This window comes from Methylobacterium isbiliense (genome assembly GCF_022179325.1).
In the GTDB taxonomy this organism is placed as follows: domain Bacteria; phylum Pseudomonadota; class Alphaproteobacteria; order Rhizobiales; family Beijerinckiaceae; genus Methylobacterium; species Methylobacterium isbiliense.
Genome location: NZ_BPQQ01000025.1, coordinates 1 through 55750, shown reverse-complemented (window position 1 = coordinate 55750; position 55750 = coordinate 1). Strand labels below are relative to the sequence as shown.

Below are 55750 nucleotides of genomic sequence, written 5' to 3'. Positions count from 1 at the left end.
GCGGGTCCGGATCGCGTCCGGGTGAGGAAAGATGTGGGCAGCGGGGGCGGCACCCGCGCCCGGACTCCCCAGGCGCGCGGGTTCGTGTTGTGCATCGCACCGGAACCATAGCCGTAGGTTCGCGGTTCTGTTCATGTCCCGCTCAGGCCCGATCGTGCTTGATCCCGCCAACGATTGGCGTCTCAGGAGAATTCGTCGTGCGCATAGCCCAGATCGCCCCCCTCGCGGAGGCTGTCCCGCCCAAGTTCTACGGCGGCACCGAGCGCGTGGTCTCGTGGCTGACGGAGGAACTGGTCCGGCAGGGCCATGACGTGACGCTGTTCGCGAGCGGCGACTCGGAGACGAGCGCCAAGCTCGTGGCCTGCGCGCCCGAGGGCCTGCGGCTCGCCGGCATCCGCGACCACGTCGCGAGCCACCTCGCGATGCTCTACCACCTGCGTCGCCGGGCCGACGAGTTCGACATCATCCACTTCCACATCGACCTCCTGCAGTACCCGCTGTTCGAGGACCTGAACCACAAGTGCGTCACGACCCTGCACGGTCGCCTCGACGTGCCGGACTTCATGCCGGTCTACCGCACCTTCACGGGCATGCCGCTGGTGTCGATCTCCGACCACCAGCGCGGCCCGATGCCCTCGAACGCCAACTGGCTGGCCACGATCCATCACGGCCTGCCGGCCGAGAACTGCCGCTTCTCGGCGACGCCGAAGGACGGCGGCTACCTCGCCTTCCTCGGTCGCATCTCGCCCGAGAAGCGGCCCGACCGCGCCATCGAGATGGCCAAGCGCTCGGGCGTGAAGCTGAAGATCGCCGCCAAGGTCGACAAGGCCGACCAGGAGTACTGGGACGAGGTCATCGAGCCGATGACCCATCATCCGCTGATCGAGTACATCGGCGAGATCAACGAGGACCAGAAGCACGACTTCCTCGGCAACGCGCTGGCGCTGGCCTTTCCGATCGACTGGCCGGAGCCGTTCGGCCTGGTGATGATCGAGGCGATGTCGGCGGGCACGCCGGTGATCGCGTGGCGCAACGGTTCGGTGCCGGAGGTGATCAAGGACGGCGTGTCGGGCGTGGTGGTCCAGTCGATGGACGAGGCGGTGGCGGCAGTCGAGACCGTGAAGGCCATGAGCCGTCACGAGGTGCGCCGCTACTTCGAGACGCGATTCACCGCGAGCGTGATGGCCCGTTCCTATGTGAACGCCTACGAGTCGCTGATCGCGGCCGAGGCGGCGGCGATCAAGATCCCGGGCCTGTCGCTCGGCGACCATGCCCTCGGCGGCATCGCCAACGGCCATAACGGCACCAAGCCCGCGGGCCTCTGGCCGCTCTGACGTCGTCGGGCGGTTCTCCACCCCCGCCGAACGAAGGCCCGGCCTCCCCGCGGGGGCCGGGCCTTCGCACATCTGGCGCGAAAGCCGGCAGGACTCCCCCTGGCGCGGGCCGCACGATGGCCCACATTGGCGGGCGTATGGGGACAACCGGGGCGTGATTCGCCCCTCCCGCCCCCCGATCAGCCCCCTTTCGAGCTGGAGACCCGCGCCGATGGCCGTGACCGTGCAGGAGCCCGCCGCCCTCTCCCCCATCGGCTCAGGACACGACGACGAGGCGCTGCCGCAGTACCATATCGAGGCCCAGACCTCGCTGGTGGAACGGCCGCTGCGCTCGCTCAAGCACGGCGACGCGTTCGCGGTCCTCGACAGCTACGGCGATATCGGGGTGTTTCCGGGCCCCGAGGGCCTGTACTTCCAGGACACGCGCTTCCTCTCGCGGCTCGAACTGACCGTGGAGGGCCAGCGGCCGCTCCTCCTCGGCTCGGTGATCCAGGACGACAACGGGGCGCTCTCGGTCGACATGACCACCCCCGACATCCGCATCGACGCCAACGACGAGACCTCGATCCCGCGCGAGATCATCGCGCTCGATCGCACCAAATTCCTGTTCCGCGGCACCTGCTACGACCGGATCGGGCTGCGCAACTACGACACCAAGCCCCGGCATGTGCGCCTCGCGCTCACCTTCGACGCGGATTTCCGCGACCTGTTCGAAGTGCGCGGCGGCACCCGCGAGCGGCGCGGGCAGCGCAGCGTGGAGGTGACCCGGCCCGACGAGGTGACGTTCCGTTACCACGGCCTCGACGACCGCCTGCGCACCACGCGCCTGCGCTTCGGGCCGAAGCCGGTGGTGATCGAGAAGCACCGGGCGGAGTTCGAGGTTCGCCTCGCCCCGGGCGGGCGGGCCTCGGTGTTCGTGCGCGCGGTGTTCGACGCGAGCGACATCAAGGCGGACAGGCTCGTGACCGTGACGGGCAGCGCGCTGCCGATCACCTCGCCGGCCTATCCCAACCCGCGGCGGGAGGACGGCCACGCCAAGGGCGAGGGCATGGCCTTCGCGCTGGCTTACCGGGACGCCCGGCGCGACCTGCGCGCGGCCACCGCCGACATCACCACCATCGAGAGCTCGAACGACCAGTTCAACGAGGCCGCCTGCCGGGCCACCGCCGACCTCTACATGCTGGCGAGCCGCACGGAGCACGGCCTCTACCCCTATGCCGGCATCCCCTGGTACAGCACCGTGTTCGGCCGCGACGGCATCATCACCGCCATGATGACGCTGTGGATCGACCCCAACATCGCCAAGGGCGTGCTGCGCTACCTCGCGGCGACCCAGGCGAAGACCAGCGATCCCGCGGCGGACGCCCAGCCCGGCAAGATCCTGCACGAGACCCGCCACGGCGAGATGGCCAATCTCGGCGAGGTGCCCTTCCGGCAGTATTACGGCACCATCGACGCGACGCCGCTCTTCGTGATGCTGGCGGGGCAGTATTTCGAGCAGACCGGCGACAAGACCACCATCCAGGCGATCTGGCCCAACATCCTGGCGGCGCTGGAATGGATCGACGCCTTCGGCGACCGGGACGGCGACGGCTTCGTCGAATACGCCCGCGAGACCGAGAAGGGACTGGCCAACCAGGGCTGGAAGGACAGCCACGACTCGATCTTCCATGCGGACGGCCGCATGGCGCAGGGGCCGATCGCGCTGTGCGAGGTGCAGGGCTACGTCTTCGCGGCCAAGCGCTCCGCCGCGAAGCTCGCCGCCATGCTCGGCCACGCCGCCCTGGCCGAACGGCTCAAGGACGCCTCCGAGCGGCTGCGCGAGGCCTTCGACCGGGCCTTCTTCGTGCCGGAGATCGGCACCTACGCGCTGGCGCTGGACGGCGAGAAGCGCCCCTGCGCCGTGCGCTCCTCCAATGCGGGCCACGCGCTGTTCACCGGCATCGCCCATCCCGATCGCGTGGCGAGCGTCGCCGACGTGCTGATGAGCAAGGACGGGTTCAACGGCTGGGGCGTGCGCACGATCGCGCAGGGCGAGGCGCGCTTCAACCCGATGTCCTACCACAACGGCTCGATCTGGCCGCACGACAACGCCATCGTGGCGCTCGGTCTCGCCCGCTACGGGCACAAGGCGGCGGCCGCGCGGGTGTTCGAGGGCCAGCACGGCGCCTCCCTGTACCAGGAGGGGCGGCGCCTGCCCGAGCTGTTCTGCGGCTTCATCCAGCGCAAGCAGCGCGGCCCGACCAATTATCCGGTGGCCTGCAGCCCGCAGGCCTGGGCGGCGGCGGCCCCGTTCGCGTTCCTGGCCGCCTGCCTCGGGCTGGAGCTTCGCCACGACCGCAACCGCATCCGCTTCCGCGACCCGATCCTGCCGTCCTTCCTCGACGAGGTGCTGATCCGCAACCTCAAGCTCGGCGGGTCGCGGGTCGACCTGCTGCTGCACCGCCACGGCGCCGACGTCACGGTCAACGTCCTGCGCCGCAAGGGCGACGCGCAGGTGGTGCTGCTGAAGTGAGGCCGGATCCGGAGTTCGGGCTGCGTCCGGGCGAAGAGGCCGCAGCCCTGCCCGACACCTTCGATGCGGGGCTGCACTTCATCGGCCGCATCCGCACGCCCTGGGCGCGCCGGGCGGACTGCCCCAAGAACTCCGCGCAGTCGGACGCCGTCTGCACGATCGAGGTCGCCCCACTGTTCGCCCCGGCGCTCGCGGGCCTAGCCGGGACCACGCACCTGATCGTCCTCTACTGGATGGATCGCGCGCCGCGCGGACTGCTGGTGCAGCAGCCGCGCCACGCGGGCGCGCCGCGCGGCACCTTCGCGCTGCGCTCCCCGGCTCGCCCGAATCCGATCGCCCTCTCGGTCGTGGACCTTCTTGCCATCGATGGAATGCGGCTCAGTGTGCGCGGGCTCGACTGTCTCGACGGCACCCCGCTGCTCGACCTCAAACCCTATTTCGCCTCGACCGATGCCAAGCCGCAGGCGCGCGTCGGCTGGAAGGCGACAGAATCCACCGGCTGACCCGCCGGCATTGCCGCTAGGTCAAGTATAGCCGGAGCCCTGCGGCGCATCTCCTCTGACGCGGCATGGCTCGATCAATCGCGGGTTACGGTTTATCAAATTCCTGCGGGCATAACGGGCGTCGAATCGTGCAGATCGGCAGCCGTATGCGAATCAGAACAAAACTCATCGGGCTCCTCGGAGGGTTCGGGATCATCACACTGCTGGTCGCCGGGATCGGCGTGCAGGCGCTGGGCAATCTCTACGGCGCCGTGGACGAGGTGAAGGCGGCCTCGACCCGCGCGCTCTACAGCGAACGCCTGAACCGCCTCGTCACCGCGGTGGTCATGGAGGCCCGCGGCATCTACGCGGCGAAGGCCACGGACGATGCGCGCAAGTTCGCCGACGGCCTGACCACTCTCCTCAACGAGATCGATGCGCTGCTCGATGCGTGGCGGCCGCTGGTGCCAGAGGCGGACCGGCCCGTGTTCGAGGCCGTGATGCGCGACGCCGCCACCTTCCGGGCGTTCCGCACCGAAACCGCGCGGTTGGGTACGGAGGTCTCGCCGCAGGCCGCCAACCAGCAGGGCAACAACGAGGCGAACCGCGCCAACCGCAAGGCCTTCCAGACCAGCATCGACGCGCTGACGGCACGCAGCCGCGCGCAGGTCGAGGCGATCGACCGGGAGACCGAGGCGCTCTACACCTCGCGACTGCAGCTTCTCCTCGCCCTGGCGCTCGCGGGCACCACGCTCGCGATGCTGCTCGGCACGCTGATCGCGCAGCGGCAGATCGGCCGCCCGCTCGGGCGCGTCACGGCCGCAATCGGCGCCCTCGCGGCGGGCGAGCGCCAGCTGCCTGCGGTCGCGCCGCGTCGCGACGAGATCGGCGAGATCTGGTCGAGCACGCAGATCCTCGCGGAGGCGATGCGGGAGGCCGATGCGCTGCGCGCCGCGCAGGACGAGGGCACCCGGCACGCGGCCGCGCAGCGCCGGGCCGACATGGAGGCGATGGCCGGCCAGCTCGACCGCAGCGTCGGCAGTCTCGTGCGGCAGCTCACGCAGGCGGCGCAGGAGATGGAGTCCACGGCCGGCATCATGGTGCGATCGGCCGACCACGCCACCGCGCAATCCGCCACCGTGGCGGGCGCGGCCGAGCAGACCTCGGCCAACGTGCAGACCGTGGCGGCCGCCACTGAGGAGATGAGCGCCTCCATCCAGTCGATCATCGGGCAGGTGGCGCAATCGTCGGGCATCGCCGGCCAGGCTGTGGAGGATGCCAGGCGCACCGACGCCACGGTGCAGAACCTCTCGGCCAGTGCCGGTCGCATCAGCCAGGTGGTCTCCGTCATCTCCGGCATCGCCGCCCAGACCAACCTTCTGGCGCTGAACGCGACGATCGAGGCGGCCCGCGCCGGCGAGGCCGGACGCGGCTTCGCGGTCGTCGCCGCCGAGGTCAAGGATCTCGCCGGCCAGACCGCCAAGGCCACCGACGAGATCACCGCCTATGTGGGCGAGATCCAGGCCGCGACGCAGGCCGCGGTCGCCGATCTGCACCGCATCGGCGAGGTCATCGCCGAGATGGCGCGCTCGGCCACCGGGGTCGCGGCGGCGGTGGAGCAGCAGGGTGCAGCGACGCGCGAGATCGCCCGCAGCGTGCAGGCCGCCGCCCAGGGCACCGAGCGGGTGACCGAGATTGCCACCGACCTGCGCCAGGGCGCGGGCACCACCGGCGAGGCGGCCTCGCGGGTGCTGCAGGCGGCGCAGGCGCTGTCGGCCGGCTCCGAGGGCTTGGCCCAGGAGGTGCGCGGCTTCCTGGCGCGGGTGCAGGCCGCCTGAGGCGCCTGCCCGCTGCCGCGGTCTGGGCTGCCGACGCCCAGACCGCGCCTCGACCGACCGGCCGTCGGATCACCGATCCGGCGGCGTAATGCGGGTTGTCGGCAGGCCGCTTCAGGCACCGGTCCGCGCCGTCCGGCGCGCCTGTGCGAGGAGATCGGAAGCCGGGGAGACGAAGGCCACGGATCGGCTCGGTCGTTCCTCCTCGCCGACGTCGGACGCATGCGTCCTCCGCCGGCATCCTCCCGCCTCGTCCTGCGCTGCGCCGGAGCCGTCCCATACGGCGGGCAGCGAGTGCCGGCCGAACCCGATCGAGTGCAGGACCTGTCAGCGCAGGTGGCCGGTGCGAACGCGCCGCAGGGCCGCCCGGACCCGCTGAGCCAGCCGCCACAGGCCGAGATAGCGCTCGATCGCGCCCGTCAGCCGGGCCGGATCGAGGCCGCCCGGCGGAACGGCGGCGATCTCGGCAATGCGGGTCCGGTCCGGGTAGAGGTCGCCGAGGATACGGTTCTCGATCGTGACGGAATCGAGACGTCGGGCGAAGTCTCCGGCGTGGAAGGCCCGGATGATCTCGAGTTCCAGCAGGGCGCCGGGTGCGAGCGCGGCGTGGGCCTCGTCGTAGGCCGTCTTGAGCAGAAAGGCGGTGCCGCCGCCGACCAGCGCCAGACTGGCCGCGATCACGGCGCCGTCGAGGCGCAGCAGGTCGGCGCGCGGCACGAAGGGCCGAGACGCCGCCGCGAACAGGTCCTGCGCGAAGGCCGTGGTGGCCGCGCGGCTCGCGAGCGCCGTGCCCGCCCTGCCCTTCCAGCCCCTCCCCTCCAGGGCGAGGAAGGCCCGGAGCGCGCCCGCGAGGTCGCCGTCCGGCCCGACGCTCTCGACGCTCACGCGGCCCGCCTCATCGAGGCGGCGACGGCGACGGCGCAGGTCCTTCAGGCGGCCCTTGCAGGGATGTCCGGACAGGAAGGCATCGTGGCTCGGGCGGCGGTCGAGGATCGGACGCTCATAGGACGAGATCGTCGCGAGCTGCCAGCCCGCCTCCTGCATCGCGAGGCGCAGCGCCCGCCCGACCGGCTCGTCTGCCGGCAGGCCCGGCCACCACCAGCCCGATCCGCCGCAGCTCTGCCCCAGCCCCTCGACCAGCGCCGCAAGGGCCGGGGCGAAGGCGGCTCCGTCCGCGACCAGCGGCGCCTTGGCCATGATGAAGGGGGAGCCGAAGGGCTTGGCCACGCGAAGCCGGGGTCCGAGGCGGACGCGGCGGAACGGCAGCAGCGCCAGGAGATCGCTTCGGTCGCGCACCGCCAGGCACGCAAGATCGGCCGGCGCGAGCCCGTTCGCCCGATGCGCCTCGATCATCTGCCGGCTGTAATCCGGCGAAGGGGCGAGGGCGCGGGCCGTGAGTGCGTCCCAGGCCCTCGGATCGAGCGCCGCGACGGGCAGCACCTCGGCGCGAAGGGTGGTGGCGGCACCGAGCCGCAGCACCGGGGCGTTCATGCGAGACTTCCCGCAAAGGCCGGCGTGACCACGCCGAGGCGCAGCCGCGCGGCGGCGGCCAGGAGACAGCCGCGCAGCGCCACGGCGAGGGCGGCGGAGAGCGCCGCTCCCGTCACCCCCAGCCCCGGCACCAGGAGCAGCATCAGGACGATGGAGAAGCCGAGCACCGCGAGCGTGATGGCGGCGCAGAGGCGTTCGGCGCCGAGCATGGTGAGCACGTCCTCCGCCGGCCCGAACGCGGCCGCGCCGACATGCCCGGCCACGAGGATGGCGAGGAGCGGCAGGGCGGAGCGGAACCCGGCGCCGAACAGCCCAAGCAGCAGGGGGCTCGCGGCGAGGAGGCCGAGGCCGGTCGCGAGCGTGGCGAGCAGGGTCAGGCGCGACCAGTGGCGCACGAGGCGGTCCAGGCCCGTCTGGTCGTCCAGCGCCCCCGCTTCGGCGATGCGGGGGGCCGTGACCGCCGAGGCGGCGTAATGGACGAAGGCGAGGAATTGCAGCAGGCGCGTGGCCGCGAAGTAGACCCCCACCGCCTCCGGCTCCAGCAGGAAGCCGAGCACCAGCACGTCGGCGAAGGCGAAGCCGGACCCGGCCAGGTCGATGAGCCCGATCGGCAGCGCCGCGTTCATCCAGCGCCGCCACGGCCAGGCGCGCCGCCCCGGCGGCAGCACCTGCCGCAGGCGCGAGGACAGCAGGGCGGCCTGGACCGCCAGCGCCAGCGCGGTGGCGATGAGCGTGCAGGCGACGGCCGTGGCCGCCTCCGGCGGCGCGCCGAGGGCGAGGGCCGCGAGCATCGCCGCCATGATCAGGCCCTGGCGCAGCAGATAGGGCGGCGCGATCGCCAGCAGCGTCCAGTGCTGCGCCCGCGCGAGGCCCTCGCAGTAATCCTGAAGGGCGAAGAGCGGCAGCACGAGCGCGGCGACGAGCAGCGGCGCGGCGTAGGGCTCCGCCACCGCGCCCGGCACGAGGATGACGACGGCCGCACCCGCGCCCGCGAGCAGCGCCCCAACCCCGAGGGAGACGGCCGCCCCGAACGCGATGTAACCGCGGGCGAGATCGGTTTCGCCCGTCGCCCGGTAGGCGGGCAGGAAGCGGGACGCCGCCTGCGACAGGCCCCAGGTGGAGGCGTGGCCGAGGAGTGCGGTCCAGACCCAGACCGACGCGAAGATGCCGTACTCGGCCCCGCCCATCAGCCGGGCCATCAGGGCCTGTGCGCCGAAGGCGAAGCCCGCCGCGGCGATGCGCACGCCGAAGACCGCCGCGGCCGAGCGGGCGAGCCCGCCGGTGTCGGGCGCCATGCGCGAATCGCCGAACGAAGCCCCCACCGTCATCCCGCCGCCACCAGCGCTGGCCGGCAGGCGATGCGCGCCGGTGCCCTGGACTAGCGCATCGGGATTGTTGCCCGGTTAAGCGGCGCGCGATGGTTCTCGCGATCGCCGCGGGACTATTTTGCGACGGGACCGGCGCTGGCCGCGGATTGCGACGGGGGGCTCGGTGCCGGACCCGGCGTCGGGGTGCCGGTCACGTCCGGCTGCAGCAGCGAGACTGTGATGGCGCGGGTGACGTGCTCGGCCATGCAGCGGGAGCCGAGATCGGCGAGGCGGAAGCCGCTCATCGGCAGCGTGCCCTTGGAGGCGCCCGCGAGGTAGCGCATCGCCTCGAAGCGCAGCACCAGCGGCACCTGCCGCGCGGCCGCCACCTTCTGGATCGCGCGCACGAACTCGTTGTAGTAGTCGTCCTTGGCGAGACTCGCGGTGTATTGCGGATCGACCAGCACGATGTCGATACCATGCGACTTGATCCAGTCGACGGTGTCGGCGAGCGAGGCGGCGAAAGCCTCGACGTCGACGCGCGCGAGCGCGTCGTTGGAGCCGACCTGCCAGACCACGAGATCCGGCTCGATCTCCGCCACCATGTTGCGCAGGCGCTCGGCCGCCCCGTAGGCGATCTCCCCGGACAGGCCGCGGCTGTCGACGTCCACCGTCACGTCCGGGAAGGATTGCTCCAGGGCCGTTTCGAGCTTGACCGGGTAGTTGGCGGCGGCGCCGAGGCCGCCGGAGGTGGAGCCGATCGAGAGCACGTGCACGGAGCGGTGCTCCTTGAGCGCCTTCTTCACCCCCCGCAGCTTCGCCAGCGTGTAGAGCTTCGAGCCGGGCACCCGGCATTCCGGCGACAGGCTGGCATCCGGCGTGTCGGGGAGCGGAATCTCGGCGCCGACCGGCTTCTCGGACGGAGCCGCGCCCTGCGCGGCGGCGCTGGGCGGCACGGCGGCCGCGGCGAGCCCGGCGGCGAGGATGCCCGTCAGGCCGTACCGGAGGACCTGGGGGAGCGGGAGCGCCATTCGACGAACCATGCGGTGAACGCCAGGAGACAGATCCCCGATCCTACGACAAACACGTCGACGGCGAAACCGCCCCCGGTCCAGAACCTTAACAGCTGGGCCGCGAGGCTCGCGATCGACCCGACCGAGAACACCGCGAGCGAGTTGCGGCCGAGCGCCGCGAGCTGGGCGCTGAGCCATGCGGCGTGCCGGTCGATCCACTCGAACGCGCCGTTGAAGGCGAGCACGACGCCGATGAAGTGGATCAGCCGGGCGGGCGGCAGGTTCGATTTATCGAAGGTGAAGAACAGGCGCGGCTCCGGCACCAGCAGCGGGTCGGGCCGGATGTGGAACCACGCGAGATAGGCGCCGAGCCCCACGATGGCGATGCCGAGCGGCCGCAGGCGGCGGCGCCAAACGAGGAAGCCCGGCGATTCCCGCCGCCATTCGTGCGCCAGGAAGCCGAGGACGAGCAGGAGCTGCCAGCTGAACGGGTTGAAGAACCAGTGCCCCTCCCCCGGCCAGGACGGCACGTTGAGCTCGAAGGTCAAGGCGGCGGCGTAGAGGGCGAGCGAGGCGCCGAGCGCGAGCGCCCGGCTGACCCGGGCGAGGAGCACGAAGATCGGCGCGAGGCCGAGCAGCACCACGTAGAGCGGCAGGATGTTGAAGAAGCCGAGCTGGTGCAGCAGCGTGACCCAGCCGACCATGGTTTGCACCGGATCGGTGAAGACCGGCCCGGCATTGTGCCATTCGAGGAGCAGCGGATTGTCGGTGTAGAGCGCGGCGCCTGCCAGCATGGCGAGCGCGATCGCCGTGATCACGAGCTGCGCCCGGTAGACCTCGACCATGCGAGAGAGCAGCCGCAGCAGCGTGCGGCTCGCGGGTTCCGGCACGCCCTTGCGGCCCCGGACCGCAATGCCGATCGACCATCCCGCCAGGAAGACGAACAGCTCGGCGGCGTCCGAGATGCCGTACTGCGAATAGGTGTAGTTCTGGAAGACGTTGCCGGGGATGTGATTGATGAAGATGGTGATCAGGGCGAGCCCGCGCCAGAAATCGACTGCGTTCGGTTCGCGCGCCATGCTGAGCTTGTCCGATCCGTCGAGTCCGCAGGGCCGCGCCGCGGCCGGAAGGTCCGCGAACGGGTGTTCGTTCCTTATCGAGAGCCTTACCGGCCCGCGACCGGCGCATCGCCCGGCCGCGTGCGCCAGCGCACACGCGCCTCAGCGCACGATGCGGTCCAGGCGGTTGTCGATGAAGAAGTAGAGTTCGCGCCCGCCGGGCTCGGCATAGAGCACCTGCACCTCGCGCTGTCCGCGACCGCTCTCCCCGACGAGCACGTCGGTGGGCGGTCTGCCCTTGATGACCACCAGATCGCACTCGGCGATGCCGGGCGCGATCGTGGCGGCCGCGCGCGGGGCCGGGCCGGTGCAGGAGCCGTCCGGGGCGAGCACGGCGCCGAGACCGGGCCTCGGCGCCGGCTGCGGCACCGGTGCGACCGGGGCAGCGCGCTCCGGCCCGGAGCCGCACCCCGCCAGCGCGGCGCTCACGCCCGCCAGGATCACCGCCCGCGTCCCTCTCATCGTCCCTCGCCGCCCTGCCGTGCCGCCAGCGCCGCCTCGTAGAGGCGACGGGCCTCGCTGCGGAAGGCCACCCGCGAGGCTTGGCGGGAATAGAACATGTGCCCGCCCGGGAAAACCGCCAAGCTGAGCCGCCGCTCCGGCCCGAAGGTCGGGATCTGGTCGAGGATGAGCTTCGACGCGAAGTAGGGCGTCACGAGGTCGGTGTAGCCGTGGGCGACCAGCACCCGCATCGCCCCGTCGAGGGCGAGCGCTTGGCGCAACTCGCTCACCGCCTCCGGCGGGGTGCGGCCAGAGCCCCAGCTCCAGGCCCGGTTCACCGCGCTGCTGAGGAGTTCGTAGCGCAGGTTGACGACCCGCCAGTTCAGGGTGCGGGCGTAATGGTCGACCATCGCGCTCGACAAGGGCGCCAGCATCGCGGTCAGCAGCGGATCCTCGAAGCCCGCATGGGCGGCGGTGGGTTCCGGGTTCCAGCCGGTCACGCCGGTGTCGTAGGCGCTGGCGATCCGATCCTCGCCGCGGGCGGTCTCGCGCTGGAAGCTGCCGGTGGAGATGCGCCCGGCCTGACGCCGCACGAGGTCCGGATCGAGCCCGGTGAAGCTCGAGACCCGGGCGGTGAGTCGGGCCCGGGCCTGCGCGTCGCCGGGGCCGCGCAGGAGGTCGGCGAGGTAGTCGGTCGCCGCGTAGGTCTCGGCCTCGGCCATGGTCTGCGGCCCCGGCGTGAGGCCGCGCCGCTCCAGGCCGGCCGCCGCGAGCGAGGGCAGCCGGGTGACGTCGCCGAGCGGGTTGTGGCGTGGCGGCTGAAGCCAGCCGAAATCGAGCACCGGCGAGAGCAGCACCAGACCCGAGAGGCCGACGCCCACGTCGTCCTGCAGCTTGCGGGCGATGAGCGGGCCGCGGAAGCCGCCGTAGCTCTCGCCGAGGAAGAACTTCGGCGAGGCGAGCCGGTCGTTGGTGCGCAGCCAGCGGGCGATGGCCGCGGCGAGCACCGACGCATCGGCGTCGATCGAGAAGTAGCGCTTGCCGTCGTCGCCGGCCGCCCGGCTGTAGCCGGTGCCGACCGGATCGATGAAGACGAGATCGGTGAAGTCGAGCCACGTCTCGTCGTTCGGCACCGGCACCGGCACCGTCGAGGGGCTGATGCTCGGCCCGTCCAGCGGCAGGCGCCAGGGCCCCACCGCCCCGAGGTTGAGATAGGCCGAGGCCGCGCCCGGACCGCCGTTCAGGCCGAAGGTGACCGGGCGCGCCACGGGGCTGCGGTCCGGCAGCGTGTAGGCCGTGAAGGCGATCTCGGCCTGAAGCTTGCCCGCCTCGTCCACGAGGGCGAGGCTGCCGGCGGTGGCCGTCAGGGCGAGCGTGCGCCCGTCCGAGAGGGTGAGGCTGTGCTGCGTCACGGCGTCGGCGGGGAGCTTGCGCCCCTCGGGCTGGCGCGCCTCCGCCGGCCGCGCTTCCGGGCGGGGCTGCGCCAGCGCGGATCCCCCCGCCGCGGGCAGGCCCGCCGCCAGGGCGGCGAGCAGCATCAGGACACGGATCATGGGGTTCTCCTCCCGGGATTGGGCGGGGTCGCCGCTCACGCCTTCTTCTGCCAGCGCCCGCTCTCGTCCTGCTGCCAGTAGGCGACGCTGTGACCGGCCTCCTTGGCGGCACGCCACTGCTCGCGCGCAAACAGCAGGGCGTCCTGGTCGCCGCCGTCGAACAGGACGCAGATGCGGGCGTAGCTGCCGGCATCCTCCGGCAGCGGCGCGCCGTCGACGAGGAAGCGGATGGTCGCGGCGTTGGGGTTGGCGTCGCGCAGGGTGAGCACCACGGGCTGCGTGCCCGCATCGGGGTCGCGGTCGGTGCCGTGGGGCAGGAAGCTTTCGTCCGAGAAGGTCCAGAGATGGTCGTCGAGGGCCTGGAGCCGCTCCTCGCTCGTGGCCTGCACGGTGACGCGCCACTGCCGCTCCAGGGATTTCTCCAGGAGGCTCGGCAGCACCGATTCCAGGGGCTGGCGCTGCATGTGGTAGAACAGGATCTCGGTCACGGCGGTGAGATAGGGTGGTTTGCCGCCGCGGTCAGGGCGCGATCACGTGCGGCACGAAGCGCGCCCGGTTGCCGGTGATGAGGCCGGGGCTCTCGCGCAGGCACAGGCCCGCCGGCTCGTTCCCGACGATCCAGCTGCCGAGGAGCACCCGCTGCTCCCCGAAGGCGGCGAGGTCGGCCAGCGCCTGGCGCACGAAGCCCTCGCCTCCGTAGGGTCCGTCCTCCCGGGCGACCACCGCGCCGTCGCGCACCATGAGCACGTTCGCGCCCTCCCGCGACAGGATCGGCTTCTTGACGAAGCTCGTGCCCAGCGCGGCCTTGGCCGGGTCGTCCTCGAAGTAGGCGGGCAGCAGGTTCGGATGGCCGGGCTCCATCGCCCAGAGATGCGCGAGCAGCCCCTTGTTGGAGAGCACCGCCTTCCAGGGCGGTTCGAGGAAGCGGGTCGGGGTGGCCGACAGGCGTTGGCCGAACGGATCGCGGAAGGCCCATTCCCACGGATAGAGCTTGAACAGCGTGCCCAGGGCCGCCCCGAGACGATCCGCGAAGGCGCCGTCCTCCCTCACCGAGACGGCGTCGAGCGGCACGAAGCGGGTGGCGAGACCCGCCTGATGCGCGCAATCCTGCAGGTAGGCCACCGTGCCGCGATCCTCCAACGCGTCGGCGAGGCAGGTGAAGGCCACGGGCCCGCGGATCTCGCCGAAGCGGGCGACCAAGCGCTCGTGCACGGAATTGAACTGGTCCGTGCCGGCGGGCAGCCGCCCGCGCGCGAGGCCGTCCTCCAGCCAGAGCCACTGGAACACGCCGGTCTCGTAGAGGGCGGTGGGCGTGTCGGCGTTGTATTCGAGGAGCTTCGCCGGGCCGCTGCCGTCGTAGGCGAAATCGAGCCGTCCGTAGAGGGAGGGGTCGCGGCGCAGCCAGCTGTCGCGCACCGCCGCGAAGGCGTGGGGCGGAATCGCCAGCGAGGCGAGGATCCGATCGTCGGCCACCGCGCGGTCCACGAAGGCGAGGCAGAGGGCGTGGATTTCGGCGCTCGGCGCCTCGATGTCGCGCTCGATCTGATCGAGGCTGAACGCGTAGGCGTGGGACTCGTCCCAGTAGGGGGCGCCGTCGAGGGTGTGGAAGGAGAAGCCCGCCGCCTCGGCCTGCGCCCGCCAGTCCGGCCGCTCCCCGAGGTCGCGCCGGCGCATCAGCTGCCCCCGTGCGCCGAGACCGCGTGCCCGGTGCCGCCGAAGCCGCCCGAGGCGACGACGCGAGGCGAGCTGGTGCTCGTGTGCGCGACCGCCGAGGAGACGCGCGCGCTGCTCGATCCGCTGCTCGCGGTCCAGACCCGCCCGCCGGCACTGGTGCAATAGCTGCCCGCATGCCCGCCGCCCGCGCCGCAGGGGCGGGTCTCGTGACGGTAGAGGGGCTGCACGGGTAGCTTCTGCTCGGGCGTGCGGCCGATCATGAAGCCGGAGAGCGTCGGAATGAAGTAGCCGGCGGCCACGGGCGAGACGAACCCGCCCGCGGTGCAGCCGCCGCAGCCGTGATGGGCCTCGCAATCGCCGTTCGTGGCGTAGCGGGGCGCGGCCTGCGGGTAGAGGCTGCGCACCTCGCGGTCGGCGGATTCGCAATCCTCCCGCGAGCGCAGGCCCTGACCCAGGCAGGCGGCGAGGTCGCGATAGACGAGAGCATCCTCCTCCCGCTGCGAGGGGTCCCGGCGGGCGAGGCCCCAGGCGGCGGCGCCCACGCCGAGGAGCAGGACGAGAGAGACCGTCTGCGAGCGCTTGGAGCCGGGACGTCCGGAGCCGGGCTGCATGGTCAGTACGTCATCGCGGCGGCGTTGATCACGCCCGCCGCCAGGGAGGCGGCGGCGAGAAAGACCGCGGGGGCGCTCTCGCCGGCCTCGATCTGGCGCGACATCTCCGGCAGCGTCGCGCGCACCGCCCAGTAGACCCCCATCTGCACGATGAGGGCGACGAGCCCCCAGACCGCGCAATCCAGAAGGCCTTGGGCGTTGTAGATCGCCACCGCGAGCGGGAGCGTGAAGGCGATGAGGCTGCCGCCCAGCGCGATCGCCGCCGCCGTGACGCCGCGCCGGATCAGCGCCAGCTCGTCATGCGCGGTCGCGAGCAAGTAGATGACGAGATAGATCGCGACGAGGACCGCGGCGGTGGCGAAGTAGGCCAGGAAGGCGCCAAGTCCCGAAATCGACGCCAGCATCCGCCCCCCGCTTCCCGGCCGATTCTCCTGCCAGGCTTCACTACACCGGCGCGGCGCCTCAGACCAGACGGCTCTGCACGATCGCCGCCTCGACGAAGCTCTTGAAGAGCGGATGAGGTTCGAAGGGCCGCGACTTCAACTCGGGATGGAACTGCACGCCGATGAACCAGGGATGACCTTCGACTTCGACCGTCTCCGGGAGGAGACCGTCGGGCGAGAGGCCGGCGAAGCGCAGGCCCGCGGCCTCCAGCCGGTCGCGATAGGCCATGTTGACCTCGTAGCGGTGGCGGTGGCGCTCCGCGATGGCGGTGCCGCCGTAGATCTCGGCGATGCGCGAGCCCGGCGCGAGGGTCGCCCGGTAGGAGCCGAGCCGCATCGTGCCGCCGAGATCGCCCTCGGCCACGCGCCGCTCCAGTTCGTTGCCGCGCATCCACTCGGTCAGCAGGCCGACCACCGGCTCGGGCGTGGGGCCGAATTCCGTGGAATTCGCCGCCTCGATGCCGGCGAGCGAGCGGGCCGCCTCCACCACCGCCATCTGCATGCCGAAGCAGATGCCCAGGTACGGGATCTTCTTCTCGCGGGCGTAGCGGGCCGCGCGGATCTTGCCCTCGGCCCCGCGCTGGCCGAACCCGCCCGGCACCAGGATGCCGTTCAGGCCCTCCAGGAACGGCCCGGGATCCTCGCGCTCGAAGATCTCCGCCTCGATCCATTCGAGGTTGACCTTCACCCGGTTGGCGATGCCGCCGTGGGTGAGCGCCTCGATCAGCGACTTGTAGGCGTCCTTGAGCCCCGTGTACTTGCCGACGATGGCGATCGAGACCTCGCCCTCCGGGTTCCTCACCCGCTCGGAGATGGTGCGCCAGCGCTCCAGCTTCGGCTCGGCGGCGCTCTCCAGGCCGAAATGCGCCAGCACCTCGCGGTCGAGTCCCTCGTCGCGGTAGGAGAGCGGCACGTCGTAGATCGAGGCGACGTCGCGGGCCTCGATCACGGCGGTCTCGCGCACGTTGCAGAACTGCGCGAGCTTGCGCCGCTCCTCGCGCGGGATCGGCCGGTCGCAGCGGCAGAGCAGGATGTCGGGCTGGATGCCGATCGAGCGCAGCTCCGCCACCGAATGCTGGGTCGGTTTGGTCTTCAGCTCGCCCGCCGAGGGGATGTAGGGCAGGAGCGTCAGGTGGATGTAGGCGCACAGGCCACGCGGCAGCTCCTGGCCGAGCTGGCGGATCGCCTCGAAGAACGGCAGGCCCTCGATGTCGCCGACCGTGCCGCCGATCTCGACCAGCACGAAATCGTACGCATCGTTGCCGTCGAGGACGAACTCCTTGATGGCGTTGGTGACGTGCGGGATGACCTGGATCGTCGCCCCGAGATAGTCCCCGCGGCGCTCCTTGGTGATGATGTCGAGGTAGATCCGGCCGGTGGTGATGTTGTCGGCCTTGGTGGCCGGCACGCCGGTGAAGCGCTCGTAATGCCCGAGGTCGAGATCGGTCTCGGCCCCGTCGTCGGTGACGAAGACCTCGCCGTGCTGGGTCGGGCTCATCGTGCCCGGATCGACGTTGAGGTAGGGGTCGAGCTTGCGCAGGCGGACCTTGTAGCCGCGGGCCTGCAGGAGCGCGCCGAGGGCCGCCGACGCGAGCCCCTTGCCGAGAGAGGAGACCACGCCGCCGGTGATGAAGACGTACCGCGTCATGGGACCTGCTCCATACATCGGCGGGGCTGACTTGCCAAACGCCCGGGGGCTCCAACGGGATCGGTCCCGGACGGCGGGCGCCGGCCGGATCCACAGACTTTATCGGGCGGCCGAACCGACCGCCGCGCAGGCGAAGGGGTGGACGGGCCCGCCGGCCGGCGGGCCGACGCTCAGCGCGATTGCGGGGCGGCCGGCGCCGCGGGGGCGGCCGGCGAGGCCGGAGCGGGCGCGGGCGTCGAGGCCGGCGCGTCACCCTGCTGCTGGCGCAGCTGGTCGAGCAGGTTGCCGCCGGAGGACGGCGCGGCCGGCTGATTCGCGGCCGGCGCGCCGCTCTGGCCCGCGCCCTCGAAGATCGAGCGCGGCGCCGCGCTGCGGTGCGTCATGATCGCCAGGATCATGCTGGTGGTGAAGAACAGGGCGGCCAGGATCGCGGTGGCGCGGGTGAGCGCGTTCGCCTGCCCGCGGCCGGTGAGGAAGCCCTGCGTGCCGCTGCTCCCCCCGCCGCCGAGGCCGAGCCCGCCCTCGGAGCGCTGCAGCAGCACCACGCCGATGAGCGCGAGGACGATGATCAGGTGGACGACGATCAGGACGGTCTGCATCGGGCTTCCAGGGGCGGCCGCGCGGACCGCCAACATGCGAACGGCCGGCGCGCCGCACAGCGCCCGGACCTCAACTGGGGCGGGCTGTTACACGAGAACCGGGCGCAGGCCAAGCGCGGCGAGGTGCGCCCGCGCACGTGCAACCTGCCCTCGTGGTTCCGGGGTCCGGGCGGTCGGATCCAGTCGCACGGCTCAGGCGTAGGCCGCCGCGATGCCGAGGAAATCCTCCGCCTTGAGGCTCGCGCCGCCGACGAGCGCCCCGTCCACGTTGGCGACCGCCATCAGTTCAGCCGCGTTCGAGGGCTTCACCGAGCCGCCGTAGAGGATGCGCAGGCCCCTCCCCTCCGGCCCGAGGCGGGCTTCGAGTTCGCTGCGGATCAGGGCGTGGACCTCCGCGACGTCGTCCCTCGTCGGTGTCAGCCCGGTGCCGATGGCCCAGACCGGCTCGTAGGCGATCACCGTGTCGGCGGCCGTGGCGCCCTCCGGCAGCGAGCCGGCGAGCTGCCCGCGCACCACGTCGAGGGTGCGCCCGGCCTCGCGCTCCTCCCGCGTCTCGCCGACGCAGAGGATGGCGACGAGACCCGCGCGGTGGGCCGCGAGCGCCTTGGCGCGCACCTCCGCGTCGCTCTCGTGCTGGTCGGCGCGCCGCTCGGAATGGCCGACGATGGTGTGCGTGGCGCCGAGATCCGCCAGCATCTCGGCGGCGATGCAACCCGTATGGGCGCCGCTGGCCTTGGGGTGCACGTCCTGGCCGCCGATCCGTACCGGCGAGCCTTGCGCGGCCTCCGCGAAGGCGCCGACGAGCGTCGCGGGCGGGCAGACCAGCACGTCGATGCGCCGGGCGAGCGCGGGGTCGAGGCCGTCGCGGATGGCCTCCAGCACGGCGCGCGAGGCGCGGCTGCCGTTCATCTTCCAGTTGCCCGCCACCAGCGGACGCGGCCGCTCGCTCGCCATCGCTCTCCCCTTCGCATCTCGGCTTTGGAGCCGGGTAACAGAGCCGCCGCGCGGGCGCAAACCGAGGGCAGGCCGGCCTTTCCGCCGCGGCGCGGATGGGCTATCGCGACAGCCACGAAGGATGGCGGCCGCTCGGCCGCTCGGGACGGGTGATCGAGGACCGCGATGCTGCAGGGGTTCCGCGCCGCCAGCCAGAGCTGGCTCGGCAAGCTGGTGATGACGGTCGTGTTCGGCCTGCTCATCGTCGGCCTCGCGATCTTCGGCATCGGCGACATCTTCCGCGGCGGCGGCAGCACGGCGGTGGCCACGGTGGGCAGCACGCCGATCAGCGCGGAGGCGGTCCGCTCGGCCTACCAGAACCAGATCCAGCGCCTCGCCCGCCAGACGCGCCGGCCGATCACCCCGGACCAGGCGCGGGCGCTCGGCCTCGACCGCGAGGTGCTGAACGCGCTCATCACCGAGGCGACCCTGGATCAGAAGACCCGCGACCTCGGCCTGCGGGTCTCGGACGCGACCGTGATCCGCCTGATCCGCGAGGAGCCGGCCTTCAAGGGACCGAATGGCAATTTCGACCTCGGCGTGTTCAACGACACGATCCGGCAGGCGGGCCTCACCGAAGCGGCGTTCGTGCAGGAGCAGCGCGCCGTCGCGGCCCGGCTGCAGCTCGCAGAATCGATCATCGCCGATCTGCCGGTGCCGCTCGCCGTGCGCGAGGCGGTCCACCGCTACACCACCGAGCGGCGCGCCGCCGGCTACCTCGTCCTGCCCGAGAGCGCGGCGGGCGAGATACCGGCACCGACCGACGAGCAAGTCCAGAGCTTCTACGACGACCGCAAGAGCGCCTTCCGCGCCCCGGAGGTGCGGGGCGTGAACATCCTCGTCCTCGACGCGACGACCCTCGCCAAGCCCGATGCCGTGACCGAGGCTGAGGCCCGCAGCCGCTACGATGCCGACCAGGGCCGCTACGGCACGCCGGAGCGCCGCACCATCCAGCAGATCGTCTTCCCCAACGAGGCGGACGCGGCGGCAGCCCTCGCCCGGATCCGCGGCGGCGAGGCGCCCTTCGAGTCGATCGCGGGGGAGCGCGGGCTCGATCCCAAGAGCCTCGACCTCGGCACCTTCACCCGGGCCGAGCTGTTCGACCCGGCGGTGGCCGATGCGGCCTTCGCGCTGCAGCAGGGGGCGGTCAGCGAGCCGGTGAAGGGCCGCTTCGGCACCGTGCTCCTGCGCGTCACGGCGATCGAGCCCGGCAGCGTCAAGCCGTTCGAGGAGGTCGCCGGGCAGATCCGCACCGAGATCGCCCGCGAGCGCGCCCGCGACGACCTCGAGAAGGTCCACGACGCGATCGAGGATCAGCGCGCGGGCGCCAAGCCGCTGGGCGACATCGCCCGCGAGCGGGCCCTGCCCCTCCTGAGCATCGCGGGCGTGGATGCCCAGGGCCGCGACACGCAGGGCAAGCCTGTCGAGGGCCTGCCCGACAAGGACGCCGTGCTCCCGGCCCTGTTCCGCGCCGAGATGGGGGCGGACAGCGAGGCCCTGCGCACCCGCTCGGGCGGCTATCTCTGGTACGACGTCACCCGGGTCGACCCCGCCCACGACCGGCCGCTGGCCGAGGTCCGCGACCAGGTCGTGTCGCAGTGGCGCGACGACGAGATCGCCCGCCGCCTCTCGGCCAAGGCCCGCGAGGCCGCCGAGCGCCTTGACAAGGGCGAGGCGATCGAGGCCGTGGCCGCCGCCTACGGCGTGGAGGCGAAGACCGCGACCGACCTCGCCCGCGGCCGCGCCAAGGACGAGCTCACCGCCGAGAGCATCGGGCGCATCTTCGCGACGCCGGTGGGCAAGACCGGCTCGGCGACCGCAGGCGAGAAGGCGCGGGTCGCCTTCAAGGTGACCTCCGCCACGGTGGCGCCCTTCCAGGCCGGCGCCCAGCCGAACGTCGAGCAGCAGTTCCGCACCGCGCTCGCCGACGACATCATCGCCCAGTACATCGCCGACGCCCAGAAGCAGGCCGGCGTCTCGGTGAACGAGGCCGCCTTCCGGCGTGCCATCGGCGGCGAGTACTGAACCTCAGCTGGATCGCGTCTCGGAACATCGAGGATCCGACACGTCACCACGGTGAGTTCTGCAAGCGTCGTGTGGCTCTCAGAAGGACACCGTTGGTGAGCACGACGACGCGAAAGGACGTGCGCGGGAACCCTCTGTCCTGTACCGGAGACGGGATCCCGCGCGAGGTCTTCGAACGAGTGCCGTCATGATCGTGCCGTCCGGATCCATCCGCCCATCGATCCATCGTCGCGCTCATCCCTGTCACCCCCGGGAGGGCACGGCGCCGCGTCGCGGCGATCTGTGGGCTCCGGACCGGCTGTCGGACCTGACATCATGCTCGTGACGCCCCAGCCCGATGCCGTCGCGACCGCCTACGCGGCGGGCACGCCCGTGCTGCTGCGCGCGACCCTCGTCGCCGACCTCGAAACGCCCGTCGCCGCCTTCCTGAAGCTGCGGGCCGCGCACGACGGCGCGGCCTTCCTGCTCGAATCTGTCGAGGGCGGCGCGGTGCGCGGGCGCTATTCGATGATCGGGCTCGATCCCGACCTCGTCTGGCGCTGCGAAGGCGGCCGGGCCTCGCGGGCGGACGCGCCGGACCTCGCGGCCTTCCGGCCGGACGACCGCCCTCCCCTGGCGAGCCTGCGGGCCCTCATCGCCGAGAGCGCGATCCCTGGCGAGACGGCGCTGCCGCCGATGGCCGCCGGGCTGTTCGGCTATCTCGGCTACGACATGGTGCGGGAGATGGAGCGCCTCGATCCGCCCAAGCCCGACCCGATCGGCGTGCCGGACGCGATCCTGGTGCGGCCCACCGTGATGGTGGTGTTCGACGCGGTGCGCGACGAGATCGCGGTGGTCACGCCGATCCGCCCGGCTCCCGGTGTGGCGGCCCGGGCCGCCTACGAGGCGGCGCTCGCGCGGCTGGAGCGGGTCGCCGGGACCCTGGAGGGGCCGCTTCCGGTCGAGGCCAGCGTCAATCCGGCAGAGATCCCGGTTCCGGCGCCGACCTCGAACACCGCCCCGGAGGCCTTCCACGCCCTGGTGGCGCAGGCCAAGGAATACATCGCCGCGGGCGACATCTTCCAGGTGGTGCTGTCGCAGCGCTTCGAGGCGCCGTTCGGGCTGCCGGCCTTCGCCCTCTACCGCTCCCTGCGCCGGGTGAACCCGGCACCGTTCCTCTGCTACCTCGATTTCGGCGCGTTCCAGATCGTCTGCTCGTCGCCCGAGATCCTGGTGCGGGTGCGCGACGGGAAGGTCACGATCCGGCCCATCGCCGGCACCCGGCCGCGCGGCGCGACGCCGGAGGCGGACCGCGCGCTCGCCGAGGATCTGCTCGCCGACCCCAAGGAGCGCGCCGAGCACCTGATGCTGCTCGACCTCGGCCGCAACGACGTGGGCCGCGTCGCCGAGATCGGCAGCGTCACGGTCACGGATTCGTTCTTCCTCGAATACTACAGCCAGGTGATGCACATCGTGTCGAACGTCGAGGGCCGCCTCGATGCCCGTCACGACGCGCTCGGCGCGCTGATCGCGGGCTTCCCGGCCGGGACGGTCTCGGGCGCGCCGAAGGTGCGGGCGATGCAGATCATCGACGAACTGGAGCGCGAGAAGCGCGGTCCCTATGCCGGCTGCATCGGCTATTTCGGCGCCGACGGGCAGATGGACACCTGCATCGTGCTGCGCACCGCCGTGGTGAAGGACGGACGCATGCACGTCCAGGCCGGTGCCGGCATCGTCTACGATTCGAACCCCGCCTCCGAGCAGCAGGAATGCGTGAACAAGGCGCGAGCCCAGTTCCGGGCCGCCGAGGAGGCGGTGCGCTTCGCCGCGCAGGCCCGGCGCGGGCAGTAGGCGCACGGCGCGCAGGAGGCGCGCCACGCGCAGGAGGCGCGCCGCGCGGGAACCCTGCTGCGGCCGGAGGCTTCCCCCCGCGAGGCCCGCGGCGGAGCGAGGGATGAGCGGGAGCAGGCCGGAAGCGGAACCACCGGCGCGCCCCTTCGGCGCGGAGCGCATCAACACCCTGGTGCAGACCCTCGCGATCCTCGGGGCCGGGGCCTGGGGCGTCTACACCTTCATCTATGAAGCGCGCATCAAGCCGAGCCTTGAGCCGCCGGCCGTGTCGGTGACGACGACGCTGGTGAAGGCGGGCGAGCGCGACGACCACGTCGCGATCCGCTCCACGGTGACGCGCCGGAACGTCGGCCAGACGGGCGTGCGCATCCTCGGTCTCGTCTACAACGTCATCGGCGTGCGGGCGCGCTTCGCCGAGCGCCCCGATCCGGGCGCCTTCGACCAGAATCTCGACGGGGCGAGCCGTATCGCGGCGGCGCGCGGCTACACCCTCGGCGAGCCCGGCACCGTGATCCTGCGCCAGGGGGTGCTGTTCGCGGGCGCCACTGAGGCACAGGCCGAGGCGTCCGACCTCAACCCCGGCGAGGCGGTCTCGCGCGACCTCATCGTCTACGCAGACCGAACCCAGTACGATTTCGTGCGCTTCGAGGTGAGCCTCGCCTATACCCGCGAGGACGACCCGCCCGTGAGACTTCGCTTCGAGGCCGACCGCGACGGTGTCCTGGCGCTCAAGCCGCAAGCCGAATGCCGGGCCGATCCGGCCTCGTGCCGCCCGCTCAAGACCACGGATTTCGGCACGGAGTTCTCGCTCTGGTGAACTACCCTTCGGCGCCCTCGCGCTCCTGGCAGGCGCCGCACTCGCCTTCGATCTCGACGATGCGACTCGCCGGCCGGAAGCCCGCCCGGGCCAGCGTCCGGTTGAGGCCGCGCTCGATCTCCGCCGAGGTCGTCTCGTCCACCGCGCCGCAGGCGCGGCAGATCAGGAACACCGCGCTCTCGCCCCCGCTGTGGCTGTGGTCGCAGGGCACGAAGGCGTTGCGGCTGGCCAGCCGATGGACGAGGCCGTTCTCGGTCAGGAAGTCGAGGGCGCGATAGACCGAGACCGCCGCCACCCGCCGGCCCGGCAGGCTCAGCCGCTCGGCGATGTCGTAGGCGCCGAGCGGGCGCGTCTCCCCGGCGATCACCTCCAGGGTGCGCTGGCGCAGCGGCGTGAAGAGGAGGCCGCGCTCGCGGCAGAGCCGCTCGGCCCGGGCCACCAGCCCGGCCCGGTCGTGGCCGCAGGCGTGGTCCGGATGCGCAGGCTGGTCCATGATCCGCTCTCCCTGGGCGCCGGTTGACAGGCCCCGCCTGTTACAGTGTAACGGGACGGTACGGCCGACGTCGCCGGGACACCTCTATCAAATGGTCGGCCGGACGCCATCCGTCAGGGTTCCGCCGCCGCGAGGATCCCGGTCCGCGCCCTTCATGGTGCTGAGGAGTGGTCCGATGCAGGCCGAATCCGCGACCGCCCCGCGCCGGGTTCCGGCTGCGGCCCCGCCCCGCTCCCTTATCGGGCTCGGCCTCGTCCCGCGCCTCGGTCTGGCGCTCGGCCTCACGCTCGCCGTGTGGGGCGTTGTCGCCTGGGCGGTCGCCGCGTGAGCGCCGCCGCGCCGGGCGCCCTGGTCTTTCGCGGGCTGACCCTCGGCTACGACCGCCATCCCGCCGTGCACCACCTCGACGGGGTCGTGCCGGCGGGCGCGGCGCTCGCCGTGGTCGGCCCGAACGGCGCCGGCAAATCGACCCTGCTCAAGGGCATCGTCGGCGAGGTCGCGCCGCTGGACGGGCGGATCGAGCATCCGGGCCTCGTCCGGCGCGAGATCGCCTACCTGCCGCAGGCGGCCGAGATCGACCGCAGCTTCCCGATCAGCACCTTCGACTTCGTGGCCATGGGGCTGTGGCGCAAGCTCGGCCTCTTTCGCGCCCTGCGCCCGCATCGCGGCGCGGTGGCCGATGCGCTCGCGGCGGTGGGTCTCTCCGGGTTCGAGCGCCGGCCGATCGGCACCCTGTCGGGCGGACAACTGCGGCGCGCCATGTTCGCGCGCGTGCTGCTCCAGGACGCCCGCGCGATCCTGCTCGACGAGCCGTTCGCGGCGATCGACAGCCGCACCAGCGCCGACCTCCTCGACCTCGTCCGGCGCTGGGGCCACGAGCGCCGCACCGTGGTGGCGGTGCTGCACGACCTCGATCAGGTGCGCCGCCACTTCCCCACCGCCCTGCTGCTCGCCCGCGAGGCGGTGGCCTGGGGCGAGACCGAGGCGGTGCTCACCGGCCCGAACCTGCGGCGCGCCCGCCAGCTCTGCGAGGCCTGGGACGACGAGGCGCCTGTCTGCCGCGGCCCCGCCGGTCATGCCCACGAGGCGCACGGCCAGGAGGCGCACGGCGAGGCGCCGCACGACCACGCCCACGACCACGAGCACGCCGCGTGATCGACCTCCTCACCGCGCCCTTCGTCGAGTTCGCCTTCATGCGTCGCGCGCTCGCGGGCTGCGTCGCCCTGTCGGCGAGCGCGGCCCCGGTCGGGGTGTTCCTGACGCTGCGGCGCATGAGCCTGATGAGCGAGGCGATGAGCCACGCCATCCTGCCGGGCGCCGCGGTAGGCTTCCTGGTGGCGGGCCTGTCGCTGCCCGCGATGACGCTGGGCGGGCTCGTGGCGGGGCTCGCCGTGGCGATGCTGTCGGGCGCGGTCGCGCGCTCCACCGTGCTGCGGGAGGATGCGAGCCTGGGCGCCTTCTACCTCCTGGCATTGGCCGCCGGGGTGCTGCTGATCTCGGCGCGCGGCTCCTCGATCGACCTCCTGCACATCCTGTTCGGCACGGTGCTCGCCCTCGACGACGCGGCGCTGATGCTGCTCGGCGGCATCGCCACGGTGACGCTGTTCGCGCTCGCCCTCGCCTATCGGCCGCTGGTGCTCGAATGCGTCGATCCGCTCTTCCTGCGCTCGGTGAGCCGCGCGAGCGCGCCGGTGCACTTCGCCTTCCTGGGGCTGGTGGTGCTGAACCTCGTCGGCGGCTTCGCGGCTTTGGGCACGCTGCTCGCGGTCGGGCTGATGCTGTTGCCGGCGGTGAGCGCCCGGTTCTGGGCGGCGGACGTCACCGGGCTCATTCCGGTGGCGATCGCGCTGGCGCTCGCCTCCAGCACGGCGGGCCTCCTCGTCTCCTATTACGGCGACCTGCCGAGCGGGCCGGCGATCGTGCTGACCGCCGGGGCGCTCTACCTCGCCTCGATGCTCGTCGGCAGCCGGGGCGGCCTGCTCTGGCGGCTCATGCCGGCGCGCCACCTCGAAGCCTGACGGATCATCGCGATCCCAGGATCTCGTCGTAGAGCGCGAGAAGGTCGTCGCCCTGCGCGGCGGCGCTGCGGATCGGGCGGAGGCGCGGCGGGGACTCGCGGAATCGGGCGGGATCGGCGTCGATCAGGGCCAGCGCCGCGCGCAGCGGCTCCGGGGTTGCGACATCCACCACGAACCCGTCCGTGCCGGGCTCGACATCCTCCCCGATCGCGCCGCGGTCGCTCGCCACGACCCACAGCCCGAAGGCCCGCGCCTCGCGCGCCACGAGGCCGAAGCTCTCCGGCCAGAGCGAGGGCACGAGCAGCACGTCGAGATCCCCGTAGAGCTGCGCGATCTCGCTCTGCGGCACCGGGCCGACGATGCGCACCGGGGTGGTGCCCCAGACCTCCTCGCCGACGAACCCGGCCTCCCGCCCGAGGTCGACGGCGGTGAGGCTGAGGTTCCGGAACGGGGTGCGGCGCAGCACCGCCTCGATCAGGGGCAGCCCCTTGTGCGCCTCGCGCCCGCCGACATGGCCGAGCCGCACCCGCGCCGTGGGACTGGGACGGCGGGGCGGGATCACCAGCGGCGAGAGGCCGTTCGGCACCGCGAGCGTCTGCGGGAAGCCGGCGTCGCGGTAGACCCGCGCGAACGCGTCCGACACCGCCAGGATCCGGTCGGCCCCGTGCAGCAGGCGGCCGAGGCGGCGGCGGCGCACGATCCCCTGCATCGCCCCCCGGATCGGAGCAGCCTCCGGCAGCAGCGTGTCGGGCGTGGGCGTCACCACCCGGCCGTCCCGGTCGACGAGGAACTGGTGGTCGGAGAGCCACCAGCCGTCGTGCACGGTGACGAGGTGCGGGATGGCCCGCGCCTGCGTCTCGGCCAACACGGAGGCGGTCAGGCGCTGGACGCAGTGGAAGTGGATCAGGTCCGGGGCGAAGCGATCCAGGAAGGCGCCGAACCGCTCCCCGATGGCGGGATTCAGCGGGCGCCAATCCATGTTGATCTCGGCCGGCGTCGAGAGGCGCAGCACCGGCACACCTCGGTAGGCATCGATGCGGGCGCGACCCGCCGGCGTCACGCCCTCGTCGCTCGCCGCCACGGCGAGGTCGAAGCGGTCCCCGGCATGGTCCAGGATGTGGTCGAGGTTGTCACGCACCACCCGCGTCGCCCCGCCGATCGTCTGCGGCGGGAAGAAGACGTTGACGATGAGAAGCCGCGGCTTGGAGCGGGATCCGGTCGCGCCGCCCGCCGATCCTGCTCCGGGGCTTCGATCGGGCCGCGTCGTCCGCGACGAACCGGCGGCCTGATCGGACGACGCGGTGGCGTGGACCTGCGCGGCTGGCGGCCCGTCGGCGGCATCGGGACCCGGCCGGGGCAGAACGCGCGCGAGGGTGTCGCGCATGGCCTCCAGCGTATAGGCGCCGAGCGCCCGGGCCCGCGCCGTATCGCCGACGCGTCGGCGCAGGCCCGGATCCGCGATCAGGCGTTCCAGCGCGTCCGCCCACTCCTGCGGCGTGTCGGCCAGGAGCGCGTCGACGCCGTCGGTGAGGATCTCCCGGTAGGTGCGCGTGCCGCTCACCACCGAGGGGATGCCGCACATGGCGGCTTCGAGCCACTTGATCTCGCTCTTGGCATCGGCCGCCGGGCCGGGCAGGAGCACCGCGAGGTTGATGTCCACGCCCGACAGCACCTCCCAGTAATCGGCCACCCTGGCGGTGAAGCCGAGTTGCCGGACGCGGGGGCCGAACCGCGCGAAGGCGGGATCGAGCTTCAGGTGGCCGGCAATGACGAGGCGCGCCTGCGGATGACGCGCCAGCACGGTGAGAAGGGCCGGGCCGGCAAGGTCCGTGAAGTCCTGATTGTGGGCCTTGGTGCCCGAGCCGTAGAAGAGGGTGACGGGGTCCTGCGGCGCGGCGGGCGGGGGCACGGGCCGGTTCAGGTAGGGATCGTTGCGCTGGTCGAGCCCGTTGCGCAGCACGTGGCAGCGGCCCGAGCGCACGACCGCTCCCACCGCCTCCGCCAGGACGGGCGTGGAGGCCAGTCCCTCGTCGCACAGGGACATGGCGAACCGGAACAGCGGCACGCCGATCTGCAGCCCGACATAATCCTCGGCCGAGATCTGCCCCTCGTAGGTCTCGAACGGCGGCGGAAAGCTCGCGCGATCGAAGATCAGGTCGTCGATGTCATAGAGCGTGCGGACGCCGAGCGCCCGAGCGTAGAGCAGCGCGTGAACGACATCCGGAAAGGCCGGCACGCGGTAGAACAAGGCGGTGCCCGCCCCGTGCAGGGCCTCGCGGAAGGCCTCCGTCTCGTGCTGGCCGAAGACCTGCACGCGCCAGCCGGCATGAGCGAGCTGACGCCGCCGCTGCTCGACGCGGTAATGCACGCATTGCGGCAGGTCGAGGTTGGCCAGGATCACGACGTCGCCCGCGCGGGCGGGCGGCAAGGGGGCAGGAAGGGGCGCGGCCAGGGGCCAGTCCCGCGTGAGCTGCTCCAGCGCCTCGGTGATGATCCGGTCCCCGGTCTCGCGCGCGCCGTCGCGATAGGCGGCCTTGGCCTCGGCGGTCTGCGCCTCGAACGCTTGGCGCAGGACCGCCGTGGCGCTGTCCCGCCAGCGCGCGTCGCGCGTCCAGGTCCGACTCGATTCGCGCATCTGCGCGAGCGCCCCGGCCACGTTCCCGCTCGCGGCGAGGCCTTGGACGGCGCGGATGTGGCTCCACACGCCGGCTCCGGGGCAGCGCGCCGCCTCCCGGTACACGGCGGCCGCGCCCGACAGGTCGCCGAGGGCGCGAAGGGCCTCGGCCCGGCCGTGCAGTCGGCCGGCCGTGGGGCCGCCACGGTGAAGCGCCTCGTCGTAGGCCTTGAGCGCGAGGGCGAACTCGCCGCGCAGCCATTCCCGACGTCCGAGGCTGGCGTATAGGTCGGCCGCGCCCGGTCCGTCGATGCCGGCCATGATTCCGGCCTTGAAGCCGACATCGAGCCAGTGCTGGAGGATTGTGGTCCGGCAGCCTTCCGGGATGCGCAGGGCGGCGGGCAGGGCGTGTCGATAGGCCGCCTCATCGAAGCAGGCCGGAAACACCTTCGCACCGATCAGGCTGGACAGGCGGGCCGCCTCGTTGGGCATCCACTCCTGAACGTCGCCGGTGCGCAGCCAGTGCCGGTAGAGCGCCACGTCATCGAGGTCCGGCTCAACCGGATAGGCCCTGCGATAGAAGTCCGGGTCGAACCGGTCATCGCTGCTGAGGGGAGCGAGGCGGGCCACGCCCTCCTCGGCGAACACCCGGATGCCGTCGGCCCGCGTGGCCGGCGGGTCTTCGAGCCAGTCGGCGTTCAGGTGCAGGAACTGTCCAAGGTTGAACCGCAGGAGCCACGCCCCCGCCGCGAGACCGTGATGCGTCAGGAACGCGGCGAGGGAGGGGCCGGGCTCCCCCGCCTCGGTCCGCGCCAGCATCATGGCGCGGAATTCCTCTTCGAGCTCCGACAGATCGACGCGGTAGCGGCGCTCCTCGCTGCGGCCGTGCTTCAGGTAATGCGCTTCGAACTCCCATTCCTCGGACAGGCTCGCGGCGAGGTCGGGATTGAGGGCGCGGTAGGAGACGGTGCTGAAATCCGCCGGCAGCGCGCCGTGCTCGGCCGTCAGGGCGGCCAGATAGGAGGCGACGGTGGGGTGCCGCCCCTCCTGGGCGCCGTGGCGGCGATAGTGCCGGAAGAGGGCCTCCTCGCCGGCGAGGTGCCGCAGATCCGGGTAGAGCTTGGCATAGAAGTGCGGCTCGAAGCCCGGCCCGATGCGGACCGGGCGCCGGAGCATCCGCGACAGGGCACCTGCGAACCTCAGAGGGCTTTTGCGCACGTGGTCCACCTTCGTCCGCCCGGCACTGCCGCGCGGCCCTGATCCTGCGGACGGCGGTGCCGCCGCTCCGGCCTGCGTGGCGGCTCTATAGGGCAGATCCGACCGACGGACTATCGCTTTCGCCCGATCGCTTTCCTCAGATGTCGGCAGGGGTGCCTAAGCAGATCTCGGACAGACGGACCATGGATTGCGCTCACGATCCGGCGCTCGACTGGTCCGGATCGAGAATTGCAGGAAGGATGAGTTGATCATGCGTGGATCATGGCCGATCAGGCGTCGGCGGTCGCACGGGCCTCGGCCTCGCGTTCGGCCTCGAGAAGCGCGTCGGCGATGCGGCAGGCCAGGGCCTGCGCGGCGGCCTCGACGGCCGCGGGGTCACGCGCCCGCGCCGCGCGCGCCAGCGCCGCCCCTTCCAGCGCGACGATGGCACGCGCGACGCGGATCGCATCGGCGAAGGGCTGTCGGGCGCGCGGCATGCCGCCTCCGTCACGGGTTGCCGAGAGCCGCGCGGGTGGCCGCGTCGCTGCCGATGTCATCGGGACCGCCCATGCCCAGCACCTGGGTCAGCCGCAGGCGGGCGCGGCTGACGCGGCTCTTGATCGTGCCGACCGCGACGCCGCAGATCGCCGCGGCCTCCTCGTAGGTGAAGCTCTGCGCGCCGACGAGCACGAGCGCCTCGCGCTGGTTCGGCGGCAATCCCGCGAGTGCGGTGCGGAACGCGTCGAGTTCGAGCCGCACCTCCTGCTCGGGCAGCGCGGCGAGCCGGGCCGCCATCGCGCCGTCCACATCCTCGACCTCGCGGCGGCGCTTGCGCAGGTCGGAATAGAACAGGTTGCGCAGGATGGTGAACAGCCACGCGGTGAGGTTCGTGCCGCGCCGGAAGCTGTCGGACTTGGTCCAGGCGCGCACCAGAGTCTCCTGCACGAGATCGTCGCTGCGGTCGAGATCGTGGGTGAGCGAGAACGCGAAGGCGCGCAGGGCGGGAATCGCCGCGAGCAGGAGATCGCGCATCTCCGGATCGACATGGGTCATCGGGACGCCTCCTCCGGAGCGGGCGGATCGCGGTCGAGGGCCGCGAGCAGCGTGACGAAGCGGTCGGGGATCGGCGCCTCCATGAGATCCGCGTAGGCGAGGCGCAGGGCCCGCCCGAGATGCTCGCGGACCGCCTCGTCGACGCCGCCGGCCTGCTGCCTCCGGAACCCGGCCTGCGCCGCGCGGCGGCGCCCGGCGCCGGGTGCGGGCTTGGCCCGGGCTGGATCCTCGTTCGTCATCGACCTCGCCTCCACGGCCCCATCGGCACGCGGGGTCTCGCCAACGAAAACCTGCGCCGGGCCGCTCTGTCACTGCGAGCGCCGCAATAAAGACTTGTGTTTTAATGCGCTCTGAAAGTCGTATTCAGGAAACTTTAATCTAGAAGCTTGAGCTTGAACTTCGCTATTCCGAAAGATGACGGCTGTCACACGGGACAGGCCGAGCTGGTTCAGCGCGGGGCCGTCGCAGGATGTTGTGGCGATCGGTGATGCGGGCCGAGAGAGGATCTGCGACAGCGCGGCCCCGACGGGGGTGTGACATTCCGGTCGCTGTGGCCGTCACGCGCTTGCCTGCCGGTTCCGGGAGCCTAGAACCGGATGGTGAACACCAGCGGGGATGGTCTCTTGGTCTCGAAGTCGCTCCGTTCGCCGGTCGCCATCGCGGCGTTTGTCATCCTCTCGGCCACGCCGGTCCTCGCGCAACGCGAGGATCCTGGCCTTCAGCTCAACTGCGCCAACGATTATTTCCGGCTCTGCGCCGGGGCCGACCCGGACAGCCCGGAGGTCGAGCGCTGCTTCGCGCGCAACCGCAGCCGCCTCTCACCCCAGTGCCGGGCGGCGATCCAGGCCTTCGACCGGGGGGAGAACACCACCGAGGCGGGGCGGCGGGCGCAGTAGTCTCACGCCTTGCGGTCGAGCCGCAGGATCCGGCAGGGCGCGCCGGCCCGCGCGGCCGGCGCGTGGGGCGGCCTGATCAACAGCGCCTCGGCGGTGGCCAGCACCGAGAGCATCGAGGAATCCTGCTTGGCGTCGGGGTGGACCACCGGCAGCCGCTCCGGGCTGAGATCGAGCCGCGCGCGCATGTAGTCCTGGCGGCCGTCATTGGCCGGCAGGTCGCGGCCGAGGAGCGCCGGTTCGCTGCGGTCGTCGCCGGCACGCGGGTCGCCGAGGAGCGCGGCGACCAGCGGCCGCACGAAGACGAGGCCGCAGACCACCGACGAGACCGGGTTTCCGGGCAGGCCCAGCACCGCCATCGGCCCGAGCCGGCCGTGCATCAGCGGCTTGCCGGGACGGATGGCCACGCGCCAGAAGCCGAGGCTGAGCCCCTGGCGCACCAGGGCGGATTGCACGAGGTCGTGATCGCCCACCGAGGCGCCGCCGAGGGTGACGAGCAGGTCGGCGCGCGCGTCGCGCGCCCGCTCGATTGCCGCCTCGAGATCCGCGAAGCGGTCGCCCGCGATGCCGAGATCGATCGCCTCCGCGCCGGATTCCTCGGCCATCGCGGCGAGCGCGAGGCCGTTCGACGCCACGATCTGGTCCCAGGCGGCGGGCTCGCCCGGCCGCACCAGCTCGTCGCCGGTGGCGAGCACCGCCACGCGCGGACGACGGCGCAGGGGCAGGGTCGGGTGCCCGCCCGCGGCGGCAAGCGCCACCCGCTGCCCGTCGAGCCGCGTGCCGGCGGTGAGCAGCAGATCGCCCTCCCGGAAATCGAGGCCCGCGCCGCGCACGTGGCGCCCCGGGGGATTGCCCTGGCCCAGGCGCACCGTGTCGCCCGACACCTCGGCATCCTCCTGGATGACCACCGTGTCGGCGCCCTCGGGCATCGGCGCACCGGTGAGGATGCGGATCGCCTCCCCGGGGCCGAGCGGGCCGCGATGGCCGTGGCCGGCGGCGCTGATCCCGACGAGACGCAGCGACACGGGCGCCTGCGCGACGTCCTGGCTGCGCACCGCGTAACCGTCCATCGCCGAGGTGGTGAAGGGCGGCTGCGTGCGCAGCGCCCGCAGATCCGCCGCCAGGGTGCGGCCGGCCGCCCGACCGACCGGGACGGTCTCGGCCTCCACCGGCGTCGCATCCGCCAGGATGCGGGCGATCGCCTCCCCGACCGGCAGGAGCGGGCTCGCCGGCGGCGGGCTCATGCGCGGTCCGCCTCGTAGAGGCCCGAGCGGCCGCCACTCTTCTGCAGCAGGCGGATCCCCTCGATGCGCATGCCCCGGTCGGCGGCCTTGACCATGTCGTAGACGGTGAGGCAGGCGACCGAGACCGCCGTCAGCGCCTCCATCTCAACCCCGGTCGGTCCCTGCACCTTCACCTCGGCGGTGATGCGGATGCCCGGCAGATCGGCATCGGGGGTGCAGTCCACCCGCACCTTCGACAGCAGCAGCGGATGGCAGAGCGGAATCAGTTCGTGGGTGCGCTTGGCCGCCATGATGCCGGCGAGCCGCGCGGTTCCGAGCACGTCGCCCTTCTTGGCGTCGCCCTCCAGGATCAGCCGCAGGGTCTCGGGATTCATCACCACCGCGCCCTCGGCGCGGGCGGCACGGGCGGTGGCGGGCTTCTCGGAGACGTCCACCATGTTGGCGCTGCCGGCGGCGTCGAGATGCGTCAGGACCGGCATCGGGAGTCTCGCGCGTGAGGGGTGCGGGCGGGACGGACGACCGACCCCGTCATGCGGCCTCGCCGAACAGCAGCCGCCGCGTCGCCCCCGTCACCTCCCTCTCGCGCATCAGGCTCTCGCCGACGAGCAGGGTGCGGATGCCGGCCCCGGCGAGGCGCCGAACGTCGGCATGGCCCGTGATCCCGCTCTCGCCGACGAGGATGCGGTCCGCCGGCACGAGCGGCGCGAGGCGAATGGCGACGTCGAGGGAGACGCGGAAGCTGCGCAGGTCGCGGTTGTTGATGCCGATCATGCGGGTGCCGAGCGGCAACGCCCGCTCCAGCTCCGCCTCGTCGTGCACCTCGACCAGCACGTCGAGGCCGAGATCGTCCGCCGTCTCGACGATGGCGGCAGCCTCCTCGTCGTCGAGGCTCGCCATGATGACGAGGACGCAGTCGGCTCCCCAGGCCCGGGCCTCGTAGACCTGATAGGGCTCGAACAGGAAATCCTTGCGCAGGACCGGGAGCGTGCAGGCGGCCCGCGCGGCCACGAGATCGTCTGGGCGGCCCCGGAAGGAGGGCTCGTCGGTGAGAACCGACAGGCAGGTCGCGCCGCCCTCCGCGTAGGCGCGGGCGAGCGCCGGCGGGTCGAACTCCTCGCGGATCAGGCCCTTCGACGGGGAGGCCTTCTTGATCTCGGCGATGAGGGCCGGGCGCCCGGCGTCGAGATGAGCCTGGATCGCGTCCGCGAAGCCCCGCGGCGGATCGGCCTTGGCGACGCGCCGCTCCAGTTCGGCGAGCGGCACGCGCAGCTTCGCCTCGGCGATCTCGCGGCGCTTGTAGGCCTCGATGTGAGCGAGCACGTCCGGCGTCTGCGGCCGGGCCGTCCCGGCGGCCGGGTTCTTGAGGTCGATAACGGACACGGGCGGGCTCCTCTCTCGGGGAGGATACGGCGACGGACTCGCGGGCGCGTCAGGCGTTCGACACCGCGACGAGGCGATCGAGGACGGCCCGGGCCGCCCCGGTATCGACCGCCTGCCCGGCCCGCGCGACGCCGTCCTGTAAGCTAGCGGCCTGTCCGGCGACCACCAGGGCCGCCGCGGCGTTGAGGATCGCGATGTCGCGGTAGGGCGTTCGCGCCCCGTCGAGGACGGCGCGGAGCGCCGCCGCATTGTGCTCGGGATCGGCGCCGCGCAGGTCCTCCGGGCGGCTCAGGGCGAAGCCGAGGTCGCGCGGATCGATGCTGAAGTGGCGCAGGGCGCCGTTCTCCAGCGCCACCACGGCGGTGGGGCCGGTGGTGGTGATCTCGTCGAGCCCGTCCGACCCATGCACGGTCCAGACCCGGCGGCTGCCGAGATCCGCGAGCACGCGGGTGAGCGGCTCGGCCAGGGAGGCCGCGTAGACGCCGAAGAGCTGACCCTCGACCCCGGCCGGGTTGCAGAGCGGGCCGAGCACGTTGAAGAGCGTGCGGGTGCCGAGTTCGACCCGCACCGGCGCCACGTGGCGCATCGAGGCGTGGTGCGCCTGCGCGAACATGAAGCAGAGGCCTGCCTCGGCGAGGCAGCGGGCGAGCGCCGCCGGATCGAGCCCGAGCTTCACGCCGAGCGCCGCCAGCACGTCGGCCGCGCCCGAGCGCGAGGACGCCGCCCGGTTGCCGTGCTTGGCCACCGGGACGCCGCAGGCGGCGGTGATGACGGAGGCCAGCGTCGAGACGTTGTAGCTGCCCGAGTGGTCCCCGCCGGTGCCGACGATGTCGATGGCGCCCGGGGGGGCCACCACCCGCACCATCCGCTCGCGCAGCGCCCCGGCCGCGCCGACGATCTCATCCGCCGCCTCGCCCCGGACCCGAAGCGCCATCAGGAAGGCGCCGGCCTGGGCGTGCGTCACCTCACCCGAGAGCAGATGATCGAAGGCGGTGCGGGCCTCCTCGCGCGTCAACGCGGCGCCCGTGGCCACCTTCGCCAGATAGGGCTTGAACGAGTCCATGACGGGAGCCTGACACCCAGCGCAGCGGTTTCGTCGTCGCCGACGTCAATGCACGCCGGGCGCCGCCTTGTCACCCCGCCGGCCCTCGTTCCAGGCCCGGGCCAAGTCGAGAAAGTTGCGCACCATGCGCTCGCCGTGCTGCGACAGGATGCTCTCGGGGTGGAACTGCACCCCGTGCACCGGCCGCCCGGCATGCTCCAGGGCCATGATCAGCCCGTCGGCCTCCGCCGTGACGACGAGATCGGCCGGGCAGGTGGCCCGGTCGACGATCAGCGAATGGTAGCGGGTGGCCGCGAAGGGCTCGTTGATGCCGCGGAACAGGCCGGTCGCGCGGTGCTGCACCGTCGAGACCTTGCCGTGCATGGGGGCGGGCGCGCGCACCACCTCGCCGCCGAAGGCCTGCCCGATCGCCTGGAGGCCGAGGCAGACACCGAACATCGGGATCTCGTCGCTCAGGTGCCGCACCACGTCGAGGCAGATCCCGGCCTCGCTCGGGGTGCACGGGCCGGGCGAGAGCACCAGCGCGTCCGGTGCGCGGGCGCGGATCGCCTCGACGGTGATCTCGTCGTTGCGCACGACGGTGATCGTCGAGACAAGCGGCCCGATCAGGTGGACGAGATTCCAGGTGAAGGAATCGTAGTTGTCGATGACGAGGATGTCGGACATGGGCTCCGCCGGGTTGAGGCGGGTGTGCGGGGGCGCGGGCGCGGGGTCAAGGGGCGCGACGCCGCCCGCACCCCGACCGCATCGGCCGCCGGGACCGGTCTCACTCCCGCGGTTCGAACGCCATCGCCACGCCGTTCATGCAGAAGCGCAGCCCGGTCGGGGCCGGGCCGTCCTCGAAGACGTGGCCAAGATGGCCCTTGCAGCGTTGGCAATGCACCTCGGTGCGCGTCATGAAGAACGAGCGGTCGGTCTGCGTCTCCACCGCGCCCTCGAGCGGGGCGAAGAAGCTCGGCCAGCCGGAGCCGGACTCGTATTTGGTCTGCGAGTCGAACAGAGGCTGCCCGCAGCCGGCGCACACGAAGGTGCCTGCTCGCTTCTCGTCGTTGAGCGGGCTGGTGCCGGGCCGCTCGGTCCCGTGCTGGCGGAGCACCCGGTACTGCTCGGGCGTCAGGGTCGAGCGCCACTCTTCCTCGGACTGGGCCGCCTCGCCGGTGCCGGGCTCCTTGGTGAATAGACCCATCGCGGTTCTCCTGCGGATTCTGGTTGTCCGCAGGCAAGATGGGGAGCCGGAGCGCGTCCGGCGAGTGTGTCAGGCCGGCGCCCCCACGGTGTCGGCCATGCGGGCCTGCCGGGTGCCGAGGGGACGCTCGGGGCCGGTCGTGGTGTCGCGCACGGTCTGGTGCTCCAGCTCGGCGTTGATCTCGCCGCCGATGAGCACGATGGTGGCCGAGATCCAGATCCAGGTCATGAAGCCGATGACGGCGCCGAGGGATCCGTAGGTCTCGTTGTAGCTGCCGAAATTCGAGACGTACCACGAGAAGGCGATCGACCCGGCGAGCCAGACCGTGCCCGCGATGATGCTGCCGGGCGTGACCCAGCGCCAGCGCGGCTTGTCCCGGCTCGGGCCGAACCGGTAGAGCAGAGCGAGCCCGAACAGCAGGATCGCGAACAGGATCGGCCAGCGCACCAGGGCGATGTACCACGCGTTGGGGCTCAGGCTGATGCCGAAATGGCCGATGAAGTTGAGGATCACCGGCAGGACCACGATCCCGACGAGCGCGATCACCACGAAGAGCAGGCCACCGAGCGTGAAGGCCAGCGATTGCAGGTTGAGCCGGATGAAGCTGCGCTTCTCCTCCTCCTCGTAGACGATGTTGAGGGCGTCGAAGATCGCCTTCACGCCCGCATTCGCGCTCCAGAGCGAGATCGCCAAGCTGGTGAAGAAGGTGACGCCGAGCGTCGTGCCGCCCTTGGAGGTGATACGCTTGACCTGCTCGCCGATGATGTCGAGGGCGCCGGAGGGCAGCACGCCCTGGAGCAGCGCGAGGTGGTCGTTGATGGTGGCCGGGTCCGTGAACAGGCCGTAGAGCGAGACCAGGGCCGCCACCGCCGGGAAGATCGCCAGCAGCGTGTAGAAGGTGACGCCGGCCGCCACCGAGAGCACCCGGTCCTTCTGGAACTCGAGGTAGACCCGATAGAGGACGTCCTTCCAGCCCTTGGCCGGGATCTCGGTGGGATGCTCGGCCTTGCGGCCGCGATCCGTCTCGGTCTCGGCGACCCAGTGGGCGGGGCGGCCCGCATAGGACTTGGCGCCGGTGCCGAGATGGCGGGTCGGATCGGAGGGCGCCTCCACGGCCTCCGGACGGCGCGCCGTAACGAGGCGCACGAGCGCGAGGCCGAGGAACACCGTCCACAACGTCGAGGTCGCGCGGCTGGAAGCATCGGGACTGGATGGCGGACGTGACGTCATCGGGCAACCGAAATCGAGGCAAGAGGCCGCGGGCGCAGGCCGTCGCGGGCTCAACTCGCGTGCGGTTACGGCGTTCCGCCGCCCCAGTGTTGGCGGCGCGAAAACGCGGAGCACCCGCCGATTCTGCTTGAATCGGCGGTGGACAAGACGCTCGCGCCGGGTTCGCCGCGGCCGAACGACGGCTAGCCCCGGCCGCGGCGCCGGGCCGAGACCAGGGCCAGCGCCGCCAGATCCTTCTCCCCGTGGCCCTGGGCGGCCGCCTCGATCAGGCCGTCGCGCAGCACGCTGGCGAGCGGCATCGCCACCTGCGCGGCCTCGCCGGCGGCGAGCACCAGCCGGATGTCCTTGGCGCCGAGCGCGAGGCCGAAGCCCGGCGGCTCGTAGCGGCCCGCCGCGATCGCGCCGCCGTAGTTCTTGTAGACGGGCGCAGCGAAGATCGTGCCGGTGAGGAGTTCCAGCAGGGCGGCGGCATCGACGCCGTGCGCCTCGCCGAAGGCCGCGGCCTCCCCCATCGCCTCGACGGCCGCGACGATCATGAAGTTGCCTGCGAGCTTCACCGCGTTGGCGCGGGCGGGGTCGGGGCCGAACGGCCAGGTACGGGCGCCCATCGCGTCGAGGAGCGGCTGGGCGCGGGCGATGGCCGCCTCGGGTCCCGCCGCCACGATGTTGAGGTTGCCGGCCGCCGCCACGTCCGGCCGCCCGAAGACCGGCGCGGAGACGTAGGGCACGCCCGCCCGCTCGTGCAGGGCGGCGAGGTCGCGCGCGAGCGCCACCGAGATGGTGCTCATCCCGAGATGCAGCCCGGGCCGCTCCGGCTGATCGAGGATGCCGCCCTCCACGATGACGCTGCGCAGGGCCGCATCGTCCGCCAGCATGGTGACGGCCGCATCGCCCCGGAACGCCTCGGCGGCGCTCGCCACCGGCTCGACGCCTTCGGCCCGCAGGGCTTCGGCGGCCTCGGCCGAGCGGTTCCAGACGCGCACGCGGTGCCCGGCCCTGGCCAGCGCGAGCGCCATCGGCCGGCCCATGCGGCCGAGCCCGAGAAATCCGACATCCATCGTAAGGTGGCTCCCGTCGGTTGCGAGAGCCCCGAGAGGTATGGCGCGCGCCGCGCGCGCCAACCGGCCTCAGGCGCCGAGCAGGTGCGCCTTGTCGATCCCGAGGGTTTCGGCGACCTCGTCCAGCACCTTGTGCTCGAGCTCGCTGATGCCGCCCTGGTCCGCCACGTCGGCGGCGATCAGAAAAACGTCCTGGCGCTGCTCGGAGGGCCGTTCGAGGATCGCCCCGACGTAGCGCATGTTCTCGATCCGCCCTGCGCGGGACTTCGCCCGGGCGATCGCCTCATGCAGTTCCTGCTCCAGCTTGAGCACGCCGTAGGATTTCTGCAGGATCGGGTTGGCGCTCATCACGCTGAGCGCGGTCTCGATCTCGTCCTCGTCGATCTCGCGGTCAGCCATGATGACGTTCGCGGTGGCCGAGACCGCCGCGTGCAGGAACGCGGTGTCGCCGGAATACGACCTCACGACCCGGCCGAACCGGGTGAAAGCATCCTGAAAGAGCCCCATCGTCCAGTCCTTGTGAGCGGGCGCCCGCAGCTCGGCGCAGTTGCCGCATCGTTCTGCCGAAGCGATGCACAACACCGGCAAGGCAGGCAAGTCCATCCGGGGCACAGTGGCGGGCCGAAATGCGCCGAGAGCCGCGCGTTACACCGCCTCGATCGGAAACACCCGGCTCGGCGCCACGAACTCGTCCTGCGCGGCCACCGTCAGGATCTCGCGCGACCCGGCCTCGGCGGTGCGCCGCAGCAGCCCGTAGATGGAGGCCGCCGTGGCGCCGAGCGCCTCCGCGGCCGAGCGGGTGCGGGCGTGGTGCACGAGGAACAGCGCCGCGCTCGCATCCCCCGCCCCGTTGATGTCGAGGGAGAGCCGCGGGGTGCGCACCCGCCAGAACTGCCCGCCCTCCGCGGCCAGGAGGTCGACGGCGTCGGCGGGCGTCTCGGCGGTGTGGAGCGAGGTGACCAGCACCACGCCCGGACCCTGCGCCTGCAGGGCCGCCACCGCCCGCTTGGCCTCGGCCAGCGACCCGCAGGCCCGGCCCGACAGGAATTGGAGTTCGAACAGGTTGGGGGTGATGAGGTCGGCGGCGGGCAGCGCCCGGTCGCGCATGAATTCGGGCACGCCCGGGCGCACGAACACGCCGCGCCCGACATCGCCGATCACCGGATCGCAGCAATAGAGCGCAGCGGCATTGGCCGCCCGCACCCGCGCCACCGCCCCCAGGATCGCCTCGCCGATCTCGGCCGAGCCGATGTAGCCCGAGAGCACGCCGTCGCACTCCGGCAGCACGCCGCGCTCGGCGATGCCCTCGACGAGGTCGGCGATGGCCGCCCCGTCGAACACCCGGCCCCGCCACGCCCCGTAGCCGGTGTGATTGGAGAACTGCACCGTGTGGATCGGCCAGACTTCCACCCCGAGCCGCTGCATCGGGAAGACCGCCGAGGCGTTGCCGACGTGGCCGTAGGCGACGTGGGACTGGATCGACAGGATGTTCATCGCACCCCCTCTGGCGGTGATCGGGATGGACTCGCCCGCAAAGGGAGAGAATGCAACAGCCGGATCCGGCGGCCGGCCCGGTCGGTTGTGGGAAGCCCCGGTGCTGGTGCGCAGGGTCACACGACGGTTGCCCTTGGTGTGACATACACGGCGACCCACATTGCTGGCGGCTGACCGGTCGAGGTGAGATGGATTTCGAGACGCTCCGCACCACCACCCTGGACGTCGTGCGCGACCACCAGGCCTGGGCGCCGGTGATCACCGGGATCATCGCGTTCTGCGAATCGCTCGCGGTGCTGTCGATCTTCGTGCCCGCCACCGTGATCCTGCTCGGGATCGGCGCGCTTCTCGGGGCCGGCGACATCCCGTTCGTACCGGTGATGGTCGGCGCGGCCATCGGCGCGATCCTGGGCGACTGGGTCTCCTACGAGTTCGGCCGCTACTACAAGGACGGCGCCAAGCGGATCTGGCCGCTCACCCGCTATCCCGAGATGGTGACGAAGGGCGAGGATTTCTGCCGGCGCTGGGGGGCCTGGGGCATCTTCGTCGGCCGCTTCATCGGCCCGGCCCGGGCGGTGGTGCCGCTCATCGCCGGCATCTTCCTCGTCGGGCGCCTGCCCTTCCAGGTCGCCAACGTCACCTCGGCCTTCGTCTGGGCCTTCGTCTGGCTGGCGCCGGGGGCGGGCGTGTTCGGGTTCCTGCGCGCCTGACCCCGAACACGCCCCGGACTCAGCCCATCGCCTTGCGGATGAAGCGGTCCTCGAAGGTGGTGGCGAGGTCGATCTTCGTGCCCTGCAACTCGGGATCGAGGGTGCGCACGAGTTCGTAGACGCTCGTCATGCCCTCCTGCGAGGGGATGCCGGTGCGCGAATAGCTCTCGAGCGAGTTCTTCACCGCCTGCACGTAGAGGGCGCGGTCGCCGAAATGGTAGGCGGCCGGCACCGTGTCGGCGACCTCCTCGGGCGAGGCGGCGGCCAGCCACTTCAGCGCCTTGGCGAAGGCCGCGACGACCTTCTGGGTGCCGACGGCGTGGCGCTCGATCCAGTCCTGCTTGGTGTAGACCACCGCCGCGGGGTTCGGGCCGCCGAACAGGGCGCGCGTGCCGGCCTCGGTGCGGGTGTCGACGAGGACCACGATGTCGCCGTCGCTCTCCAGCTTGGCGATGACGGGGTCGAGGTGCGAGATGACCTCGATCTCGCCCTTCTTCATCGCCGCGATGGCGCCCGCGCCGCCGCCGATGCCGATGAGCGGCGCGTCGCTGGCCTTCAGGCCCGCCTTGATCATGGCGTATTGCGCGGCGAGCGCCGTCGAGGAGCCGGGCGCCGTCACGCCGATCTTGCGTCCCTTGAAGTCGGCCGCCGACTTCACGGTGCCGGCGAGGTCCTTGCGCACCGCGATGACGATGGCCGGATAGCGGCCGAGCTCGCACACCGCCCGCACGTCCTGGCCCTTGGCCTGCATGCGGATGGTGTGCTCGTAGGCCCCCGTCACCACGTCGACCGAGCCGCCGATCAGGGCCTGGAGCGAGCGAGCGCCGCCACCGAAATCGTTGATCTCGGCCTCGACCCCCTCCTCCTTGAAGTAGCCCTTCCGCTCCGCGATGGTGAGCGGCAGGTAGTAGAGCAGGGGCTTGCCGCCGACGCCGATGCGCACCTTGACGGGCTCGGCGCCGGCCGGCGCGGCGGGGCCGAGGGCGAGGGCGGCGGCCGCCCCGGCCAGGAAGCTGCGGCGTTGCATGGGGACTCCTCCGGTTCTGGTTGGTGTGGGCGTCAGACCGACCCGCCGGCCCCGCCGGGGCGCCAGACCAGCAGCCGGTTCTCGATCAGCGTCACCACCGCGTCGATCGCGATGACGAACACGGCCAGGATCAGCATGCCGGCGAAGACGCCCGTGACGTCGAACACGCTCTCGGCCTCGTGGATCTTGTAGCCGAGACCGGCCGAGGAGCCGAGATACTCGCCCACCACCGCGCCGACGAGGGCGAAGCCCACCGCCGTGTGCAGCGAGGAGAACATCCAGGTGAGCGCCGAGGGCCAGTAGACGTGGCGCAGGAGGCCGCGCTCGTTCATGCCGAGCATCCGGGCGTTGTTGAGCACCACCGGGCTCACCTCGCGCACGCCCTGGTAGACGTTGAAGAACACGATGAAGAACACGAGGGTGAAGCCGAGCGCCACCTTCGACCAGATGCCGAGCCCGAACCAGAGCGCGAAGATCGGCGCGAGCACCACCCGCGGCAGGGCGTTCGCCGCCTTGATGTAGGGGTCGAATACGGCGGCGAGGAGCGCGTTGCGGGCGAACAGGAAGCCGAAGGCGATGCCGCCGAGCGCCCCCGTGACGAAGGCCAGGATCGTCTCCTGCAGGGTGATCCAGAGGTGGTTCCAGATCTCCGGGTTCGCCATCTCGGCCCAGGTGCGCTTGAGGACGTCGACCGGGGTCGAGAAGAAGAACTGCACCTGCTTGGGCTGGCCGAGGATCGGGTAGACGGTGAGCACGTGCCAGATCGCCAGGGCGACGAGGCCGACGAGGATCTGCAGGGCGAGGAGGCCGAGGCGGCCGATCGGGCGGTTCACGGGCAGGGCTCCTTCACGGGCAAGCCTCCGCTGCGGGGATCAGGCCGGGCCTGTGGCGTAGGCGCGGGAGACCTCGACGCGCAGGCACGCCCAGATCTCCTTGTAGATGGCATGGAATTGCGGTTCGAGGCGGATCTCGGCGATGTCGCGCGGGCGCGGCAGCGTCACCGGGTACTCGCCGACGATCCGGGCCGCGGGCCCGGCCGAGAGCACGATCACCCGGTCCGAGAGGGCGATCGCCTCCTCGAGGTCGTGGGTGACGAAGATCACCGCCTTGCGGTTGGCCGCCCACAATTCCAGCAGCAGGTTGCCCATGATCTGCCGGGTCTGGGCGTCGAGCGGCCCGAAGGGCTCGTCCATCAGCAGGATCTCGGGATCGCGGATCAGCATCTGGGCGAGCGCCACGCGCTTGCGCTGGCCGCCCGAGAGCATGTGCGGGTAGCGGTCGGTGAAGGTGGCGAGCCCCACCCGCCCGAGCCAGTCGCGCGCCCGGCTCAGCGCCTCGGCGCGCGCCACGCCCTGGGGCTCCAGCGCCACCGCCACGTTGTCGAGGGCGGTCTTCCACGGCATCAGGGCATCGGCCTGGAAGAGGTATCCGGCCCGGGCGTTGATGCCGGACAGGGCCTGCCCGAACACCGTGACGCTGCCGTCCGCCGGCTTGAGCAGGCCGGCGGCGGCGTTGAGGATGGTGGACTTGCCCGAGCCGGTCGGCCCCACCACGGCCACGAACTCGCCCGGCGCCACGCCGAGGTCGATGCCCTCGACCGCCACGTAGCGCTTGCCGCCCTTGAGCGTGAAGGCGATGGAAACGCCGTCGAGCCGCACCGCGCTCGTGCTCTGGGCCAAAGCCGTGCCGCCGATCAGGCGCACGCCGCCGCGTCCGCCCTTCCGTCCCTCGGCAGCGCCTTGCTGGCTCATCCGGCTTCCTCCGCGCGACATGCCCGGACTTCGTGCCGGTCCGGGGCGGCGCCGAATGTCGGCGAGCCGGCGCAGGAGATCAACCGGTTCGTTCGGTGCGGATCAGCGCAAGTCCGACATGCCACGCCACCAGCGCCAGCGGCAGGCCGAGGCCGATCCAGGCCGCGACCCAGCCAGGGCCCTCGAAGAACAGCGCACTGAGAAGCCCGGCGAGCGAGGTGAGGCCGACGAGGAGCGGGATGCGGAAGACGCGGCGTCCCTCCGCGGCCTTCGGAACACGCGTCATGCGGTCGGGGCCGGCCGGAGGGTGAGCGCGGCGGGCGCGGTGCGGCCGCGGCGGGCGAGCCAGAGGTAGAGGCCGCTGCCCAGCACCACGATGCTCACCAGATCGAGCAGCGCCCAGATGATCCGCAGCGGCAGGCCGCCGTAATCGCCGAAATGCAGCGGCTGCGAGACCAGGAGGGCGGTGAGGTACCAGGGCAGGTGCCGCGTCGCCCCGACGGCCCCGGTCTCGGCGTCGATGAGCACCGGCTGGAGCAGCCGCGCGGTGAGCGGCGTGTCGCCGCGCAGGAAGACGCCGTAATGGCGGGAGGTGCTGAACGCGGTGCCCGGATAGGCGACGAACGAGACCGTCATGCCGGGCGCGGCGGCGCGCGCCTGCTCGACCGCGCGATCGACCGGCAGGAGCGAGGCCGGCGCGCGCGGCTGCTGTTGCCCCTGCCCCTGCCCCTGCGAGGCCACCATGTCGGCGAGTTCCGTCGCCTTCCAGTGGTTGATCATCGGCTCGGAGAGGGTGTTGATCACGCCCGTCGCCCCCACCACCGTCAGCCACGCCACCGTAACGATGCCGAGCAGGTTGTGCAGGTCGAGCCAGATCGTGCGCGGCGCCCGCCCGGTCCGGATGGTCCCGAAGGCGAGGCGCCGGGTGAAGGGCGCGTACAGCACCACGCCCGAGACGATGGCGGCGACGAGCAGCGTGCCCATCAGCCCCAGGAACAGCTTGCCGGGCAGGCCCGCGTAGAGATCCACGTGCAGGCGCAGCATCACCATCATGAAGCCGCTCATCGGCGGACCCAGCGGCGCGGCGGTGTGGGAATCGTAGACCTTCGTGACCGAGTCGTTCGGGTGCGCGCCGGCGCTGGCGTTGAGGATGGCGAAGACCGCGCGCGGCTCATGCTGGTCGAAGCCGACATACTGCATCACCTTGCCCGGATGCTGGGCGAGCGCGGCGTCCGCGATGCGCGCGAGCGGCAGCGGCGCCTGCCCGGCCTGGATCGCGGCCGGCTCCGCCTGCGCGCCGAGCCACTCGTCGATCTCGTGGTGGAAGATCAGCGGCAGCCCCGTGAGGCAGAGCAGGAGCATGAAGAGGGTGCAGATCAGGCTCGTCCAGGTGTGGACGAAGCGCCATGCGCGCAGGGAGGCGGTCGTCATGCCGGTCCGCTTCCTCACCACGTGTAGCTCACGCTGCCGATGATCCGCCGCTGCTCGCCGTAGAAGCAGGAGGTCACGGTCGAGCAGGAGGAGACGAAGCGGCGGTCGGTGGCGTTCTGGAGGTTGACGGCGGCGCGCCAGCCGTCGCGCTCGAAGTGGATCGCGGCGTCGAACAGCAGGTAGTCGGGCACTGTCAGGGTGTTGGCGACGTCCGCGAAGGAGCGCCCGACGTAGCGCAGGCCGCCGCCGAATCCAAAACCCTTCCAGGGGCCGGCCGGGATCGTGTAGTCGAGCCAGAGCGAGCCGAAGGTCTCCGGGATGCCCACCGGCACGCGGCCGAGGTCGAGCACCGTGCCCTCGACGGTGCGCAGGCCGTAGACCGTGTAGGCGCCGACGAGATTCAGTCCCTCCGTGAGGGTGGCGACCACCGACGCCTCGAAGCCGCGCGAGCGCACCGCGCCGATCTGCAGGCTGTTGAACGGGTTGGCCGGATCCGGCGTCAGCACGTTCGAGCGCTGCAGGTCGAAGGCCGCGACTGTGAACAGCGTGTTCCAGCCGACCGGCTGGAACTTCGCCCCGACCTCGATCTGGTCGCCGCGGTCCGGCGCGAAGGGCCGCCCCGCCGTGTTGGTGCCGGGCGTCGGGTTGAACGAGGTGCCCCAGGTCACGTAGGGGGCGAAGCCGTTGTCGAAATTGTAGATCAGGCCGAGTCGTCCGGTGAAGGCTTGGTCGTCGGCGCGCACCGACGAGGCGGGCGAGAGCTTGTTGACCACGTCGCTGCTGACGAAATCCTGCCGGCCGCCGATCAGGAAGGTCAGGCGCTCGGTCAGCCGGATCTGGTCCTGCGCGTAGAGGCCGACCTGCTGCAGCGTCTGGTTGGTGACGAGGTAGGGCGTCGGATAGGCCGAGGGCTGGAAATAGACCGGCCGCAGGATGTTCAGGGACGGGACCGGGAACGTGGAGGCTTGGTTGTCGTAGAGATTGTAGTGCTTGTAGTCGACGCCGAGCAGCAGGTCGTGCGCGAACAGGCCGTCGCCGAACCGCGCCTCGGCCTGCGTATCGACCGTGACGAGCCCGGCCCGCGGCGTGGTCAGGAAGCCGTAGCGCGACAGCTCCGTCTGCGTGGCGTCGCCGACGGCGTAGCCGTTGCCGACGTAGCGCTGGTCGCGCACATCGGTGAAGGCGTAGCGCATGGTCTGGCGCACGGTCCACACGTCGTTGAACTGGTGCTCGAAGACGTAGCCGAGATTGGCCTGGTTGCGGGTGTAGCCGTCGACCAGCGGGTCGCTGACGTTGAGCGAGCGGTCGATGCGCAGGCCGAGCGCCTGGCGGCGCACGGTGCCGATGTAGGGCAGGAACTGGCCGGCCCCGCCGGTATTGTCGCGCTGGAAGCTCGTGAGCAGCGTGAAGGTGGTGGCCCCGTCCGGCTTGTAGGTGAAGGCGGGCGCGATGTAGTAGCGATCCTCGGGCGCGTAGCGCACCTGCGCGTCGCTGTTCTGGAACCGGCCCGTCAGGCGGTAGAACCAGTGGCCCTCCTTGTCGGCGGGGCCGCCCAGATCGACCGCCGTGTAGACCTGGTTGAACGAGCCGCCGCCGACCTCGACGTAGCGCAGCGGGTCCAGAGGCGGACGCTTCGACACGATGTTGATGAGGCCGCCCACCGGGCTGCCGCCGAACAGCGTCGCGGCCGGCCCGCGCAGCACCTCGATGCGCTCGGCCCCGAACGGATCGATGCGGTAATTCGCGAACGAGGTCTGGAACAACTGCAGCCCGTCGCGAAACAGGCCGCTCTCGGTGGCCGAGAAGCCCCGGATGATGAACCAGTCGAGGCGGGTGTCCGGCCCGAACTGGTTGGCGAAGATCCCGGGCGTGTAGCGCACGGCCTCCGAGAGGGTCTGCGCCTTCTGGGCGATGATCTGCTCGGTACCGATTACCGACACCGATTGCGGCGTGCGGATCAGCGGCGTGTCGGTCTTGGTGGCGGTGGCGCTGCGGGTGGCGACGTAGCCCTCGACCGGGCCGACGGCCGTCTCCGGCCGCAGGCGGGGCGCACCGGCCGGCCCTCCCGAGGGCGCCCCCCTCCCCTCCACGTCGATCGTGTCGAGCGGGATGGTGCCGCTCTGCTGCGCCAGGGCCACTCCCGAAAGAGCCGCCAGCGACGCGCCCGCGAGCGCGGCCCTCACCATGGCCGTCCGGCCGATGCCACGACGCGACATCATCCTCTGTCATCCCTTGCAGGCGCGCAGCACAACGGGTTCGCCGAAACGGCGAGCGACGCGGGGCGGCGTTGTTTTGAATTATAATAAACTACTGATAGTTCAGCGTTTTTCTGGATCGGTGCTATCGTCGGGGCCGCGCCTTGGCAAGGGGCACCGCGGCATCTCGCGGCGCACGTGGCACGGGCGCTACGCCCCTGCGACACGTCCTCCGCGTGACAAGGGGCGCTCCGCCGGTCCAGACTCGCGTTCCTGATTCGTCCTCGTTGCCTCCACCGGTCCTCGCCCCTGTGTCCGCCGCCCTCTCGCTGCCTCTCGACCGCCGCCAGTCGCCGATCGCGTTCGGAGTCCAGCGCGGGGTGCGCCGCCTGTTCGCGGATCTCGGCCACGTCACGATCCCGGAATTCACGCTCGCCAACGGCCGGCGCGCCGACCTGATCGCGCTCGGTCCCGGCGGACAGCTCACCATCGTGGAGATCAAGTCGGGACTCGCCGACTTCCGGGCCGACCGGAAGTGGCCGGATTACCGCGACTACTGCGACCGCTTCTACTTCGCGGTGCCCGACGACATGCCGACCGATGTCCTGCCGGAGGATACCGGGCTGATCGTCGCCGACGCCTTCGCGGCCGCGATCCTGCGCGAGCCGCCCGAGCACCCGCTCGCGGGCGCCCGCCGCAAGGCCGTGACCCTGCGCTTCGCCCATATGGCGGCGGGGCTGCTGCACGCGCTGGCCGATCCGGGCTCGGTGCGGGAGGGCGCGCTGTAGCGCAGGCCTCGCGCGCCGCCCCCGCGCGGCCCGCATGGGCCCTCTCCGCTTCGCAGCATTGGACAGGCTCCACCCCGGCGGCCATGATCCGGCCCGCGACCCGCGCGCCGATGAGCGCCCGGGCGACGGGGAGGTGCGGCATGAGGCTCAAGGGCAAGATCGCGATCGTCACGGGGGCCGGCGGCGGGTTCGGCGAGGGCATCGCCAAGCGCTTCGCGCAGGAGGGCGCCCGCGTCGCGGTGGTCGACCTGCGGGGCGATGCCGCCGAGCGCGTGGCGCGCGAGATCGGCGAGGCCGCCGTCGCGGTCGCGGCCGATGTGGGCGCCGAGGGCGACGTGCAGCGCACCGTGGCGCTGACGACCGAGCGCTTCGGCACGCCGCACATCCTCGTCAACAATGCCGGCACGACGCACCGGAACCAGCCGCTCATGGACGTGGACGAGGAGGCGTTCGACCGCGTCTTCCGCGTCAACGTCAAGTCGATCTTCTACTACGTGCGCGCGGTCGCGCCCGCGATGCGCGACAACGGCGGCGGGGTGATCCTCAACGTCGGCTCGACGGCCGGCATCCGGCCCCGGCCGGGGTTGACGTGGTACAACGCCTCCAAGGGCGCCGTGAACCTGATGTCGAAGTCGCTCGCGGTGGAACTCGCGCCCTGGAAGATCCGGGTCAACGCGCTCTGCCCGGTGATGGGCGAGACCGGCCTGCTCGAAGCCTTCATGGGCGTGCCGGACACGCCGGAGAACCGCGCGAAGTTCATCGCCACGATCCCGCTCGGACGCATGTCGCGCGCGGAGGACATCGCCGCGACGGCGCTGTTCCTCGCCTCCGACGAAGCCGCCTTCATCACAGGCGTCGAGATGCCGATCGACGGCGGGCGCACGGTCTGAGGGACGGCAAGGCGCGGGAAAATCCGGCCGGCTCCTCTTGCGCTGCACCGCGGCGGCGTGTTGCGTCGCACGAGGACGCCCGGAGATCCCCCATGCCCGCACGCCGCTTCGTCACCCTCGACGTCTTCACCGAGCGCCCGCTTGCCGGCAACCCGCTGGCGGTGGTGCTGGATGCCGAGGGACTCGACGATGCCGCCATGCAGGCCGTCGCGCGCGAGTTCAACCTCTCGGAGACGGTGTTCGTGCTGCCCCCGCGTGAGGCGCGCCATCGGGCTTGGCTGCGCATCTTCACGCCCGCCCAGGAACTGCCCTTCGCCGGGCACCCGACGGTGGGCACCGCGGTGCTGCTCGGCCTGCGCGACCGGCGTGCCGACGTGGCCGACGCCGTAGCCTTCGGCCTGGAGGAGGCGGTCGGCACCGTCTCCTGCGTGGTCGAGCCGGGGGACGGGCGCGGGCGGGCGCGCTTCCGGCTGCCGCGCCTGCCGGAGATCTGGGGCGAGGCGGACGGGCTCGGGCCGATGCCCGAAGCCGCCGCGGCGGCCCTCGGCCTCGAACCCGGCGAGATCGGCTTTGCCCGCCACCAGCCGAGCCGCCATTCCGCCGGCACGCCCTTCGACCTCGTGCCGGTCCGCACGCTCGCCGCCCTCGGGCGCGCCCGGGCCGGCGCCGCCTCGCTCGAAGTCGCGTTCGGGGCGAACGCCAAGGTCTTCCTCTACACGCGCGAGACCGGGGATCCGGCCCACGGCTTCCGGGCCCGGATGTTCGCGCCCGGCCTCGGCGTGCCGGAGGATCCGGCGACCGGCGCGGCCGTGGCGGCCTTCGCGGGCGCCTTGATGCAGTTCGAACCGCTCGGCGAGGGCACGCACGACGTGGTGATCGCGCAGGGCTACGAGATGGGCCGGCCGAGCGAGATCGCGCTGCAGCTCGTGATCGAGGAGGGGCGCCTGCGCGCAGCCGAGATCGGGGGCAGCGCCGTGGTGGTTGCCGAGGGCGAGATCCGGATCTGATGGCCGCCATCGACCTCCGGCGCGTCCGCGCCGTCACGGCCGCGCTCGGCCCCTTCGACTGGGCCTGGGCGCGCGACAACCGGGCGCGGATCGAGGCCCACTGGGCGCGGCGGCGCGCGGACCGGCCCGCGATGTTCAACGGGCGGGTGATGCTCGCCCGCGCGATGGCGGAGCGGGACGGCGTCTGCCATGTCGCGCTGTTCGAGACGGATTACGCCACCCTGACGGCGTTCCGCGATCTCGGCTTCCCGGATCCCGGCATCCTCAACGTGTTCGCGGCGGTGGCGCCGCGCAGCCGGGATGGTGCCTACCTGCTCGGGCGCATGAACGGCCACACGGCCAATGCGGGCCAGGTCTACTTCGCCTGCGGCACGCCCGACCCCGAGGACTTGCGCAGCGGCGGCCGGGTCGATCTCGGGGCGAGCGCCTTGCGCGAGCTGCACGAGGAGACCGGCCTCGTGCCACCCGAGACCGAGGGCGGCTGGACCATTGTGCGGGAGGGCGGCCACCTCGCCTTCCTGCGGCCGATGCAGTTCGCCGAGGATGCCGACACCCTGCTCGCCCGCGCCCGCGCGCACCTCGCCGCCGAGGCGGTGCCGGAACTCGCGGACGTCGTGGCGGTGCGCGGCCCCGGCGAGATCGATCCCGCGACGATGCCTCTCTACGCGCAGGCCTTCCTGCGCGACGCCTTCGCGGCGGACGGGCGCGCGTGGTGACCTACGGGTAGCCGTAGCGCGCGCGGGCGGCGGCGTGGAGGCGCAGGGCCTCGGCCTCGCGGCCGGCGGCGCAGGCCTCGGCGGCGCGGGCGAGATCGCCCGAGAATTGCTTGCCCACCGGCGCATTCAGGTTGCCGGTGGCGACATCGCTCTCGACGATCGCCTGCGTGCGGGCGATGGCCGGGCCGCAGCCGGCGCCCCCGGCCGGCGGCACCGGGACGGGCGCGGCCGCCACCGCGGCGGCGGGTGGCGGCGTGCTCGGCTTGCAGGCGGCCAAGTTGCAGGCGGCCAAGCCGAGGGCCGCGAGCAGGGCGACGGCACGGCCGTGGTGCGCGGACATGGGCGAACTCCTGGCGAAACGTATGGCCGAGCTTGTGGCAAGCGCGGCGGCCCGGGTCAATCGCGGCCCTGGCGCGCGGCTTGTCATCGTGTCCTCCGCCCCGTAGAACACGCAGGCATTCACCGGGCGCTCGCCCGAAGGAGACCCGAGCCGTGGCGCATGCCGGCTCCCTGCCGCTGCCGATGACGCCCGCTCCCGCGGCGGCCCGTCGCCGTGCGCGTCGTCTCTCCGGCCTTCTCCTTACCCGCCCCTGAGGGCCGTCCGGGCGCGTGCCTGGGCCTTCAGGGGAGCGCGACGACCCCCCTCGACCTTCGCGACTGCGCCGCCTCACGCGGCGCCGGGACTCAAGGACAATCTCGCCATGACCGATACCGCCTCCCGCCCGACCCCCTCCCCCGAGCGCGTGCTGATCTTCGACACGACGCTGCGCGACGGCGAGCAATGCCCCGGCGCCACCATGACCTTCGAGGAGAAGCTCGCGGTGGCCGAGATGCTCGACGGCATGGGCGTCGACATCATCGAGGCCGGCTTCCCGATCGCCTCGAACGGCGACTTCGAGGCCGTGGCCGAGATCGCGCGCCGCACCAAGCGCGCGGTGATCGCCGGCCTCGCCCGCGCGGTGCCGGCCGACATCGTCCGGGCCGGCGAGGCGGTGCGCTTCGCGGCGCGCGGGCGCATCCACACCTTCGTGTCGACCTCGCCGATCCACCTCGCCCACCAGATGCGCAAGAGCGAGGACGAGGTGCTGGAGATCATCCAGAAGACCGTGGCGCAGGCCCGCGACCTCGTGGAGGACGTGGAATGGTCGGCGATGGACGCCACGCGCACGCCGATCGACTACCTGTGCCGCTGCGTCGAGGCGGCGATCCGCGCGGGCGCGACCACCATCAACCTGCCCGATACGGTGGGCTACGCGACGCCGGACGAGTACCGGGCGATGTTCCGGGCCGTGCGCGAGCGCGTGCCGGACGCCGACAAGGCGGTGTTCTCGGTCCATTGCCACAACGACCTCGGCCTCGCGATCGCCAACTCCCTGGCGGGGATCGAGGGCGGCGCGCGCCAGGTCGAGTGCACCATCAACGGCATCGGCGAGCGGGCCGGCAACGCGGCGCTCGAAGAGATCGTGATGGCGCTGCGCACCCGTGCGGACGTGCTGCCCTACGCGACCGGCATCGACACGACGCAGATCATGCGGGCCTCCAAGCTCGTCGCCGCCGCCACGCATTTCCCGGTCCAGTACAACAAGGCGGTGGTGGGCCGGAACGCCTTCGCGCACGAGAGCGGCATCCACCAGGACGGTATGCTCAAGAACCAGTCGACCTACGAGATCATGACGCCGGAATCGGTCGGCGTGCAGAAGACCTCGCTGGTGATGGGCAAGCACTCGGGCCGCGCGGCCTTCCGCTCCAAGCTGGAGGAGATGGGCTACCGGCTGTCGGACAACCAGTTCCAGGACGCGTTCGAGCGCTTCAAGGCGCTCGCCGACCGCAAGAAGAACGTCTACGACGAGGACATCGAAGCGCTGGTCGACGAGAACCTCGCCACCGCGCACGACCGCATCCGCCTCGTCTCGCTGACCGTGATCGCCGGCACCCGCGGCCCGCAGCGCGCGACCATGCGGCTCGACATCGAGGGCCGGCTCGTGACCGAGGAGGCGGACGGCAACGGTCCGGTGGACGCGGTCTTCAACGCCATCCACGCGCTGGTGCCGCACGAGGCGAAGCTCGAACTCTACGACGTGCACGCGGTCACCGAGGGTACCGACGCCCAGGCCGAGGTTTCGGTGCGGTTGCGCCAGGCCGAGCGCAGCGTGACCGCCCGCGGCGCCGACCCCGACACCCTGGTGGCCTCGGCCAAGGCGTATCTCGCCGCGCTCAACAAGCTCCTGGCCGGCGCGACCCGCCTGCATGCCCAGCATGCCGCAGCCGAATAGCCGCCGAAAAAACGCGGCTGCCGCTCGCGCGAAGGGCTGGACAGTCCTGGCGCGAGCGGCTATCTCCCGCCTCGCGTTCGGGGCGGTTGGTGGCCGGCCCGACCCGCTCCTCGGAGCGACGGGTGCATAGCTCAGTTGGTAGAGCAGCTGACTCTTAATCAGCGGGTCCTAGGTTCGAGCCCTAGTGCACCCACCAAACATTTTCAGTCACAGAGACAAAGTAGGCCACCGCCGAACAAGGCAGCGTGCGCCGCGGCATAGCAACGTCGCCGGCAAAGTCTCGGCCGGAGAGGCGGTGATCGGCTCGACCGTCGCCCTTCTGCATGGCTTCTATCTGCTCTGCGCCTGCCTCGGTTTCCAATCGCAATTGCACGGCGCTTCCAGCGACTGTTTCGTCAGTTCAGATTGGCACCAACCGAGGCGGCTTGAGGTGCGCAAGCGTAGGGGTTGTGTTAGCTGGGAGCTGTGGCGTTGCTCCACCAGCTGAGCGGCAATGCGGCCTGGGCACCGGCTGTCGGTTCAGAGTTGCATCGACGGTGTCCGGCTCGATCCAGTGAATCTAGGAGAGGAGCCAGCCGGCAGGGATTTGGGCATCCCCTTTCGAGGTGATGAACGTGAGAAAGTGACTCCTTCCGGACCTTGCGCCCCCTCCCTCAGAAGGTCCTGTGTGGATGGCTCCGGCCCTGCAAGGGGGTCTCTGAAGGCTGGCGGGCTGGTCGGGTGCCGTCTTGTGTTCGGCCTGTTTGCGCGGTCATCGACCGCTGGCCCTGATGGTATCCGCGGACGAGGTCCCATTCTGCTTTGCGGGCTACGACGCCCTGGACCTTTGCGCAGGTTGTCCTCGTCCCCGGTCTGACCGGTTCGCCATCACTTCACAGGGTCCTCGCAACCTCCTTCGCGCGGTCTCGCGCTGGACCTGATCGGGGATGTCGCCGTCAGGCCGCGGCCACGCTTGCCACCGGCACCCGGTAGACCTCGCCACGCACCATGATGGCCCAGATCGCCCGCGCCGCCCGATTGGCCATGGCGACCGTGACGACCCGCACCGGCTTGCGGGCGAGCAACGCGTTCATCCGCGGATCGGCCGCGCTGGGATGATGCTTGTTGCGTCTGACGAGCGAGGTCATGCCAGTCACCAGGAGACGGCGCAGGTACTGATCGCCCATCTTCGAGATGCGGCCGAGCCGCTCCTTGCCGCCACTGGAGTTGTTGAGCGGCGTCAGCCCGAGCCAAGCCGCGAACTGACGCCCGGAGCGGAAATGGGTCGGATCGGTGACGGTGGCGGCCAACGCTGTCGCCCCGAGCAGGCCGACGCCGGGCACCGTCGCGATGCGCCGGGCCAGCTCGCTGGCGCGGTACCAGGCCAGAAGATCGCGTTCGAGCTGCCGGATGCGGTCTTGCACCTCGCTCGCCTGCTCGGCCAGGGTGCCGATCACCTTGGCGGCAAGGTCGGGGACCTCGCGCGCCGCACCGGCCACGGCGCGTCGCACGAATGCGAGGGCATGGCTAATGCCCTTGGGGAGGTCGATGCCGAACTCGGCCAGAAGGCCGCGGATCATGTTGATGAGCTGCGTGCGCTGACGGACCAGAAGATCGCGCGTCCGGTGCAGCGCGAGCGCCGCCTGCTGCTCGACGGATTTGATTGGTACGAAGCGCATGCTGGGGCGCGTGACCGCCTCACAGATCGCCTCGGCGTCCGCCGCATCAGTCTTGCCGCGCTTCACGTAGGGCTTGACGTAGGCCGGCGGCATCAGCCGCACCTCGTGACCGAGGGCCGTGAGTTCGCGCGCCCAATGATGGCTCGTGCCGCAAGCTTCCATGCCGATCAGGCACGGCGGGAGCTTGCTGAAGAAGGGCATCACCTGCGCCCGCCTCAGCGCTCGCCGGACGAGGACCTCGCCCATGCGGCCGATGGCATGCACCTGAAAGACGTTCTTGGCCAGGTCTAGGGTCTGAACTCAATCAGCTTGGCCGCGTGAAGGGCCGCTGAGGGTGGGAAGCGGACATTCGCACGCGCAACTCGACGAGGGCCTCGCTTCTGAAATGGGTCTCAGCCGCGGGAGTTAGGACAGTCTTTGCGAAACTCACGAATTGCCTGACCATTGCGCGTTCCCACCATGAACACCCCTGTCTCCTCCACACCTATGAACGAGACTTTCGTTGGCGGCGCGCGACCAAACCAATCCTCAAGAGCCGTGATCTCATTGATCGAGAGCGGCGCAGTCACGATTGTATCCAGAAGACTGGAGCTACGAGTTTCGTCTCCACGCGGACTGAACGCCTTTCGCGCTGATCCGCCCCCCTGTGAGT

54 protein-coding genes and 1 tRNA gene are annotated in these 55750 nt (G+C 71.7%); 18 read left to right on the top strand and 37 right to left on the bottom strand.

Annotated elements, in window-relative coordinates; genetic code table 11:
- The first annotated feature begins 197 nt into the window (after window positions 1-197).
- The 4 genes from MFF61_RS11860 to MFF61_RS11845 all read left to right on the top strand — a co-directional run bounded on the left by MFF61_RS11860 (window position 198) and on the right by MFF61_RS11845 (window position 6169).
- Window positions 198-1334, top strand: a complete 1137-nt coding sequence (locus MFF61_RS11860; protein WP_238235329.1) for a glycosyltransferase family 4 protein — start codon at window positions 198-200, stop codon at window positions 1332-1334.
- Window positions 1335-1545: 211 nt separating this feature from the next.
- Window positions 1546-3849 carry an amylo-alpha-1,6-glucosidase gene (locus MFF61_RS11855; RefSeq protein WP_238235328.1) on the top strand — a complete coding sequence of 768 codons (2304 nt, stop codon included), beginning with the start codon at window positions 1546-1548 and terminating at the stop codon, window positions 3847-3849.
- Window positions 3846-4352: a tRNA (N6-threonylcarbamoyladenosine(37)-N6)-methyltransferase TrmO gene (gene tsaA / locus MFF61_RS11850; protein WP_238235327.1), complete on the top strand. Its 507-nt coding sequence runs from the start codon at window positions 3846-3848 to the stop codon at window positions 4350-4352. Before MFF61_RS11855 ends, tsaA begins: the two co-directional genes overlap by 4 nt.
- 146 nt (window positions 4353-4498) lie before the next feature.
- A complete protein-coding gene (locus MFF61_RS11845; protein WP_238235326.1) occupies window positions 4499-6169 on the top strand; it encodes a methyl-accepting chemotaxis protein in 1671 nt (556 codons plus the stop codon).
- 324 nt (window positions 6170-6493) lie between these two features.
- On the opposite strand, the gene MFF61_RS11840 is transcribed toward MFF61_RS11845, so the two are convergent.
- The 13 genes from MFF61_RS11840 to tpiA form a co-directional block, all read right to left on the bottom strand.
- On the bottom strand, window positions 6494-7657 hold the full coding sequence (locus MFF61_RS11840; protein ID WP_238235325.1) for a GNAT family N-acetyltransferase: 1164 nt from the start codon (window positions 7655-7657) through the stop codon (window positions 6494-6496).
- Entirely contained in the window at window positions 7654-8985 is a 1332-nt protein-coding gene (locus MFF61_RS11835; RefSeq protein ID WP_373324680.1) for a lipopolysaccharide biosynthesis protein, read from the bottom strand. Before MFF61_RS11835 ends, MFF61_RS11840 begins: the two co-directional genes overlap by 4 nt.
- 113 nt (window positions 8986-9098) lie before the next feature.
- The gene (locus MFF61_RS11830; RefSeq protein ID WP_238235323.1) at window positions 9099-9995 is read right to left on the bottom strand and encodes an SGNH/GDSL hydrolase family protein; all 897 of its coding nucleotides are present in this window, start codon (window positions 9993-9995) and stop codon (window positions 9099-9101) included.
- The gene (locus tag MFF61_RS11825; RefSeq protein ID WP_238235322.1) at window positions 9956-11056 is read right to left on the bottom strand and encodes an OpgC family protein; all 1101 of its coding nucleotides are present in this window, start codon (window positions 11054-11056) and stop codon (window positions 9956-9958) included. Before MFF61_RS11825 ends, MFF61_RS11830 begins: the two co-directional genes overlap by 40 nt.
- Window positions 11057-11197: 141 nt before the next feature.
- Window positions 11198-11557: a hypothetical protein gene (locus MFF61_RS11820; protein WP_238235321.1), complete on the bottom strand. Its 360-nt coding sequence runs from the start codon at window positions 11555-11557 to the stop codon at window positions 11198-11200.
- On the bottom strand, window positions 11554-13089 hold the full coding sequence (locus MFF61_RS11815) for a S10 family peptidase (protein ID WP_238235320.1): 1536 nt from the start codon (window positions 13087-13089) through the stop codon (window positions 11554-11556). The genes MFF61_RS11820 and MFF61_RS11815 overlap by 4 nt, the downstream gene beginning before the upstream one ends.
- A 35-nt stretch (window positions 13090-13124) precedes the next feature.
- Window positions 13125-13577, bottom strand: a complete 453-nt coding sequence (locus MFF61_RS11810; RefSeq protein ID WP_238235319.1) for a DNA polymerase III subunit chi — start codon at window positions 13575-13577, stop codon at window positions 13125-13127.
- 31 nt (window positions 13578-13608) lie between these two features.
- A complete protein-coding gene (locus MFF61_RS11805; protein ID WP_238235318.1) occupies window positions 13609-14763 on the bottom strand; it encodes a glutathionylspermidine synthase family protein in 1155 nt (384 codons plus the stop codon).
- Window positions 14763-15374, bottom strand: coding sequence for a DUF1190 domain-containing protein (locus MFF61_RS11800; protein WP_238235317.1), 612 nt, complete (start codon window positions 15372-15374; stop codon window positions 14763-14765). Before MFF61_RS11800 ends, MFF61_RS11805 begins: the two co-directional genes overlap by 1 nt.
- Before the next feature lie 2 nt (window positions 15375-15376).
- A complete protein-coding gene (locus MFF61_RS11795; RefSeq protein ID WP_238235316.1) occupies window positions 15377-15778 on the bottom strand; it encodes a DUF350 domain-containing protein in 402 nt (133 codons plus the stop codon).
- Window positions 15779-15836: 58 nt separating this feature from the next.
- On the bottom strand, window positions 15837-17465 hold the full coding sequence (gene pyrG / locus MFF61_RS11790) for a CTP synthase (protein ID WP_238235315.1): 1629 nt from the start codon (window positions 17463-17465) through the stop codon (window positions 15837-15839).
- Between the two features lie 170 nt (window positions 17466-17635).
- Entirely contained in the window at window positions 17636-18064 is a 429-nt protein-coding gene (secG, locus tag MFF61_RS11785) for a preprotein translocase subunit SecG (protein ID WP_238235314.1), read from the bottom strand.
- 192 nt (window positions 18065-18256) lie between these two features.
- Window positions 18257-19018, bottom strand: coding sequence for a triose-phosphate isomerase (gene tpiA / locus MFF61_RS11780; RefSeq protein WP_238235313.1), 762 nt, complete (start codon window positions 19016-19018; stop codon window positions 18257-18259).
- Between the two features lie 165 nt (window positions 19019-19183).
- Between tpiA and MFF61_RS11775 the strand changes: the two genes are divergently transcribed.
- The 3 genes from MFF61_RS11775 to MFF61_RS11765 all read left to right on the top strand — a co-directional run bounded on the left by MFF61_RS11775 (window position 19184) and on the right by MFF61_RS11765 (window position 23729).
- Window positions 19184-21082, top strand: a complete 1899-nt coding sequence (locus MFF61_RS11775) for a peptidylprolyl isomerase (protein WP_238235312.1) — start codon at window positions 19184-19186, stop codon at window positions 21080-21082.
- A 315-nt stretch (window positions 21083-21397) separates the two neighbouring features.
- On the top strand, window positions 21398-22912 hold the full coding sequence (gene trpE, locus MFF61_RS11770) for an anthranilate synthase component I (protein ID WP_238235311.1): 1515 nt from the start codon (window positions 21398-21400) through the stop codon (window positions 22910-22912).
- Window positions 22913-23015: 103 nt separating this feature from the next.
- Entirely contained in the window at window positions 23016-23729 is a 714-nt protein-coding gene (locus MFF61_RS11765; protein ID WP_238235310.1) for a hypothetical protein, read from the top strand.
- Window position 23730: 1 nt separating this feature from the next.
- On the opposite strand, the gene MFF61_RS11760 is transcribed toward MFF61_RS11765, so the two are convergent.
- Complete coding sequence (locus MFF61_RS11760) at window positions 23731-24222, bottom strand: Fur family transcriptional regulator (RefSeq protein ID WP_238235309.1); 492 nt, start codon at window positions 24220-24222, stop codon at window positions 23731-23733.
- A 175-nt stretch (window positions 24223-24397) separates the two neighbouring features.
- Here MFF61_RS11760 and MFF61_RS11755 point away from each other — a divergent pair, with 175 nt between their 5' ends.
- The 3 genes from MFF61_RS11755 to MFF61_RS11745 are packed head-to-tail and all read left to right on the top strand — an operon-like array spanning window position 24398 to window position 26240.
- Window positions 24398-24550, top strand: coding sequence for a hypothetical protein (locus tag MFF61_RS11755; protein ID WP_238235308.1), 153 nt, complete (start codon window positions 24398-24400; stop codon window positions 24548-24550).
- Window positions 24547-25377 (top strand): metal ABC transporter ATP-binding protein, encoded by an 831-nt coding sequence (locus MFF61_RS11750; protein WP_238235307.1) that lies wholly within the window; start codon window positions 24547-24549, stop codon window positions 25375-25377. The genes MFF61_RS11755 and MFF61_RS11750 overlap by 4 nt, the downstream gene beginning before the upstream one ends.
- Window positions 25374-26240 carry a metal ABC transporter permease gene (locus tag MFF61_RS11745; RefSeq protein ID WP_238235306.1) on the top strand — a complete coding sequence of 289 codons (867 nt, stop codon included), beginning with the start codon at window positions 25374-25376 and terminating at the stop codon, window positions 26238-26240. Before MFF61_RS11750 ends, MFF61_RS11745 begins: the two co-directional genes overlap by 4 nt.
- 4 nt (window positions 26241-26244) lie before the next feature.
- Here MFF61_RS11745 and MFF61_RS11740 read toward each other — a convergent pair whose 3' ends face one another.
- From MFF61_RS11740 to MFF61_RS11725, 4 genes are all read right to left on the bottom strand, one after another.
- Complete coding sequence (locus MFF61_RS11740) at window positions 26245-30030, bottom strand: glycosyltransferase (RefSeq protein ID WP_238235305.1); 3786 nt, start codon at window positions 30028-30030, stop codon at window positions 26245-26247.
- Between the two features lie 311 nt (window positions 30031-30341).
- Window positions 30342-30548 (bottom strand): hypothetical protein, encoded by a 207-nt coding sequence (locus MFF61_RS11735; protein ID WP_238235304.1) that lies wholly within the window; start codon window positions 30546-30548, stop codon window positions 30342-30344.
- A gap of 10 nt (window positions 30549-30558) precedes the next feature.
- Window positions 30559-31104 (bottom strand): sigma-70 family RNA polymerase sigma factor, encoded by a 546-nt coding sequence (locus MFF61_RS11730; RefSeq protein WP_238235303.1) that lies wholly within the window; start codon window positions 31102-31104, stop codon window positions 30559-30561.
- Window positions 31101-31343 (bottom strand): NepR family anti-sigma factor, encoded by a 243-nt coding sequence (locus MFF61_RS11725; RefSeq protein WP_238235302.1) that lies wholly within the window; start codon window positions 31341-31343, stop codon window positions 31101-31103. Before MFF61_RS11725 ends, MFF61_RS11730 begins: the two co-directional genes overlap by 4 nt.
- A gap of 357 nt (window positions 31344-31700) precedes the next feature.
- On the opposite strand from MFF61_RS11725, the gene MFF61_RS11720 reads away from it, so the two are divergent.
- Window positions 31701-32000: a hypothetical protein gene (locus tag MFF61_RS11720; RefSeq protein ID WP_238235301.1), complete on the top strand. Its 300-nt coding sequence runs from the start codon at window positions 31701-31703 to the stop codon at window positions 31998-32000.
- A gap of 2 nt (window positions 32001-32002) precedes the next feature.
- Here the strand turns inward: MFF61_RS11720 and MFF61_RS11715 are convergent, their stop codons facing one another.
- The 10 genes from MFF61_RS11715 to pdxY all read right to left on the bottom strand — a co-directional run bounded on the left by MFF61_RS11715 (window position 32003) and on the right by pdxY (window position 40652).
- Window positions 32003-33241, bottom strand: a complete 1239-nt coding sequence (locus MFF61_RS11715; RefSeq protein ID WP_238235300.1) for a molybdopterin molybdotransferase MoeA — start codon at window positions 33239-33241, stop codon at window positions 32003-32005.
- Window positions 33238-33720: a cyclic pyranopterin monophosphate synthase MoaC gene (gene moaC / locus MFF61_RS11710; protein WP_238235299.1), complete on the bottom strand. Its 483-nt coding sequence runs from the start codon at window positions 33718-33720 to the stop codon at window positions 33238-33240. Before moaC ends, MFF61_RS11715 begins: the two co-directional genes overlap by 4 nt.
- Before the next feature lie 49 nt (window positions 33721-33769).
- Window positions 33770-34621, bottom strand: coding sequence for an indole-3-glycerol phosphate synthase TrpC (trpC, locus tag MFF61_RS11705; RefSeq protein ID WP_238235298.1), 852 nt, complete (start codon window positions 34619-34621; stop codon window positions 33770-33772).
- A 49-nt stretch (window positions 34622-34670) separates the two neighbouring features.
- A complete protein-coding gene (gene trpD / locus MFF61_RS11700) occupies window positions 34671-35684 on the bottom strand; it encodes an anthranilate phosphoribosyltransferase (protein ID WP_238235297.1) in 1014 nt (337 codons plus the stop codon).
- A gap of 45 nt (window positions 35685-35729) precedes the next feature.
- Window positions 35730-36350, bottom strand: a complete 621-nt coding sequence (locus MFF61_RS11695) for an anthranilate synthase component II (RefSeq protein ID WP_238235296.1) — start codon at window positions 36348-36350, stop codon at window positions 35730-35732.
- Between the two features lie 100 nt (window positions 36351-36450).
- A complete protein-coding gene (msrB, locus tag MFF61_RS11690; protein WP_238235295.1) occupies window positions 36451-36870 on the bottom strand; it encodes a peptide-methionine (R)-S-oxide reductase MsrB in 420 nt (139 codons plus the stop codon).
- 69 nt (window positions 36871-36939) lie between these two features.
- On the bottom strand, window positions 36940-38100 hold the full coding sequence (locus MFF61_RS11685; RefSeq protein ID WP_238235294.1) for a YihY/virulence factor BrkB family protein: 1161 nt from the start codon (window positions 38098-38100) through the stop codon (window positions 36940-36942).
- A 182-nt stretch (window positions 38101-38282) separates the two neighbouring features.
- Window positions 38283-39158: an NAD(P)-dependent oxidoreductase gene (locus MFF61_RS11680; protein WP_238235293.1), complete on the bottom strand. Its 876-nt coding sequence runs from the start codon at window positions 39156-39158 to the stop codon at window positions 38283-38285.
- Window positions 39159-39227: 69 nt separating this feature from the next.
- Complete coding sequence (locus tag MFF61_RS11675) at window positions 39228-39665, bottom strand: tellurite resistance TerB family protein (RefSeq protein ID WP_238235359.1); 438 nt, start codon at window positions 39663-39665, stop codon at window positions 39228-39230.
- A gap of 138 nt (window positions 39666-39803) precedes the next feature.
- Window positions 39804-40652 (bottom strand): pyridoxal kinase PdxY, encoded by an 849-nt coding sequence (gene pdxY / locus MFF61_RS11670; protein WP_238235292.1) that lies wholly within the window; start codon window positions 40650-40652, stop codon window positions 39804-39806.
- A gap of 188 nt (window positions 40653-40840) precedes the next feature.
- Here pdxY and MFF61_RS11665 point away from each other — a divergent pair, with 188 nt between their 5' ends.
- Complete coding sequence (locus MFF61_RS11665) at window positions 40841-41362, top strand: DedA family protein (RefSeq protein WP_238235291.1); 522 nt, start codon at window positions 40841-40843, stop codon at window positions 41360-41362.
- 19 nt (window positions 41363-41381) lie between these two features.
- On the opposite strand, the gene MFF61_RS11660 is transcribed toward MFF61_RS11665, so the two are convergent.
- The 6 genes from MFF61_RS11660 to MFF61_RS11635 all read right to left on the bottom strand — a co-directional run bounded on the left by MFF61_RS11660 (window position 41382) and on the right by MFF61_RS11635 (window position 47790).
- Window positions 41382-42389 carry an ABC transporter substrate-binding protein gene (locus MFF61_RS11660; RefSeq protein ID WP_238235290.1) on the bottom strand — a complete coding sequence of 336 codons (1008 nt, stop codon included), beginning with the start codon at window positions 42387-42389 and terminating at the stop codon, window positions 41382-41384.
- Window positions 42390-42421: 32 nt separating this feature from the next.
- Complete coding sequence (locus MFF61_RS11655) at window positions 42422-43210, bottom strand: ABC transporter permease (protein WP_238235358.1); 789 nt, start codon at window positions 43208-43210, stop codon at window positions 42422-42424.
- A 51-nt stretch (window positions 43211-43261) separates the two neighbouring features.
- Window positions 43262-44140 (bottom strand): ABC transporter ATP-binding protein, encoded by an 879-nt coding sequence (locus tag MFF61_RS11650; RefSeq protein ID WP_238235289.1) that lies wholly within the window; start codon window positions 44138-44140, stop codon window positions 43262-43264.
- 79 nt (window positions 44141-44219) lie between these two features.
- Window positions 44220-44426 carry a hypothetical protein gene (locus tag MFF61_RS11645; RefSeq protein ID WP_238235288.1) on the bottom strand — a complete coding sequence of 69 codons (207 nt, stop codon included), beginning with the start codon at window positions 44424-44426 and terminating at the stop codon, window positions 44220-44222.
- A complete protein-coding gene (locus MFF61_RS11640; RefSeq protein WP_238235287.1) occupies window positions 44423-45571 on the bottom strand; it encodes a PepSY-associated TM helix domain-containing protein in 1149 nt (382 codons plus the stop codon). Before MFF61_RS11640 ends, MFF61_RS11645 begins: the two co-directional genes overlap by 4 nt.
- Window positions 45572-45585: 14 nt before the next feature.
- Window positions 45586-47790 carry a TonB-dependent siderophore receptor gene (locus MFF61_RS11635; RefSeq protein WP_238235286.1) on the bottom strand — a complete coding sequence of 735 codons (2205 nt, stop codon included), beginning with the start codon at window positions 47788-47790 and terminating at the stop codon, window positions 45586-45588.
- A 287-nt stretch (window positions 47791-48077) separates the two neighbouring features.
- Between MFF61_RS11635 and MFF61_RS11630 the strand changes: the two genes are divergently transcribed.
- The 4 genes from MFF61_RS11630 (at window position 48078) to MFF61_RS11615 (ending at window position 51167) form a co-directional block, all read left to right on the top strand.
- The gene (locus MFF61_RS11630; protein ID WP_238235357.1) at window positions 48078-48554 is read left to right on the top strand and encodes an MmcB family DNA repair protein; all 477 of its coding nucleotides are present in this window, start codon (window positions 48078-48080) and stop codon (window positions 48552-48554) included.
- A 140-nt stretch (window positions 48555-48694) separates the two neighbouring features.
- On the top strand, window positions 48695-49444 hold the full coding sequence (locus tag MFF61_RS11625) for an SDR family oxidoreductase (protein WP_238235285.1): 750 nt from the start codon (window positions 48695-48697) through the stop codon (window positions 49442-49444).
- Window positions 49445-49536: 92 nt separating this feature from the next.
- Window positions 49537-50451 carry a PhzF family phenazine biosynthesis protein gene (locus MFF61_RS11620; RefSeq protein WP_238235284.1) on the top strand — a complete coding sequence of 305 codons (915 nt, stop codon included), beginning with the start codon at window positions 49537-49539 and terminating at the stop codon, window positions 50449-50451.
- The gene (locus tag MFF61_RS11615) at window positions 50451-51167 is read left to right on the top strand and encodes an NUDIX hydrolase (RefSeq protein WP_238235283.1); all 717 of its coding nucleotides are present in this window, start codon (window positions 50451-50453) and stop codon (window positions 51165-51167) included. Before MFF61_RS11620 ends, MFF61_RS11615 begins: the two co-directional genes overlap by 1 nt.
- Before the next feature lies 1 nt (window position 51168).
- Here the strand turns inward: MFF61_RS11615 and MFF61_RS11610 are convergent, their stop codons facing one another.
- Entirely contained in the window at window positions 51169-51507 is a 339-nt protein-coding gene (locus MFF61_RS11610) for a hypothetical protein (RefSeq protein ID WP_238235282.1), read from the bottom strand.
- A gap of 361 nt (window positions 51508-51868) precedes the next feature.
- On the opposite strand from MFF61_RS11610, the gene MFF61_RS11605 reads away from it, so the two are divergent.
- Window positions 51869-53440 carry a 2-isopropylmalate synthase gene (locus tag MFF61_RS11605; RefSeq protein WP_238235281.1) on the top strand — a complete coding sequence of 524 codons (1572 nt, stop codon included), beginning with the start codon at window positions 51869-51871 and terminating at the stop codon, window positions 53438-53440.
- Window positions 53441-53560: 120 nt separating this feature from the next.
- Window positions 53561-53636: transfer RNA gene (locus MFF61_RS11600), tRNA-Lys, on the top strand.
- A gap of 739 nt (window positions 53637-54375) precedes the next feature.
- Here MFF61_RS11600 and MFF61_RS11595 read toward each other — a convergent pair.
- Window positions 54376-55383: an IS110 family RNA-guided transposase gene (locus tag MFF61_RS11595; protein ID WP_283205995.1), complete on the bottom strand. Its 1008-nt coding sequence runs from the start codon at window positions 55381-55383 to the stop codon at window positions 54376-54378.
- 107 nt (window positions 55384-55490) lie between these two features.
- Window positions 55491-55750: hypothetical protein (locus tag MFF61_RS11590; protein ID WP_373324679.1), on the bottom strand; the 260-nt coding region annotated here is incomplete at its 5' end.

Coding starts and splice junctions, on each gene's coding strand:
- MFF61_RS11845 (WP_238235326.1), top strand. CDS start 4,499: ATGCGAATCAGAACAAAACTCATCGGGCTCCTCGGAGGGTTCGGGATC.
- MFF61_RS11640 (WP_238235287.1), bottom strand. CDS start 45,571: ATGACGACCGCCTCCCTGCGCGCATGGCGCTTCGTCCACACCTGGACG.
- trpD (WP_238235297.1), bottom strand. CDS start 35,684: ATGGACTCGTTCAAGCCCTATCTGGCGAAGGTGGCCACGGGCGCCGCG.
- msrB (WP_238235295.1), bottom strand. CDS start 36,870: ATGGGTCTATTCACCAAGGAGCCCGGCACCGGCGAGGCGGCCCAGTCC.
- MFF61_RS11755 (WP_238235308.1), top strand. CDS start 24,398: ATGCAGGCCGAATCCGCGACCGCCCCGCGCCGGGTTCCGGCTGCGGCC.
- trpE (WP_238235311.1), top strand. CDS start 21,398: ATGCTCGTGACGCCCCAGCCCGATGCCGTCGCGACCGCCTACGCGGCG.
- MFF61_RS11800 (WP_238235317.1), bottom strand. CDS start 15,374: ATGCAGCCCGGCTCCGGACGTCCCGGCTCCAAGCGCTCGCAGACGGTC.
- MFF61_RS11680 (WP_238235293.1), bottom strand. CDS start 39,158: ATGGATGTCGGATTTCTCGGGCTCGGCCGCATGGGCCGGCCGATGGCG.
- MFF61_RS11730 (WP_238235303.1), bottom strand. CDS start 31,104: ATGACCCATGTCGATCCGGAGATGCGCGATCTCCTGCTCGCGGCGATT.
- MFF61_RS11635 (WP_238235286.1), bottom strand. CDS start 47,790: ATGATGTCGCGTCGTGGCATCGGCCGGACGGCCATGGTGAGGGCCGCG.
- MFF61_RS11625 (WP_238235285.1), top strand. CDS start 48,695: ATGAGGCTCAAGGGCAAGATCGCGATCGTCACGGGGGCCGGCGGCGGG.
- MFF61_RS11740 (WP_238235305.1), bottom strand. CDS start 30,030: ATGCTCCGGCGCCCGGTCCGCATCGGGCCGGGCTTCGAGCCGCACTTC.
- MFF61_RS11775 (WP_238235312.1), top strand. CDS start 19,184: ATGCTGCAGGGGTTCCGCGCCGCCAGCCAGAGCTGGCTCGGCAAGCTG.
- MFF61_RS11725 (WP_238235302.1), bottom strand. CDS start 31,343: ATGACGAACGAGGATCCAGCCCGGGCCAAGCCCGCACCCGGCGCCGGG.
- MFF61_RS11855 (WP_238235328.1), top strand. CDS start 1,546: ATGGCCGTGACCGTGCAGGAGCCCGCCGCCCTCTCCCCCATCGGCTCA.
- pdxY (WP_238235292.1), bottom strand. CDS start 40,652: ATGAACATCCTGTCGATCCAGTCCCACGTCGCCTACGGCCACGTCGGC.
- MFF61_RS11820 (WP_238235321.1), bottom strand. CDS start 11,557: ATGAGAGGGACGCGGGCGGTGATCCTGGCGGGCGTGAGCGCCGCGCTG.
- MFF61_RS11685 (WP_238235294.1), bottom strand. CDS start 38,100: ATGACGTCACGTCCGCCATCCAGTCCCGATGCTTCCAGCCGCGCGACC.
- MFF61_RS11830 (WP_238235323.1), bottom strand. CDS start 9,995: ATGGCGCTCCCGCTCCCCCAGGTCCTCCGGTACGGCCTGACGGGCATC.
- MFF61_RS11650 (WP_238235289.1), bottom strand. CDS start 44,140: ATGAGCCAGCAAGGCGCTGCCGAGGGACGGAAGGGCGGACGCGGCGGC.
- tpiA (WP_238235313.1), bottom strand. CDS start 19,018: ATGGCGAGCGAGCGGCCGCGTCCGCTGGTGGCGGGCAACTGGAAGATG.
- MFF61_RS11805 (WP_238235318.1), bottom strand. CDS start 14,763: ATGCGCCGGCGCGACCTCGGGGAGCGGCCGGACTGGCGGGCGCAGGCC.
- MFF61_RS11835 (WP_373324680.1), bottom strand. CDS start 8,985: ATGACGGTGGGGGCTTCGTTCGGCGATTCGCGCATGGCGCCCGACACC.
- MFF61_RS11765 (WP_238235310.1), top strand. CDS start 23,016: ATGAGCGGGAGCAGGCCGGAAGCGGAACCACCGGCGCGCCCCTTCGGC.
- MFF61_RS11645 (WP_238235288.1), bottom strand. CDS start 44,426: ATGACGCGTGTTCCGAAGGCCGCGGAGGGACGCCGCGTCTTCCGCATC.
- MFF61_RS11675 (WP_238235359.1), bottom strand. CDS start 39,665: ATGGGGCTCTTTCAGGATGCTTTCACCCGGTTCGGCCGGGTCGTGAGG.
- MFF61_RS11825 (WP_238235322.1), bottom strand. CDS start 11,056: ATGGCGCGCGAACCGAACGCAGTCGATTTCTGGCGCGGGCTCGCCCTG.
- MFF61_RS11610 (WP_238235282.1), bottom strand. CDS start 51,507: ATGTCCGCGCACCACGGCCGTGCCGTCGCCCTGCTCGCGGCCCTCGGC.
- MFF61_RS11715 (WP_238235300.1), bottom strand. CDS start 33,241: ATGAGCCCGCCGCCGGCGAGCCCGCTCCTGCCGGTCGGGGAGGCGATC.
- moaC (WP_238235299.1), bottom strand. CDS start 33,720: ATGCCGGTCCTGACGCATCTCGACGCCGCCGGCAGCGCCAACATGGTG.
- MFF61_RS11695 (WP_238235296.1), bottom strand. CDS start 36,350: ATGTCCGACATCCTCGTCATCGACAACTACGATTCCTTCACCTGGAAT.
- MFF61_RS11735 (WP_238235304.1), bottom strand. CDS start 30,548: ATGCCGCGCGCCCGACAGCCCTTCGCCGATGCGATCCGCGTCGCGCGT.
- MFF61_RS11605 (WP_238235281.1), top strand. CDS start 51,869: ATGACCGATACCGCCTCCCGCCCGACCCCCTCCCCCGAGCGCGTGCTG.
- MFF61_RS11615 (WP_238235283.1), top strand. CDS start 50,451: ATGGCCGCCATCGACCTCCGGCGCGTCCGCGCCGTCACGGCCGCGCTC.
- MFF61_RS11620 (WP_238235284.1), top strand. CDS start 49,537: ATGCCCGCACGCCGCTTCGTCACCCTCGACGTCTTCACCGAGCGCCCG.
- secG (WP_238235314.1), bottom strand. CDS start 18,064: ATGCAGACCGTCCTGATCGTCGTCCACCTGATCATCGTCCTCGCGCTC.
- pyrG (WP_238235315.1), bottom strand. CDS start 17,465: ATGACGCGGTACGTCTTCATCACCGGCGGCGTGGTCTCCTCTCTCGGC.
- MFF61_RS11795 (WP_238235316.1), bottom strand. CDS start 15,778: ATGCTGGCGTCGATTTCGGGACTTGGCGCCTTCCTGGCCTACTTCGCC.
- MFF61_RS11840 (WP_238235325.1), bottom strand. CDS start 7,657: ATGAACGCCCCGGTGCTGCGGCTCGGTGCCGCCACCACCCTTCGCGCC.
- MFF61_RS11720 (WP_238235301.1), top strand. CDS start 31,701: ATGGTGAACACCAGCGGGGATGGTCTCTTGGTCTCGAAGTCGCTCCGT.
- MFF61_RS11760 (WP_238235309.1), bottom strand. CDS start 24,222: ATGGACCAGCCTGCGCATCCGGACCACGCCTGCGGCCACGACCGGGCC.
- MFF61_RS11665 (WP_238235291.1), top strand. CDS start 40,841: ATGGATTTCGAGACGCTCCGCACCACCACCCTGGACGTCGTGCGCGAC.
- MFF61_RS11815 (WP_238235320.1), bottom strand. CDS start 13,089: ATGATCCGTGTCCTGATGCTGCTCGCCGCCCTGGCGGCGGGCCTGCCC.
- MFF61_RS11660 (WP_238235290.1), bottom strand. CDS start 42,389: ATGCAACGCCGCAGCTTCCTGGCCGGGGCGGCCGCCGCCCTCGCCCTC.